At 67.5% G+C, this 54,705-nt stretch carries 45 protein-coding genes, 1 tRNA gene and 1 pseudogene (1 of these 47 running past the window's edge); 21 read left to right on the top strand and 26 right to left on the bottom strand.

All coding sequences use genetic code 11. From position 1 onward, the window contains the following. The 5 genes from cyoE to G6O54_RS07995 form a co-directional block, all read right to left on the bottom strand. Positions 1–504: the 5' portion of a heme o synthase gene (cyoE, locus tag G6O54_RS07975; RefSeq protein WP_165222832.1), read on the bottom strand. 426 nt of this gene lie to the left of the window's left edge; the window shows 504 of its 930 coding nt (coding positions 1–504); it begins with the start codon at positions 502–504; its stop codon lies beyond the left edge, outside the window. Then, the gene (locus G6O54_RS07980; protein WP_165222835.1) at positions 501–1,520 is read right to left on the bottom strand and encodes a COX15/CtaA family protein; all 1,020 of its coding nucleotides are present in this window, start codon (positions 1,518–1,520) and stop codon (positions 501–503) included. Before G6O54_RS07980 ends, cyoE begins: the two co-directional genes overlap by 4 nt. A gap of 42 nt (positions 1,521–1,562) precedes the next feature. Continuing rightward, positions 1,563–3,425 carry a cytochrome c oxidase subunit I gene (locus G6O54_RS07985; RefSeq protein WP_165222838.1) on the bottom strand — a complete coding sequence of 621 codons (1,863 nt, stop codon included), beginning with the start codon at positions 3,423–3,425 and terminating at the stop codon, positions 1,563–1,565. A gap of 4 nt (positions 3,426–3,429) precedes the next feature. Then, positions 3,430–4,254: a cytochrome c oxidase subunit II gene (locus G6O54_RS07990; RefSeq protein WP_165222841.1), complete on the bottom strand. Its 825-nt coding sequence runs from the start codon at positions 4,252–4,254 to the stop codon at positions 3,430–3,432. Between the two features lie 79 nt (positions 4,255–4,333). Further along, a complete protein-coding gene (locus tag G6O54_RS07995; RefSeq protein ID WP_250846766.1) occupies positions 4,334–5,623 on the bottom strand; it encodes a c-type cytochrome in 1,290 nt (429 codons plus the stop codon). Between the two features lie 428 nt (positions 5,624–6,051). Here G6O54_RS07995 and G6O54_RS08000 point away from each other — a divergent pair, with 428 nt between their 5' ends. Together G6O54_RS08000 and G6O54_RS08005 are read left to right on the top strand one after the other, a co-directional pair. Next, complete coding sequence (locus tag G6O54_RS08000) at positions 6,052–6,891, top strand: CPBP family intramembrane glutamic endopeptidase (RefSeq protein ID WP_165222844.1); 840 nt, start codon at positions 6,052–6,054, stop codon at positions 6,889–6,891. A 48-nt stretch (positions 6,892–6,939) separates the two neighbouring features. Continuing rightward, positions 6,940–7,833: a metallophosphoesterase family protein gene (locus tag G6O54_RS08005; RefSeq protein WP_165222847.1), complete on the top strand. Its 894-nt coding sequence runs from the start codon at positions 6,940–6,942 to the stop codon at positions 7,831–7,833. Here the strand turns inward: G6O54_RS08005 and atpC are convergent. The 9 genes from atpC to G6O54_RS08050 all read right to left on the bottom strand — a co-directional run bounded on the left by atpC (position 7,820) and on the right by G6O54_RS08050 (position 15,739). Further along, a complete protein-coding gene (gene atpC / locus G6O54_RS08010; RefSeq protein WP_165222850.1) occupies positions 7,820–8,266 on the bottom strand; it encodes an ATP synthase F1 subunit epsilon in 447 nt (148 codons plus the stop codon). The two genes, G6O54_RS08005 and atpC, sit on opposite strands and share 14 nt — an antisense overlap. A 65-nt stretch (positions 8,267–8,331) precedes the next feature. After that, positions 8,332–9,777, bottom strand: coding sequence for a F0F1 ATP synthase subunit beta (gene atpD / locus G6O54_RS08015; RefSeq protein ID WP_165222853.1), 1,446 nt, complete (start codon positions 9,775–9,777; stop codon positions 8,332–8,334). A gap of 70 nt (positions 9,778–9,847) precedes the next feature. After that, positions 9,848–10,774 (bottom strand): ATP synthase F1 subunit gamma, encoded by a 927-nt coding sequence (gene atpG, locus G6O54_RS08020; RefSeq protein ID WP_165222855.1) that lies wholly within the window; start codon positions 10,772–10,774, stop codon positions 9,848–9,850. A gap of 61 nt (positions 10,775–10,835) precedes the next feature. Then, positions 10,836–12,539: a F0F1 ATP synthase subunit alpha gene (atpA, locus tag G6O54_RS08025; RefSeq protein ID WP_165222858.1), complete on the bottom strand. Its 1,704-nt coding sequence runs from the start codon at positions 12,537–12,539 to the stop codon at positions 10,836–10,838. Beyond that, positions 12,496–13,143: an ATP synthase F1 subunit delta gene (atpH, locus tag G6O54_RS08030; protein WP_165222861.1), complete on the bottom strand. Its 648-nt coding sequence runs from the start codon at positions 13,141–13,143 to the stop codon at positions 12,496–12,498. The genes atpA and atpH overlap by 44 nt, the downstream gene beginning before the upstream one ends. Then, positions 13,140–13,901 (bottom strand): F0F1 ATP synthase subunit B, encoded by a 762-nt coding sequence (atpF, locus tag G6O54_RS08035; protein ID WP_165222864.1) that lies wholly within the window; start codon positions 13,899–13,901, stop codon positions 13,140–13,142. The genes atpH and atpF overlap by 4 nt, the downstream gene beginning before the upstream one ends. A 157-nt stretch (positions 13,902–14,058) precedes the next feature. Continuing rightward, positions 14,059–14,376, bottom strand: coding sequence for an ATP synthase F0 subunit C (gene atpE / locus G6O54_RS08040; protein WP_165222869.1), 318 nt, complete (start codon positions 14,374–14,376; stop codon positions 14,059–14,061). Positions 14,377–14,584: 208 nt separating this feature from the next. Continuing rightward, a complete protein-coding gene (atpB, locus tag G6O54_RS08045; protein ID WP_165222874.1) occupies positions 14,585–15,412 on the bottom strand; it encodes a F0F1 ATP synthase subunit A in 828 nt (275 codons plus the stop codon). A gap of 42 nt (positions 15,413–15,454) precedes the next feature. Continuing rightward, positions 15,455–15,739 (bottom strand): AtpZ/AtpI family protein, encoded by a 285-nt coding sequence (locus G6O54_RS08050; RefSeq protein ID WP_165222876.1) that lies wholly within the window; start codon positions 15,737–15,739, stop codon positions 15,455–15,457. Positions 15,740–16,544: 805 nt separating this feature from the next. Between G6O54_RS08050 and G6O54_RS08055 the strand changes: the two genes are divergently transcribed. From G6O54_RS08055 to G6O54_RS08065, 3 genes are all read left to right on the top strand, one after another. Further along, positions 16,545–17,666, top strand: coding sequence for a DUF4912 domain-containing protein (locus G6O54_RS08055; RefSeq protein ID WP_165222879.1), 1,122 nt, complete (start codon positions 16,545–16,547; stop codon positions 17,664–17,666). A 199-nt stretch (positions 17,667–17,865) separates the two neighbouring features. Beyond that, complete coding sequence (locus tag G6O54_RS08060; RefSeq protein ID WP_165222882.1) at positions 17,866–18,636, top strand: UvrB/UvrC motif-containing protein; 771 nt, start codon at positions 17,866–17,868, stop codon at positions 18,634–18,636. 359 nt (positions 18,637–18,995) lie between these two features. Then, positions 18,996–19,574 (top strand): 5-formyltetrahydrofolate cyclo-ligase, encoded by a 579-nt coding sequence (locus G6O54_RS08065; RefSeq protein WP_165222884.1) that lies wholly within the window; start codon positions 18,996–18,998, stop codon positions 19,572–19,574. Between the two features lie 9 nt (positions 19,575–19,583). Here G6O54_RS08065 and G6O54_RS08070 read toward each other — a convergent pair whose 3' ends face one another. Then, positions 19,584–20,741 (bottom strand): DUF6807 domain-containing protein, encoded by a 1,158-nt coding sequence (locus tag G6O54_RS08070; protein WP_165222887.1) that lies wholly within the window; start codon positions 20,739–20,741, stop codon positions 19,584–19,586. A 300-nt stretch (positions 20,742–21,041) separates the two neighbouring features. On the opposite strand from G6O54_RS08070, the gene rbp reads away from it, so the two are divergent. The 3 genes from rbp to hemW are packed head-to-tail and all read left to right on the top strand — an operon-like array spanning position 21,042 to position 22,983. Continuing rightward, positions 21,042–21,461 carry an RNA-binding regulator gene (rbp, locus tag G6O54_RS08075; protein ID WP_369432128.1) on the top strand — a complete coding sequence of 140 codons (420 nt, stop codon included), beginning with the start codon at positions 21,042–21,044 and terminating at the stop codon, positions 21,459–21,461. Between the two features lie 53 nt (positions 21,462–21,514). Then, complete coding sequence (locus G6O54_RS08080) at positions 21,515–21,790, top strand: NifU family protein (protein ID WP_165222892.1); 276 nt, start codon at positions 21,515–21,517, stop codon at positions 21,788–21,790. A gap of 2 nt (positions 21,791–21,792) precedes the next feature. Further along, complete coding sequence (gene hemW / locus G6O54_RS08085; RefSeq protein ID WP_250846767.1) at positions 21,793–22,983, top strand: radical SAM family heme chaperone HemW; 1,191 nt, start codon at positions 21,793–21,795, stop codon at positions 22,981–22,983. A gap of 24 nt (positions 22,984–23,007) precedes the next feature. Here hemW and G6O54_RS08090 read toward each other — a convergent pair whose 3' ends face one another. Then, on the bottom strand, positions 23,008–23,898 hold the full coding sequence (locus G6O54_RS08090; RefSeq protein WP_165222896.1) for a ParB/RepB/Spo0J family partition protein: 891 nt from the start codon (positions 23,896–23,898) through the stop codon (positions 23,008–23,010). Between the two features lie 152 nt (positions 23,899–24,050). Between G6O54_RS08090 and G6O54_RS08095 the strand changes: the two genes are divergently transcribed. Further along, positions 24,051–24,929: an SDR family oxidoreductase gene (locus G6O54_RS08095; RefSeq protein ID WP_165222900.1), complete on the top strand. Its 879-nt coding sequence runs from the start codon at positions 24,051–24,053 to the stop codon at positions 24,927–24,929. On the opposite strand, the gene G6O54_RS08100 is transcribed toward G6O54_RS08095, so the two are convergent. Both G6O54_RS08100 and G6O54_RS08105 read right to left on the bottom strand, forming a co-directional pair. Then, a complete protein-coding gene (locus G6O54_RS08100) occupies positions 24,918–26,426 on the bottom strand; it encodes an APC family permease (RefSeq protein ID WP_165222904.1) in 1,509 nt (502 codons plus the stop codon). The genes G6O54_RS08095 and G6O54_RS08100 overlap by 12 nt on opposite strands. A 43-nt stretch (positions 26,427–26,469) precedes the next feature. Beyond that, positions 26,470–28,896 carry a M28 family metallopeptidase gene (locus G6O54_RS08105; protein ID WP_250846768.1) on the bottom strand — a complete coding sequence of 809 codons (2,427 nt, stop codon included), beginning with the start codon at positions 28,894–28,896 and terminating at the stop codon, positions 26,470–26,472. A gap of 174 nt (positions 28,897–29,070) precedes the next feature. Here G6O54_RS08105 and G6O54_RS08110 point away from each other — a divergent pair, with 174 nt between their 5' ends. The 4 genes from G6O54_RS08110 (at position 29,071) to G6O54_RS37775 (ending at position 36,380) form a co-directional block, all read left to right on the top strand. Then, positions 29,071–30,663, top strand: a complete 1,593-nt coding sequence (locus G6O54_RS08110) for a glycoside hydrolase family 172 protein (RefSeq protein WP_165222909.1) — start codon at positions 29,071–29,073, stop codon at positions 30,661–30,663. A 612-nt stretch (positions 30,664–31,275) separates the two neighbouring features. After that, positions 31,276–32,718 carry a HEAT repeat domain-containing protein gene (locus tag G6O54_RS08115; RefSeq protein WP_165222914.1) on the top strand — a complete coding sequence of 481 codons (1,443 nt, stop codon included), beginning with the start codon at positions 31,276–31,278 and terminating at the stop codon, positions 32,716–32,718. Between the two features lie 274 nt (positions 32,719–32,992). After that, the gene (locus G6O54_RS08120; protein ID WP_250846769.1) at positions 32,993–33,529 is read left to right on the top strand and encodes an RNA polymerase sigma factor; all 537 of its coding nucleotides are present in this window, start codon (positions 32,993–32,995) and stop codon (positions 33,527–33,529) included. 22 nt (positions 33,530–33,551) lie between these two features. Then, positions 33,552–36,380 (top strand): YfbK domain-containing protein, encoded by a 2,829-nt coding sequence (locus G6O54_RS37775; RefSeq protein WP_250846770.1) that lies wholly within the window; start codon positions 33,552–33,554, stop codon positions 36,378–36,380. A gap of 147 nt (positions 36,381–36,527) precedes the next feature. Here the strand turns inward: G6O54_RS37775 and G6O54_RS08130 are convergent, their stop codons facing one another. Genes G6O54_RS08130 through recO form a run of 5 tightly spaced genes read right to left on the bottom strand, consistent with a single transcriptional unit; the run spans position 36,528 to position 41,448 of the window. After that, positions 36,528–37,838: a glutamate-5-semialdehyde dehydrogenase gene (locus G6O54_RS08130; RefSeq protein WP_250846771.1), complete on the bottom strand. Its 1,311-nt coding sequence runs from the start codon at positions 37,836–37,838 to the stop codon at positions 36,528–36,530. Further along, positions 37,819–38,685, bottom strand: coding sequence for a dihydropteroate synthase (gene folP, locus G6O54_RS08135; RefSeq protein ID WP_250846772.1), 867 nt, complete (start codon positions 38,683–38,685; stop codon positions 37,819–37,821). Before folP ends, G6O54_RS08130 begins: the two co-directional genes overlap by 20 nt. A gap of 4 nt (positions 38,686–38,689) precedes the next feature. Beyond that, entirely contained in the window at positions 38,690–39,286 is a 597-nt protein-coding gene (gene lptE / locus G6O54_RS08140; protein ID WP_165222920.1) for an LPS assembly lipoprotein LptE, read from the bottom strand. Between the two features lie 51 nt (positions 39,287–39,337). Beyond that, positions 39,338–40,693 (bottom strand): tetratricopeptide repeat protein, encoded by a 1,356-nt coding sequence (locus G6O54_RS08145; RefSeq protein WP_165222923.1) that lies wholly within the window; start codon positions 40,691–40,693, stop codon positions 39,338–39,340. 5 nt (positions 40,694–40,698) lie between these two features. Then, positions 40,699–41,448 carry a DNA repair protein RecO gene (gene recO / locus G6O54_RS08150; RefSeq protein ID WP_165222926.1) on the bottom strand — a complete coding sequence of 250 codons (750 nt, stop codon included), beginning with the start codon at positions 41,446–41,448 and terminating at the stop codon, positions 40,699–40,701. A gap of 218 nt (positions 41,449–41,666) precedes the next feature. Between recO and G6O54_RS08155 the strand changes: the two genes are divergently transcribed. Both G6O54_RS08155 and G6O54_RS08160 read left to right on the top strand, forming a co-directional pair. Continuing rightward, complete coding sequence (locus G6O54_RS08155) at positions 41,667–42,293, top strand: rhomboid family intramembrane serine protease (protein ID WP_165222929.1); 627 nt, start codon at positions 41,667–41,669, stop codon at positions 42,291–42,293. 1,013 nt (positions 42,294–43,306) lie between these two features. Then, on the top strand, positions 43,307–43,660 hold the full coding sequence (locus tag G6O54_RS08160) for an HPF/RaiA family ribosome-associated protein (protein WP_165222932.1): 354 nt from the start codon (positions 43,307–43,309) through the stop codon (positions 43,658–43,660). A gap of 82 nt (positions 43,661–43,742) precedes the next feature. Here G6O54_RS08160 and G6O54_RS08165 read toward each other — a convergent pair whose 3' ends face one another. Then, entirely contained in the window at positions 43,743–46,115 is a 2,373-nt protein-coding gene (locus G6O54_RS08165) for a glycoside hydrolase (protein ID WP_165222935.1), read from the bottom strand. 203 nt (positions 46,116–46,318) lie between these two features. Between G6O54_RS08165 and mgtE the strand changes: the two genes are divergently transcribed. From mgtE to G6O54_RS08180, 3 genes are all read left to right on the top strand, one after another. After that, positions 46,319–47,698: a magnesium transporter gene (gene mgtE / locus G6O54_RS08170; protein WP_165223018.1), complete on the top strand. Its 1,380-nt coding sequence runs from the start codon at positions 46,319–46,321 to the stop codon at positions 47,696–47,698. A gap of 124 nt (positions 47,699–47,822) precedes the next feature. Continuing rightward, positions 47,823–49,709, top strand: a complete 1,887-nt coding sequence (locus tag G6O54_RS08175; RefSeq protein ID WP_165222939.1) for a DUF1559 family PulG-like putative transporter — start codon at positions 47,823–47,825, stop codon at positions 49,707–49,709. Between the two features lie 369 nt (positions 49,710–50,078). Beyond that, a complete protein-coding gene (locus G6O54_RS08180; protein WP_250846775.1) occupies positions 50,079–51,902 on the top strand; it encodes a phosphoenolpyruvate carboxykinase (GTP) in 1,824 nt (607 codons plus the stop codon). Positions 51,903–52,006: 104 nt separating this feature from the next. Here the strand turns inward: G6O54_RS08180 and G6O54_RS08185 are convergent. Then, a tRNA-Phe gene (locus tag G6O54_RS08185) sits at positions 52,007–52,079 on the bottom strand. A gap of 305 nt (positions 52,080–52,384) precedes the next feature. Here G6O54_RS08185 and G6O54_RS08190 point away from each other — a divergent pair. The 3 genes from G6O54_RS08190 to G6O54_RS08200 all read left to right on the top strand — a co-directional run bounded on the left by G6O54_RS08190 (position 52,385) and on the right by G6O54_RS08200 (position 54,208). Next, positions 52,385–53,143, top strand: a complete 759-nt coding sequence (locus G6O54_RS08190; RefSeq protein ID WP_165222942.1) for a helix-turn-helix transcriptional regulator — start codon at positions 52,385–52,387, stop codon at positions 53,141–53,143. A 485-nt stretch (positions 53,144–53,628) separates the two neighbouring features. Next, a complete protein-coding gene (locus G6O54_RS08195) occupies positions 53,629–53,853 on the top strand; it encodes a carbon storage regulator (RefSeq protein WP_165222945.1) in 225 nt (74 codons plus the stop codon). A 187-nt stretch (positions 53,854–54,040) separates the two neighbouring features. Further along, entirely contained in the window at positions 54,041–54,208 is a 168-nt protein-coding gene (locus G6O54_RS08200) for a hypothetical protein (protein WP_165222948.1), read from the top strand. Between the two features lie 98 nt (positions 54,209–54,306). On the opposite strand, the pseudogene G6O54_RS37305 reads toward G6O54_RS08200, so the two are convergent. Next, positions 54,307–54,705: pseudogene (locus G6O54_RS37305) on the bottom strand (hypothetical protein); the annotation flags it as partial.

A 54,705-nucleotide genomic window follows, 5' to 3' on the forward strand; every position in this document is an offset into this window, starting at 1 on the left:
CAGGGCACCCGGGATCGCGCCGATGGCCGTGTTCAGGGTCGTCCGCGGCTTGAGCGGCGTGTAGACGAGCACGTAGAGCAAGAGGGTCGTTCCGGCGACGGCCGCCGCGGGACGATTGGCCCCGGCCAGGAGGATGGCCATGCCCGCCGACCCGAGGATGACGCCCAGGATCGAGGCCTCGAGCGGCGAGACTCGCCGCCGGGGCAGGGCGCGGTTGGCCGTCCGCCGCATCCGGGCGTCGCGGGCCCGTTCCATCCACTGGTTCAGGCAGCTCGCGCTGGCGGCGACCAGTCCGGTTCCCAGCAGCGTGAGGAAGACCGTGCCCGGGTGCGAGCTGCCGCGGGCGCCCATCAGGAAGCCGACCAGGACCGTGATCAGGACCATGAACACGATCCGCGGCTTGGTCAGCGAGACATAAGCGCGGAGCCGGTCCGCGACCGACGTCGCCGGAGACTCGGGCGACGGGGCAAGCTCCGGATGGACGAGGGAAACCGCCGATTTCAAGCGAGAGCCTCCAGGTTCGCCGGCGACGGACGTTCGCCGGCCGCGGGGCGTGGATGATCCGGGTCGGGAAGGGCCGCCGCGACGCCGAGGTGCCGGGCGGCCCGCAGCGCCAGCACCACGCTCGACGCCAGCAGCAGGGCCGCGTTGGTCTGGTGGCCGGTGCGGAAGACCGCCTCGTAGAAGGTCACGGGCTTCGGCACGCCGCCGAAGGGGAGGATGTAGAGCAGGGCAATGATCCCGAGCGCCACCTGGAACCACGCGGCGAGGACCAGCCAGCGGGCCGGCCCCGCGAGTTCCGGCAACTCCTGTCTGGCTCGGAAGGCGACCAGGCCGACGAGCGTGGCAAGCCCCAGGGCGGCCGCGGCGATCAGGGCATGGGCGACCAGCGATTCGAGCGTCCCGTAATGGCGCAGCCAGGCCCCCGCGGCGATCTGCGCGAGCACCAGCGCGAGCATGGCGATCGACCGGCCTCGGAGTCGCCGACGATCCTCGATCGGCTCGCGACCTTCCAGCCAGTCCCTCCCCGTGACCACGGCCATCGCGACCATCAGCCCGAAGAAGGCCTGGGCCGTGAACCCGTGGACGGCCGCCAGCAGCGTGGAAATGAGCGTGACCCTCGTCCCGCCCAGGATCCCCTGGATGATCACCACGACGAGGGCCACGATCCCCAGGACCTTGACCCACCGGCGCGAGTCGAAGAGGAAGAGGGTGACCGCCAGCCCGATGGTCGCGAGGCCCACCGCGGAGCCGTAGAGGCGGTGCGAATGCTCCAGCACGACGCCGAACGAGGCATTGACGAAGTCGTAGAGGAACATGTTCATACCGAACGTCGTCGGCCAGTCCGGCACGGCCAGCCCGACGCGGTAGGTCGTGACCGAGCCCCCCACGAAGAGGAGGGGGAGCGTGAACAGGGCGGCGAGGACGGCCAACCAGTGGGGACTCCTCCGGTAGGCCGGCCGGGCGGGCGATCGCCCCGGGATTTCGTCGTCGGGATTCGTGCTGCGGGTCGCGGGCATGGGCAATTCATCGGGGCGAGGAACGCGGCGGTCTGGTTCGGGTCAGGCCATCACGGGATCGAGGACGATCCCCGAGGGGAGCGGAACGGTCTGGGGCAGGTAGTCCTGCTCCTGGCCCGGGACGCTGTACTCATAGGGCGGATGGTACACCGTCGGGATCCGGGCGAAGTTGTAATGGGGAGGGGGCGAAGAGGTGCTCCACTCCAGCGTGTTGGCGTTCCAGGGGTTCACGGGCGCCTTCGGGCCGATGAACAGGCTGGAGCAGAAATTATACGCGAAAACGATCTGGGTGACACCCAGGAGGAACGCGTTGATGGTCATGAACTGGTTCATCCCGATCACCCCGGCCCGGTTCAGGTAATCGTAGACGAGCGGGTCGGCGATCCGCCGGGGGTGGCCGTGCATCCCGATGATGTGCATCAGGAAGAAGGTCCCGTTGAAGAAGATGAACGTCAGGAAGAAATGGATCATCCCCAGCCGCTCGTTCATCATCCGCCCGAACATCTTGGGGAACCAGTAGTAGATGGCGGCGAAGATCCCGAACGTGCTGCCGCCGAAGAGCACGTAGTGGATGTGGCCGACGATGAAGTAGGTGTCATGGATGAGGATGTCCACGGGCGTGGCCGCCATGAAGATGCCCGAGAGCCCGCCGATGATGAACATCGCCACGAAGGCCATGGCGTTGAGCATGGCCGAGGTGTACTGGATCCGGCCGCCCCACATCGTCCCCAGCCAGTTGAAGACCTTGATGGCCGAGGGGAGGGCGATCATCATCGTCGACAGCATGAACGTCGCGCCGAGTGCGGGGTTCATGCCCGACTGGAACATGTGATGGCCCCAGACGATGAAGCCGAGCCCGGCGATCCCGGCGATGGCGATCACCATCGGCTTGTAGCCGAAGAGCGGCTTCCGCGAGAACGTCGCGATGATGTCCGAGACCATGCCCATGGCCGGCAGGATCATGATGTAGACCGCCGGGTGCGAGTAGAACCAGAAGAGGTGCTGGAAGAGCAGGGGGCCGCCGCCGCCGACCACCGGGGGGGAGTTGGCCACGGTCCAGGCGACCGGGCTGAAGAAGTTGGTCCCGGCCACCCGATCCAGGGTCTGCATGATCAGGGCCGAGGTCAGGACCGGCAGGGCGAACGCCTGGAGCAGGGCCGTGATGAACATCGCCCAGACCGTCATCGGCATCCGGAACATCCGCATCCCGGGGGCCCGCAGCATGACGATCGTCGTGATGTAGTTGATCGAGCCCATCAGCGACGAGATCCCGGCGAACAGGAGCGCCATCAGCCAGAAGGTCTGGCCGTTGAGCGAGCCGGGGGTGGCCCATTTCGCGATCGAGAGGATCGGATAGCTCGTCCAGCCCGCCTCGGCCGATCCCCCCTCCACGAAGAACGAGTAGGTGATCAGGACGAACGCCGGCCACATGAACCAGTACGAGAACATGTTCAGCTTCGGGAACGCCATGTCCCGGGCGCCGATCATGAGCGGGATCAGGAAATTGCCGAAGGCCCCGGTGAGCAGCGGGATGATCACGAAGAAGATCATGATCGTCGCGTGCATCGTGAAGAGCTTGTTGTAGAACTCCGGCGGCATGTGGTAGCCGAGGTTCGGGTCCGACCAGAGCAGGCGACCGAGGATGGGCATCGGCTTCCAGGGCCAGGCGAGCTGCCAGCGGACGGCCATCGCCAGCAGGCCCCCCAGGACGAAGAAGATCAGCCCCGAGAACAGGAACTGGATGCCGATGACCTTGTGGTCCTGCGAGAAGACGTACTTCGTCAGGACGTTCGAAGGCGCCGGGTGGATGTGGTCGTGGCCGTGCCCGTCTCCATGATCGTGGCCGTGGGAGGAAACCTGGGGCGTCGGGCCGCCGGGATCCTTGCCGATCGCTTCGGAGCTCATCCGCTTACCTCCCCTGGTTGTCCGTGGCCATCGAGAGCTGGGATCGGTTCTGCTCGGCGAGCATCTCAGCCTGCCACCTGGCGAATTCGTCGTCGGTCGCGTGGACCGTCACGTTGCCGCGCATCTTGTAGTGCCCCCAGCCGCAGAGCTCCGCGCAGACGAGCTCGAACTTGCCGGCGGTGTCGCTGTCGAACCAGACCGGGATGGTCAGCCCGGGGACGGCGTCCTGCTTCACCCGCATCTGGGGCAGGAAGAACGAGTGGATCACGTCCGTCGACTTGAGGTTGATGAGCGTCTGGCGATCCTTCACGAAATGGAGGTCGTTCACCGTGAACAGGTCATCCGCCGTGTAGAGCTTCCGGTCGGGGCCGGGATACCGCATCATCCACTGGAACTGGCGGGCCGTGATCTCCGCCGTGGCCGGGACCCTGGGCGCCGCGCTGCGGAACTTGATGCTGGCCCAGGTCCCCATCTGGTACAGGGCGATGAAGACGAGGATGGCCGCCGGGATGATCGTCCAGATGACCTCGAGCCGCTGGCTGCCGTGGAAGTATCGGGACTGGCGGACGGGCTTGCCGTCGGCGTCGAGCCGGTCGGCGAATCGGTGGGCCTCCCACACCAGGACGACCTGGGTCCCGATGAAGACGATGCCCGTGATCGCCAGGATGATCACGAAGAGGCTGTCGATCTCCCGCCCGAAGGTGGAGACGCTGTGGTGCATGTCGCCGGCGGTGTTGGGCAGCCACCAGTCGGGGGAAAGCGGGGCGTAGAGGAAGGCCCCCACGGAGAAGATCGCCGCGAGGGCGAACAGGACGCTCCAGTTACGCACGTGAGACGCTCCCCTGATCGGTCGACTTTCGAGATCGTCCGCGGTCCGATGGCGATTAGCCGGCGGCCCCCGGCGGTGGTCAACGCGTGGCCACGGCTGAGGTCCCGGTCCCCGAATGGCCGGTCGACTCCTCGAGCAGCTCGGGCTCGAACGGCAGGGCCAGGACGAAGTTCACGAGGTCCCACACCTTCTTCTCATCGATGGTCGGGTAGTGGGCCGGCATCTGGGCCCCGGTGATCCCCTTGGCGATTCGCCAGTAGATGTCGATCGGCCGCCGGCCCCCCTTGTAGACGGTGTCCTTGCCCCGGTTCAGGTTCGCCGGGCGGAGGGGGTTGCCCCAGTCGTCCAGCTTCTGGCCCCAGAGGTCCTTCATCTCCGCCGGGAGGGCGTCGATCCGCTGCTGACGCTCGCTCGGGTTGCCGCCGAAGACGACCTGGTTGAAGACGACCTGGGGGACGAAGCTTTTGCCATCGCCCCGGGCCTTCAGGCCGTGGCAACCGGAGCACTCGAGCTTCTCCATCGTCTTCCCCAGGAAGAGCTCGCGACCGCGGAGGATGCTCTCGCGGGTGGCCTCGGTCCGCGGGATCGTCGGGTTGACGACCTTGGCCTGGTCGGCTTTCCAGCGGTTGATCACGGCGTCGGAGATCTCCTTCGCCGACTCGGAGGAGAGGGCGTTGATGTCGGTCTCGTCGGAGATCGCCCCCTCGTCGATGAGCGCAAGCTCCGTCTCGCCCCGGATGGACAGGAAGATCACGTAGTCGACGACCTGTTCGATCTCGAAGTCGGAGAGCAGCGCCTCGAACGCCGGCATGGACGTGCCGTGGAGTCCGTTGCGGACGGTCCGCTTCAGGTCCTCGCGGGCAGGCCGCGCCCCGTTGGGCGTCGAGGTGAACTTGAACAGCCCCCGCCGATAGTCACGCGGGTATGGATACAGGAAAGGGGCCGTCGGACCGTCCCCCGCGCCCGAGACGCCGTGGCAGTGCAGGCACTGGCGGCGATAGATCCCGTATCCGCCCGGGTAGGGCGTCGGCTTGCCGGAGGTCGAATCAAGGATTGCAGACCTCTTGACCGCACCGTCGATCATCTGGTAGTTCGCCAGGAAGGCCCCGCCGGTCATCAGCAGGTCCCCCATCGATTCCGGCACGCGGATCTGCTGAGGGCTGTCCCCGTAGAGGGTCGCAAGGTCCTTGCGCACCTTGTCCTGCAACCTCGGCTTGCCGAAGAGGCTGGACTTGCCGCCTTTCATCTCCTTCGTGAGGGCGTCATTCTCCACGTACTGGAGCGGGCCGGCGAGGAAACGATCGGAGCAGCCCGAGGCGACCGTGAACAGGAGGCAGAGGCCGATGACTCGATGGGGTCGACTCCGCAAGGTCACGCGATCATCCTCCCCTCGGCGGGTCGAAGGCGACTGTCTGCGACCCGTCGGATCCGACAAGAGCGGAATTAGGCCGGGAATCCGGCCTCGCACGTAGCACCTGAAACGAGCAGATTCAAACCTCGAGACGCACCTCGCGCGTCCCGCCAGGCCGCCCTCTTCGATGCCGGCCGCCGGGACGCAAGTCCTTGGCGACCAATGAGCGGGGTATTCTGACGACCGGCATTCAACGCCGTCAAGGCGCGGACGACCCATTACCGGGAAGATATCCTAGTCATCTTCTACGAAGCCTACAAGACACCCGAAGATTTCGCGGAATTCGCCGAGAATGAAATTTATGACGGGGCTGAAATCGATCGATAGAGAGGAAGACTCCAGTCCCGTTCCCGACCGCCCGATCGCATACCAATGTGCGAAATCCCATGCCCTCAAGCCGTCGATCCACGCAAGAGAAGGACCGTCCGGCCCCCTATCATCGGGAGTACCGGCGCGGCAAGCGCCTGCTCGTCATCGAGTCGCCGGAGCCGCCGCCGGTGACCTACTGGTCCGCGACGCGTCGACCGCTCCCTTCGCTGATCCTGGTGGCCCCGCTCATCCTGGCGTATGAACTCGGTGTGATCTGGCTCGGGGGTGCTTCGTCCGCCGTCCGCACGGGGGCCGACGCCTGGATGCGGCGAGGGCTCTCCTCCGTCGGGATGACCGACCAGTGGCTCCCGCCGCTGGCGCTGGTGCTGATCCTGCTGGCCTGGCAGGTCTGCAGCCCGCGGAACTGGCGGTTCTCCCCCTCCACGCTCGTCGGCATGGTCCTGGAGAGTGGCGTCCTGGCCGTGGCACTCGTGGGGATCAGTCGGCTGATCGACGTGGGATTCACGTTCCTCGATCAGCATCCGCCGCCCACGCTGGCGATGGACGGTGCCTCCGCCTCGACCTACGCACCCCTGATCGGATTCCTGGGAGCGGGGGTCTACGAAGAGGCACTCTTCCGGCTCTGCCTGGTGCCCGTCTTCTTCTACACGCTCAAGCTGCTCCAGATGCCCCAGGTGCTGGCGAGTGCCCTGGCGGTCACGGGCTCCGCCCTGCTGTTCTCGCTCGCGCATCACGCCGGGACGCCGGGCGAAGCGTTCACCTGGTACGCCTTCGTCTTCCGCTGGATGGCCGGCGTGTACTTCGCCTGGGTCTTCATCGTCCGCGGTTTCGGCATCGCGGTCGGCACGCACACGGCGTACGATATCCTCGTCGGTTGGGTGGGGTGGCAGGTCTGAGCCTCGCCGCCGACAGTCCCTCGTCTCCATCGAGGCGCCCCCACCGCCATGCGCGCCCCCCCTTCGCTCCGGATCGTCCACGTCTCGGACATCCACTTCTGGCAGTACGAGTGGAACCCCCTGCGACTGCTTGGCAAGCGGGCCTTCGGGATGGCCGCCTTGCTGAAAGGACGAGCCGGGCGATTCCGCCTGGAGCGGATCGAGGACGTGGTCGCACGGGTGCTCTCGCTCGATCCGGACCACATCCTGATCACCGGCGACCTGACCACGACCGCGCTCCCGGCCGAGTTCCGCGCGGCGAGGAAGGCGTTGGCGCCCTGGCTCCGGGAGCCGTCGCGGATCACGGTGATCCCCGGCAACCACGACAGGTACACGATCGGGGCCCACCGCAACCGCCGGTTCGAGACGTTCTTCGGCGAGTTCATGCCGGAGCCGACCTTCCCCTGGCTGCGCCAGCTCGATGAGTCGACCGCGATCCTCGGCCTCGACCCCACCCGGGCGGCGATCTCGGCGCGGGGGTTCTTGCCGGCCGAGCAGCTCGCGCGAGCGAAAGGGCTGGTCGAGTCGCTCGACCTGTCCGCGGTCCGCCTCATCGTGGCGTGCCATTATCCGCTGGAAGCGCCGACCCCCCTTCGACGCGAGTTGGCGGGCAAGGCGATGACCAATGCGGCCGTCGTCACGGAGTGGCTCGGCGGGATCGGGCCGCACCTCTTCTGCTGCGGCCATGTGCACGCCGCCTGGTCATTCCGACCGGCCGCGATCCCGGGGCAGCTCTGCCTCAATGCCGGAGCTCCGCTGCTCCGCGATCACTCCGGCCGGCACGCGCCGGGGTTCCTCGAGATCACGCTCGAGGCCGATCGCGCACGCGTCGATCACCATGCCTGGCGCGACGGAGCCTGGGTGGTTTCGACGCTGAGCGACCGCCCGGTCAGTGGCTCTTGACGCGGAGCATGGCCCGTGCGCGAGCGACGCCGCGGGCCTTGGCCGCGACTTCGTCCGGGGTGAGGGCGCGGGCCTTCTCGGCCTTCTCGAGGTCCGCGGCGGCGGCGGCCGCGTCGATCCGCTCGGCGGCGACGGCCCGGCCGGTGAGGACGGTGACCACGTTGTCGCGGATCTGGGCGAAGCCGCCATCCACGAAGTAGCGATGGGTCGTGTCGCCGGAGCGGATGCGGAGCTCGCCGTAGCCGAGCCGCCCGATCACGGGGGCCCGGCCGGGGAGGACTCCGAGCTCGCCATCGTAGAGGGGGAGTGCGACGAAGTCCGCCTCCTGCTCCAGGACGGTACGCTCGGGCGTCACCACGACGATCTGCAGCCGCCCGTCCACGCCGCCGGAGGCCTTCTTCTTCTCGACGCCCACATCGACCACTTCGGCCATGATGGATCAACCTCCCCGACGCGACTCTTCAAGCTCGCGACTCGCCGCACCCTTGACTTCCGGGCTCAGATCGCGCCCATCTTCTTGGCCTGCTCCTCGGCCTCCTCGATGGCGCCGACGTACATGAAGGCCTGTTCGGGGAGGTGGTCCCACTTGCCGTCGCAGATCTCCTTGAAGGAGCGGATCGTATCCGGCAGCTTGGTGTACCGGCCCGGCTTGTTGATGAAGACTTCGGCCACGATGAACGGCTGCGACAGGAACCGCTCGATCCGGCGAGCCCGATGGACGATCAGCTTGTCGTCCTCGGAGAGCTCGTCGACGCCGAGGATGGCGATGATGTCGCGGAGCTCCTTGTACCGCTGGAGGATGGCCTGGACCCGGCGGGCGACGTCGTAATGCTCCTGGCCGACGTACTGCGGGTCGAGGATTCGGGAGCTGGAGCCGAGCGGGTCGATGGCCGGGTAGATCCCCTTCTCGGAGATCGACCGCGAGAGCACGATGAAGGCATCCAGGAAGCCGAACGTCGTGGCCGGGGCCGGGTCGGTGAGGTCGTCGGCCGGGACGTACACGGCCTGCACCGAGGTGATGGCCCCCTTCTTCGTCGAGGTGATCCGCTCCTGGAGCGCGCCCATCTCGGTGGCGAGGGTCGGCTGGTAGCCGACGTTGGACGGCATCCGGCCGAGGAGGGCGGACACCTCGGAGCCGGCCTGGCTGAACCGGAAGACGTTGTCGACGAAGAGGAGCGTGTCGGCCCCGGTGGCGTCGCGGAACCACTCGGCCATGGTGAGGGCGGAGAGGGCAACCCGGAGGCGGGCACCGGGCGGCTCGTTCATCTGGCCGAAGCACATCACCGTGCTGTCGATGACCGACTTGCCGGTCTTGCCGATCTGCGTCTCCTGCATCTCGAGCCAGAGGTCGTTCCCCTCGCGAGTCCGCTCGCCCACGCCGGCGAAGACCGAGTAGCCGCTGTGCACCGATGCGATGCGGGCGATCAGCTCGGTCAGGATGACCGTCTTCCCGAGCCCGGCGCCGCCAAAGAGGCCGATCTTGCCGCCGCGGACGAACGGGGTGAGCAGGTCGACGACCTTGATCCCGGTCTCGAACTGTTCGGTCTTGGGGGAGAGGCTGTCGAACGACGGGGGCTCGCGGTGGATCGGCCACCGCTCGTCGGCCTGGACCGGGCCGCGGCCGTCGATCGCCTCTCCCAGCAGGTTGAACACGCGGCCGAGGGCCCCGCGGCCCACGGGGACGCTCACCGGCGCCCCCTGGTCGACGACCGGCATGCCGCGGACCAGGCCGTCGGTCGAGCCGAGCGCGACGCAGCGGACGCGGTTGCCGCCGAGGTGCTGCTGGACCTCGCCGGTCAGGTGGATCTTGATCCCCTTGTCCGTATCCTTGGACTCGATCGAGAGGGCATTGTAGATATTCGGCAGCTCGCCGTCGTCGAACTCGGCGTCGAAGGTCGAGCCGATCACCTGGGCGATCCGTCCGGTCTTGGTCGCGGTGGCCATGGTAGGGGAGTCCTCGTATTCGGTCCGGCTGGGGGGATTCGCCCGGCTCTCGGTCGATGGTCGGTTGAGGTCACGAAAGGGCGGCGGCGGCGCCCACGATATCGGCGAGGTCGCCGGTGATCTGGGACTGCCGGGCCCGGTTGTACTGGCGGGTCAGCGACTTGATCAGCTCGTCCGCGTTCTGGGTGGCGCCCCGCATCGCGACCATCCGGGCGATCTGCTCGCTGACCGCGGCGTCGAGGAAGCACTTGAAGAGGCGGACCTTGAACGAGACCGGCACGATCTCTTCCAGGATCCCCTGGGCATCGGGCAGGAACTCGTACGGGACCCGTTCCTTGGCCTTGCCGGCCGGCGCCGCCTCGGTGTGGACCGCCTTTTTCTTCTGCACCGGCTCTCCCGCCGCCCCGATCTCCCCCGCGACGATCGGCAGCAACGTCGTCAGGGAGGCGACCTGGCGGGCCGCGTTGATGAACCGGGTGTAGACCACGTCGAGCTGGTCGATCTCGCCCTTCACGTACATCGCGATGTAACGATCGGCGATCCGCTCGACCTCCTCGTATTGAGGACGGTCCTCGAACTGGTTGTAGGTCGCATCCATCCGCGTCTTGCGGTACTTCATGAAGTTGATGCCGCGCTTGCCGGAGACCTCCAGCACCACGGAGGTGCCCTCGGTCTCGAGCTCCTGATGGCGGCGATAGGCCAGCCGGAGGACGTTGCCGTTGTAGCCGCCGGCGAGCCCCCGGTTGCTCGTCAGGACCAGCAGCAGCGACCGCTTCACCGGGTCCCGCTTCTCCAGGAGGGGATGCTTGACGTCCCGCGACGTCTCGCCCAGGTCGGCCACCAGCTCCGCGATCTTCCGCGTGTACGCCTCGGCCTCGGTCGCGCGGTCCAGGGTCTTGCGGAACCGGGCGGTGGCGATCAGTTCCATCGTCCGGGTGATCTTGCGGATGTTCTGGACCGCCTGGCGGCGCTTGACGATCGCTCGGGCTTTGGCCATCGGTGGTGTCTTCCGGTCGCTCGGGCAGGGGTTGGGGCGCCCGGGGGGCGCCCTCGACGGTTCAGGAAACGGCCGCCATCGCCGGGACGGTGGCGGACGCGGCGCGGTAGTGGCTGGCCTTGAACTCCTTGAGCGCCGACCGCAGGCCCTCGGCGATCGCGTCGGTCATCTTCTGCTCGCGCTCGAGCTGGCCGCGGACGTCGGCCTTCCGCTCCTTCATGTAGGTGAGGAAGGCCTTCTCGAAGGCCGGGACTTCCTTCACCGGGACGTCGTCGAGGAATCCCTCGGTGCCGGCGAAGATGCTCATCACCTGGTCGATGGCCGAGAGCGGCTGGTACTGGGGCTGCTTGAGGAGCTCGACCATCCGGTAGCCGCGGTCGAGTTGCATCTGGGTGGCCTTGTCGAGCTCGGTGCCGAGCTGGGCGAACGCCTCGAGTTCGCGGAAGGCCGCCAGGTCCAAACGCAGTCCGCCGGCCACCTTCTTCATGGCCGGGATCTGGGCCTTGCCGCCCACCCGGGAGACGCTGATGCCGACGTCGATGGCCGGGCGGACGCCGGCGAAGAAGAGGTCGGGCTGGAGGTAGATCTGGCCGTCGGTGATCGAGATCACGTTGGTGGGGATGTAGGCCGAGACCTCGCCCTCGAGCGTCTCGATGATCGGCAGGGCCGTCAGCGAACCGCCGGAAATCGTCGTCTTCTCGACCTTGTGGCCCTCGGCGTGATGCTCCTTCAGCGCGTGCTTGGCCTCTTCGAGGCCGGGCACGCCGACGTAGACCTTCTTGTCCACCCCCATGTCCTCGGTGATCTTGTCGGACGGGGTGGACGCCGGCACGATGACGTAGCGGTTGGCGAGCTTGGCCGACCGCTCCAGGAGCCGGGAGTGGGCGTAGAAGATGTCGCCGGGGTAGGCCTCGCGTCCGGGGGGCCGGCGGAGCAGGAGGGAGACCTCGCGGTAGGCGACAGCCTGCTTGGAGAGGTCGTCGTAGATGCAGAGGGTGGGCTTGCCCTGCTCGTACATGAAGTACTCGGCCATGGCGCAGCCGGCGTACGGCGAGATGTACTGGAGCGGGGCCGGATCGCTGGCACCAGCGGCGACGACGATCGTGTAGTCCATCGCGCCATGGCGGCGAAGGATGTCCACCAGTCCGGCCGTGGTCGATTCCTTCTGGGCGATCGCCACGTAGACGCAGATGACGCCGGTCCCCTTCTGGTTGAGGATCGTGTCGATGGCGATGGCGGTCTTGCCCGTCTTGCGGTCGCCGATGATCAGCTCGCGCTGGCCCCGGCCGATCGGGATCATGGAGTCGATCGCCTTGACGCCGGTCTGGAGCGGCTCGTCCACCGGCTGGCGGCCGGCGATGCCGGGCGCGGGAGATTCGAGGGCCCGAGACAACTCGGTGAGAATCGGCCCGGCCTGGTCGAGCGGCTCGCCAAGCGGGTTCACGACCCGGCCGATAAGGGCCTGGCCCACGGGGACACGAAGCAGTTCGCCGGTGGCGGTGACGGTGTCGCCTTCCTCGATCTGGGTGTAGTCGCCGAGGACGACGACGCCCACGGACGACTCTTCGAGGTTGAGCGCCAGCCCCTTGATCCCGTTCTTGAAGGCGACCATCTCGCCGGCCATGACGCCGGAGAGGCCGTGAACGCGCGCGATGCCGTCGCCGACCTCGAGCACCTGCCCCACCTCGGTCCGGGTGATCTCGGGCGCGAACTGCTCGATCTCACGCTGGATAACTGAACTGATCTCGTCGGCTCTGAATTTCATGCGTCTTTCCTTCGATCAGTCGCTGGCGAAGCTGTTCGAGTCGGTTGCGGACGGAGGCGTCGACGACCTGGTCGCCGACCTGGACGACCAGCCCGCCGATCAGGGACGGGTCGGTGGTGACGTTCATGATCGGGGTGGCGCCGGTCATCGCGGCGACCCGGCGGCTCAGGGCCTCTTCCTGACCCGGGTCGAGCGGGGCCGCCGTCCGGACCAGGACAGGAATCCGGTTGTGCCTCCGATCCCAGATCCGCCGGACCTCCGCGGCCAGGCCCGAGACCAGCCCGAGCCGGCCGTGCCGGTTGAGCACCCGGAGGAACCGGGTGACCACGCCGCTGACCCGCGACTCGAGGAGATCGACGAGGATCCGGTCCTTCTCCGCCGGCGGGACCTGCGACGATCCGAGCACCTGCGCGAACCTCGGATTCGGGGCGAGGATCTCGCGGTCGATCGCCTCCAGGTCCTCGACGGCCTGCTCGGCGGATCCCTCCGCGGTCGCCGCGTTCACCAGCGCCTCGGCATACTGGCGGATGACCTCCGCATCGTCGCCGAGCGCCGCGGCGCGGGCGGCGGGGGCGGGCTCGGAGGACGGGGCCTGCGCGGTCATGCGTGCGCCCCTCCCTGCCCGCTCATCACGGAGGTCACGGCGGGCAGTTCCTGGATGGCCTGGTCGAGGAGCCGGCGATGTTCATCCGCGCCCAGGTTCCGACAGAGGACCCTGCCGGCGACGGAGACGGCCGCGTCGGCCGTCTTGCTCCAGATCTCGGCGAGGGCCTGATCGCGGGCCGTGGCGATGTCGCGCTGGGCGCGTTCGCGGGAGGCGTCGGCGTCGGCCTGGGCCAGGCGGCGGATCTCGTCGGCGGCGGCCTGGGCGTCCTTCTGGGCCTTGTCGAAGAGGGCCTTGATGCGGTCATCGGCCTGGGCCATCAGCCGGCGATGCTCCGCCAGCAGTTGCTCGCTCTCGTTGCGGGCCTTCTCGGTCTCCATCAGGGTGTGCTCGAGGTGCTCCTCGCGATGATGGAGCGCCTCGGAGAGCGGCCCCCAGGCGAAGCGGCGGAGGATGAAGAGCAGTCCGAGGAAGACCAGGACCGTCCAGATGGCCAGGGTGGGCTCGGGCTTGAGCGGGTTGTTCGATCCCGCCTCCCCGCCCGGCTCGTGGTGGGCCGTCTCGGCCTCGTGCGCCGCGGCGGGTGCGGCGGCCGGTGCCGGAGCATGGCCGGGCTCGGCCTCGGCCTTGGGTGCGTTGGCGTGCGCGGGCTCCTGCGGCGCCGACTCCGCGCGAGCGGCCGCCGGCCATACCGCCGGCGCCGCCGCCACGAAGGCCAGGAGGCCCAGGTTCAAGAACAAGGTCCGGGGCCGAAGCATGTGTCGATTCCCGCGTGATGGTTCGAGCCTGAGAACGCGAAAAGGCGACGGGCCGGCGATCCCGCCGCGACGGTCGACGCCAGGGCGGTCGGATCGGGCACGGCACGGAGGCACCCCGGGGGGCGGTCGGCCGGGCCCGGGGTCCGCGGCCGCGCCGTCACTTGCCCAGGATGACCTGGAGCACGATGATGATCAGCGCGAAGAACGTCACGCCTTCGATCAGGGCCGCGGCGATGATCATCGCGGTCTGGATGTTGGCGGCGATCTCCGGCTGGCGGGCCATGCTCTCCACGGACGCCTTGGCCAGGCCGCCGATGCCGAGGGCCGCCCCAATGATGACGATGCCGGCGCCGATCGCCTTGAGGTCGGAGAAGGACTCGACGACCGTGCTCCCGGCGGGAGGCTGGGCGTGGACGGCCCCCTGGGCGAACAGCAGCATGCCGACGGCGAGGACGGCGGACTTGATGAACTTCATCGGACGCTCGACTCCTTGGTTGGACCTCGGAAGAAACACGGTCGGGGCTTCACTTCGCCCCCCACCATCAACCCGGCAGGGGCCGCTCGGCCCCGCCCTCGACCTTTCGTCTCGACGTCGCCCCCGGCTCTCGCGACCCGACCTTACCGGGCCGAATCGGCCCCGGCGGGCTCGGACGCTCGACGGCTCGCGACCTCCCCGGGGCCGATCAGTGCGGATGCACGGCCGTCCCGATGAAGAGCGCCGAGAGGAACGTGAAAATGTACGCTTGCAAGAATGCCACGAACAGCTCCAGCAGGCTCAGGCAGATCACCCCCAGGATGCTCGCGGGCATCACCAGGTAGAACACGCCCGAATGCCAGGCCATGAGGATGAATCCCAGGATCACGGCCAGCACCATGTGGCCCGCGAACATGTTGGCGAAGAGTCGCACGGCCAGGACCACGTGCTTGATCAAGAGGCCGGCGATCTCGATGAAGAACATCAGGGGCCAGAGGAACCACTTCATCACGGGCGGCACGTCCAGGTGGGGGACCAGGGTCAGCCAGTACCCCTTCACGCCCGACTCCTTCGAGCCCGAGACGATGACGACGGCCATGGTGATCATCGCCAGGGCGAAGGTCACGTTGATGTTGCCGGTCGCGGAGGCGAACCCCGGGATCATCCCCAGCAGATTGTTGAACAGCACGAAGAAGAAGCACGTCCAGAGGTAGGGGAGGAACTGGTCCGCCCCGTGCCCGCCGATCGACGGCCGGGCCACGTCATCCCGGACGAACAGGAGCATCGCCTCGAACGCGTTGGCGAACTTCCCCTTGCTCACGGGGCGGGCGGCGATCATCCGCGACAGCGGGATCATCACCGCGATCACCAGCAGCGCGGCCACGACTTCCATCACCATGAACTTGGTGATCTGGAGGCCGAAGACGTTCGGCAGCGGGATCGTCCACTGGAATTCGGGCCAGTTGCTGAACCAGGGAATTTCGAGCTCGTGACTGTCTTGCACGTGGCTCAGGGGATTGGCGCCATGCCCAGCCATGTCAGCTCACATCTCGCTCGAGGTAGTTCGTTGTCGGCTTGATCAGGCGGTCTCGTCGCCACGGTCGGCGTCCGACTCGCGAGTCGCGAGTCGATCGGGCCGCCGGCCCCTGGCGAGTTCCGCGGGGAGCCTCAGCACATGCGTCATCCCGAGGATCACTCCCAGGATCGCACCGGTCATCGCAATCCACGGGGTTGTTCCCAGCCACCGGTCCACTCCGAACCCGATCAGTGTCGGTAGGGCGAACTCGAGGCCGATGGTCGTCACCCGCGACGCCCACTCCATGCCGACGGATAGGGCGGATCGCTCGACTGGGCTTTCACGCACAACCGTCTCCCGTCTCCCCCATCATCGCACCTGCGCCGTGGGAGTTACCCCCCACCCGGGCCGGCCACGCATGGCGGGCCAAAGTCGGAGAACAAGACGGGAAGGAAGACGACCGGGGCAGGGATTGCCGCACGCAGGTTCTGTTATACAGGGCGGAAAACCGGTGTCAACCACCCAGACGCCGGAGGTTCGAGAAATTTTTCACGAACTTCGAAGCCTCCTCCTGGTCCTCCCAAACACCGCCCCCCGCGCCGATCGGTTCACCCGGATGCGCGGCCCTCCGCTCCCCCGATCGGACGGCCGCGGGCGATTCGAGACCGCGGCAATCGCTCGCCGACCTCAAGAATCCAGGGCCGGGACCGGCCGCCCTTCAGATCCCTCAACGTCATGTCCGTTTTCGAACACGGAGACCGAGATCGTTATTGACACGGTTCATGTCATTTTGGTATGTCCTAGTGTGCGAGTAAGCAGGGGTATGGCGACTCAGCGAGGCGTCGAATCCCTAATTTGGACATCCGGTTCGACGAAGTTGGGGACTCACCATGCTGTGGCCCAGGCTCGGAGAGTCCGACCCGATCGAAGTCACCAGGCGGCCTCGACTCCATTGACGAGTCGAGAGCCGCTTTTTTTTTCGAGTGCGTGACATCGTTCGGCGTCGGGATATCGAGCCGCGGCCTCCGGGGGATGAGTCCGATTGTCCGGGAATCAGGGAGTTTCCTGGACCGGTCCACTCAGGGATGAATCCAGCCATTAATCATCCATCGCTCGCGCCGAAGCGGTGCGAGGGATGCCGGAGTGGTTCCGAATGACCCTCGACGCACTCAAGGACTGTAACAAGAAGTCGCTTGCCCAGATGGCCAAGGAGCGAGGGATCTCGGGCTGGCACGCCATGCGGAAGGATCAGTTGATCCGTGCGCTCTCCACGGCGCGACCCGCCGGCGGGTCGCGAGTGAGGAAAGTGGAGCCGAAGGTGGCGAACGCCAATAAACCTCGGCCTTCGGTCCGACCCAAGTCGGTGACCGTGCGGAAGGAATCCGCATCGATCTCCGAGGCGGCCGTCGCCGGGCGTCGCCCGCAGACCCCGGCGTCCTCGGTCGGCCCGCAGCCCCACACGCTCGACCATGCCTGCCAGAAGGACCGCATCATCGTCCTGGCGCGCGATTCCTACTGGCTGCACGCCCACTGGGAGCTGAGCCGGACGACCCTGGCCCGCGCCCAGGCCGCGCTCGGCCAGGAGTGGCATTCGGCCCAGCCGATCCTTCGGGTCATGGACGTCAGCAGCGAGGACACGACCACGGCCACCGAGCGGCATCTTCGGGATGTCCCCATCCACGGCGGCGTGAACAACTGGTACATCGACGTCATGACGCCGCCCCGCACGTTCCGGGTGGATATCGGCTATCTCTCGCGGCGAGGGAAGTTCTACGTCCTGGCTCGCTCGAACATCGTCACCACTCCCAGGGCCGGCGTCTCGGACGCGCTCGAGGAGAACTGGGGCGACGTCCGCCAGCAGTTCGATCGGGTCCAGAACCCCTCGACGATCGGCTCGCCGAGGTGCAACACGGTCCTCGACCTCCGCGAGCTGTTCGAAGAGCGGCTCCGCAGGCCCCTCTGCAGCACGTCGATGCAGAACCTGAACATCGCCGGGCTCCCCAGCCTGGGGCGGAAGTTCCACTTCGAGATCGACGCCGAGCTGATCGTCTACGGCACCACCGAGCCGAATGCGCAGGTGACCCTCCAGGGGGAGCCGGTGCACCTCCGGCCCGACGGCTCGTTCACCGTCCGCTACAGCCTGCCCGATTCTCGCCAGATCATCCCGGCCGTGGCCTCGAGCGCCGACGGCGTCGAGGAGCGGACGATCGTCCTCGCCGTCGAGCGGAACACCAAGGAGCTCGAGCCGACGATCCACGACAACAACGAATTCTGACCTCGCCCGTCCGGTAACGGGGACCGAGGATAGCGATCGCAACGCCGCGAAGGGGCACGCAACGCCCCTCTCGCGGCTTTTTCATGCGCGCCAGGTTGTCACCGTAAGGGCTCGTCCGTAGACTAAATTCTTCGCGGCAGGCGACACCGACGGGCTCGAGTCAAGGCCGTCATCGCCTCCGGATCCGAGGAGATCGCCCGTGGGTCATGACATTTCTTCCGTCATCGACGGCTGGGATTTCAACCCCGACGAATTCCAGGCCAGGATCATCCGAGGCGACGACGGACTCGACAAGATCCAGATGCGCGTCGACCTCGGCCTGCTCCAGATGAACCTCGCCGGCCGTCCCGACGGCGAACGCCCGAACGGATTCGAATCGCTCCTCGAGTTCTTCGAGGACCGACATCGTCAATCGGAGGCGTCGGGCGAGCCCTTCTCCCTCGACCATCAGGCCTGTACCACCTTGATGCGAGAGGGGCTCCAGTACTACCACCGCTACCTCTCCGCATTTCACCTGCGGCGATACGACCTGGTGACCCGGGATACGGACCGGAATCTCCGCCTCTTCGCCTTCGTGGTACGGCACGCCTCGCGCCGCCGCGACAAGGCGGAGTTCGATCAGTATCGCCCCTACGTCACCATGATGCGGTCCCGATCGCTGGCCCTGGCGGCGATCGGCGAGGGGGATTACACGCTCGCCCTGAAGGAGATCGACGACGGGATCGGCCGGATCCGCCAGTTCCTCAGCGACTACGATCGGGCGGACGACGAGGCCGATTGCGCGGAGCTCGGTTTCCTGACTCGCTGGCGGAAGGAAGTCGAGATGGAGCGTCCCACCGGACCGGTCGAGCGGCTCGAGCAGCAGCTCGAGCGGGCCGTGACCTCGGAGGAGTACGAGGAGGCGGCCCGGATTCGCGACCAGCTCCGGCGACTTCGCGGCGAATCCATCGAAGAAAGCCGCCTCTCCTGAGGGTCTTGGAAAGCCGCTCCGCCCCTCCCCATTGGCCTCCAATGGGTTGCGACCGTTCATCGCCGCTGCGGCCTGTTTTCCTTGCCATTTCGACGTCCAGAAGCTAGGATACCGGTGTTCGGTTTCGGCCGAGCGAGCCTCTGCCATGTTCGACACGGGGCGGTCCTTTTGGCGAACCAACGTGTAACCCGTAGGGACCCGATATCGGCCTCGTGAAGCTCCGGCTTCTCGCGGGTCTGTGGCTCCCACCTGAACTGCGGGTTCTCAAAAGCGCCCCAACGGCATTGCGGCGGAGGTCAACGGCCCGTGCCTTCCCCTCGCGGGGATGACACGGGCTCGTTTCATTTCGGGAGCCTCCCTTGAGACAGGTCAAGCGGGCCCTCCGCCGATCGGTGATCGCCTCCATCCTGGCCATGGATCCCGCGAAGCGCTCGGGGGAGGAGCAATCGCTCCGGACGCTCTTCGAGGAACTCCCGGGCTACCCGAGCGCGACCACGGTCCTGCTCTACGTGAAGGCGTTCCCCGAGGAAATCGACACGGGGCCGCTCCTCGAGTCGGCCATCGCGGCGGGCAAACGGCTGGCCTGCCCCAGGGTGGATCGGGATCAGGGGCGACTCCGCCTGTTCGTCGTCCGCTCCCTGATCGACGACCTGGCGCCGGGGACCCTGAACATCCCCGAGCCCGCCGGACATTGCGAGGAACTGGGGCCCACCGACGTGGACTGGGTCCTCGTGCCGGGGGTCGGCTTCGATCCGAGCTGCTACCGAGTCGGGCGCGGGGCCGGGCACTACGATCGGCTCCTCCCAAAGCTACGCGTCGATGCGCCCAGGCATGCCCTCGGCTACGAATGCCAGGTTGTCGAAAGACTGCCGATCGAGGCACACGACGTCCCCATCGATGGCGTCCATACGCCGACCCGGACGTTCGCCCGGGTCTGAGGGGGTTCATCAGGGGTTAGCCCTGACGACTTCCGGAGGCTTGCTGTAGGCTTCGAAGGCTTCGCGAAGCTTGGCGTTCGAGGCATCGCCCGGGTGGAGGATCACGCGATACCGGAGCCGCATCTCCTCGCCGGCCGGAAGCGTGAAGTCGCCCGACTTGCCGACGCCGAAGTCGTGCCAGCCGAACGGATTGGCCGCGAAGAGGCCGTAGGTTCGGACGTGCCAGGTGGTCGGGTAGCGGAAGCTCTCGGGATGGTTCAGGATCGCGATTCCCACCTCGCGTTTGGCCTTCGCTTGCTGCGCGGCATCCCGGGGTATCAGCGTCTCCCGATGATCGACGGGCCCGCTGTAGTCGACCCAGGGGGACGGCTTGCCCCAGGCGGCGTCATCCGTCAGCCCTTCCGCGTTGACGATCTTGCCGCCGAGCTTCTTGTTCACGTCCATCGTCGAGGCGACGCGGAGCCCGAAGCTCCCCTCCTTGGTGTCGCCGAACGTGACGGGGCCGGCGGTGGCCTTGAGCGTCACGTCGAAATCGACGATGCGGGCATCCTGCGTCGAGAAGAAGGTGAGCACGCGTTCGTCATCGAGGACCTTCTTGCCGTCGGGCCCGATCCACTCGTCCGTAGTCCTCAGGCGAGCCAGAATGGGGCCCGAGACGACCGTCTTCCGGGCGGTCTCCCGAATCGTCCCGTGCCCCTGAGTCTCCGACCAGAAGTCGATCCCGTTGACCTTGCCGTGGGTGAACCAGAATGAGCGCTGGTGGGGATGGTCCCGGTCCTCGCCGGCGACGTCCTCCATGGGGAAGGCCCGTGTGTAGCGGGCCCCCGTCGGCCCGATGACGGGGAACAGGTAAGGCTTGGCCCCGCCGTCGGAATGGTACTCGGCAAAGAGATCATTCCCATCCGCGTGGTCGTCCCTGATCTTCACCACCAGGTCGTGGCCTCGGGGCTCGATCGAAAACCGCGGCGGCGCGTTTCGGAGCTCCTCGGATGCGAGGCCGAGGTCAACTCGCGCGGGGACGTCTCCAGGATACAGGAGCATGCCGACCCAGGTCCGACCGTTATCCTCGAAGACCTGAGCGACCTCGAATACGCCCCCTCGATCACGTTGTAAGAAGTAGACGCCGGGGCGAAGAGCCTGTTCCAGCGGCGCGACCACGGGAGCCATGCAACCCAACCTCTGTCCACGCATCGCGAGGGTTCGGGCATCGTCGGCAGCGGCGGGCCCACTCGCTCGGAGCCAGCCAATCGCGAGGAGCAAGGCAAATCGAGGTCGCATCATCACGTCGGCCCGCCCTGGTTTTTTTCGTTGAACAGGTTGAACGATCCGTTTATAGTGCAAACGCTCCGATAGTTTGGTCATGCGTCGTTCCTGGGAACGGCGGATCATGGCCGCTCGGCTCGGAGTGGAACCGCCCAAGGGTCCGATCGGGTGAGTCTGGCGGGTCCGGATAGGGATGTCAACCCGATGCTCCGGCCGGTGGGGCGCCTCTTGCGGGCGAGTATGATGGCGAAGCGGCTTTACGTCGGGAACTTGAAGTACACCGTGACCTCGGAACAGCTCCAGGAGATCTTCGAGCAGTTCGGCTCGGTCTCCTCGGCCCAGGTCCTCAGCGATCGCGACACCGGCCGCAGTCGCGGCTTCGGTTTCGTCGAGATGCCCAACGACGACGAGGCGCAGGCCGCCATCGATACGCTCGATGGCCAGGACCACGACGGCCGCAGGCTGACCGTGAACGAGGCGCGGCCCCGGACCTCCGGCGGCGGCGGCGGTGGTTATCGCGGCGGCGGTGGCGGCTATGGCGGAGGTGGAGGCGGCGGCTATGGCGGAGGTGGAGGCGGCGGCTACCGTGGCGGCGGTGGCGGCGGCGGATACGACGATTATTGATCGAGCCCCTTCGACCGCCAACACGCGTCCGTCCTCCCGGGATCTCAGCCAGCATGTCCGACTCATCATCCAGCGCGGCCCATGCGGAGGATGCCCCGGCGCTCCTCCGCCGCATCGAGGCCGTCCTCGATCGCGAGGTTCGCCCCTCGCTTCGGGAAGATGGCGGTGACATGGCGGTGGTGGGAATCGACGAGGACCACATCGTCCAGGTCCGCCTCCTGGGGGCCTGCCAGGGCTGCACCTCATCGATCATCACGCTGACGATGCTGGCCGAGAGGGCCGTGAAGGCCGAGGTCCCCGAGGTTCGCTTCCTGGAAGCGGTGCCCTGATCGTGGGAACCGCCCTGCGTCCGCCATCATCAGCGATCGCGACAGCCCCCTCCGGCCCCCCATGGATCTGGCCGCGAGCGGCCTATATTCACATCCCCTTCTGTGCTCACAAGTGCGGCTATTGCGACTTCGCGTCGCTCGCCGGCGCGGATGATCAGGCCGATCGCTATCTCGACGCCCTGGAGGCGGAGATCGCGATGAGCCTGGACGGACCGCAACCCGTCGACACGATCTTCGTCGGCGGCGGCACGCCCACGCGGCTGGAGGCCCGACAGCTCGAGCGGCTGGTGGCGATCCTGGGCCGCTGGTTCCTCCTGACGCCCGGGGGCGAGTGGACCTTCGAGGCGAATCCCGGCACCCTGGATGAAGAGAAGGCCGACGTCCTGGCCAGGGCCGGCGTGAACCGGATCAGCCTGGGCGCCCAGTCGTTCCAGCCGGACCTGCTCCGCGTGCTGGAGCGGAATCACGGGCCGGACGAGGTGGCCCGGGCGCTCGCGCTGGTGAAGCCGCGATTCCCGCGCTGGTCGCTCGACCTGATCTTCGGAGTCCCCGGCTCGACACTCGAGCAATGCGAGCGCGACATCGCCGGGGCGCTCGAGTTCGGGCCATCGCATCTGTCCTGCTACGGTCTCGTCTACGAGAAGGGGACAAGTCTCTGGAAGCAATGGCAAGCGGGGCAGGTGGTCGCCGTGGAGGAGGACGTGGAGCGGGCGATGTACGAGCTCGTCATCGACCGGCTCGCCGCCGCGGGGCTGGGGATGTACGAGATCTCGAACTACGCCCGACCGGGCGACGAATCGCGGCACAACCTCGTCTACTGGGCGAACGACGCCTACTTCGGATTCGGCCTCGGCGCGGCCCGGTATGTTGAAGGGACTCGCTCCGTGAACACCAGGGACCTGCCGGCCTATCTCCGCAGGATCGAGGCCGGCCAACCGCCGGGGGGACCGTCCGAGACGCTCGACGCGCCGGGGCGTGCCCGCGAGACCGCGATGCTGATGCTCCGGCGGACCATCCTCGGGATCGACCGTGCCGACTACCTGTCGAGGACCGGATATTCCCTCGACGAGATCGGCGGCGAGGCCGTGACGCGATTCGCCCGGGAGGGGCTCCTCGAGGACGACGGCCGGCGAGTCCGCCTGACCCGCGAGGGCCGGTTTCTCGCCGATCGCGTCCTCTGCGAGTTCGTCTGAACGGGTCGATTCATGCTCAGAGCATTATCCACGCTGGCGGAGCTTGCCGGCACGGGCCGCCAGGTTGAGGGCGGCGGTCTGGAAGAGGCCGCGAGCATTGGCGCCGGCCTCGTGGTAGCTCTCGGCGAAACCCTCCGCCTTGGTCCAGGTCACGATCTCCTGGATCCGGCTGGCCATCAGCTCGAGCATCTCATCGATGGTCGGTGCCGCGACCTCGGCGGGCGCCTGGGTGGCGGCGATCCGCGGGTCGGTACCCCCCTGGAAGTGGACTTCCTCGGCGATCGATCCCTTGCCGCGGGATTTCGCGGGGGCCTCATCCTCATGGACCACGGCCCCGCCCATGCCCCGCCGGCCGCGCTCGGTCCGGGTGTCTCCGTCGTCCTCGACGGGTTCGGACTCGACGCGTTCCGCCTTCGGCCGGGGGATGCCGGCGGACGTGTAGAGCTTGCCGTCGGCACCGACTCGCCCCGGGCTGTTGGGGATCTCGTTGCCCTCGACGAGCCGCTTCCGTATGTTGAAGACCAGCTCACGACTGACGGCCAGCTCCTGGGCCATCCGCCGGTCCGACCAGTCGTGATGGAGCTTGAGCTTGACCTCGACGGCACGCCGCCGCTCGGCCCGCGTCAGGGGCAGTCCGTGGAACAGGTTGATGCCGGCCGCGAAGTCGAGTGCCTCGGTGAAGGTGCCCGAACGGATCTCCGCGGGGATCGTCCGCTTGCCCAGCATGATGGCCGCGGCGTGGCGATGGAAGCCGTCGGCCAGCAGGAGCTTGCCGTCGACCTCGTAGATGGTGACCGGTGGCAGCCGCTCCCACGAGTCGGCATAGCGCTCGACCGTGAAGTCGTCGAGGCGGTCCCTCAGGTAGAGGTTCTGATCGAGGATCAGGTCGTTCAAGGCGACGTTGCGTATATCCATCGCAGCCGCTCCAGCGTTGCCGGCGAACGTTCATCGAGGTGGCGGTCCCTGGCTAGTCCACGAACCCGTTGGTCACTCGATCGGGTGCGGCGACGACGCGTCTTGCGTCGCTCCTGGAAAGAAATCCGGTCCCCTTACCGAGGCTGAGGACCATGCGGATTCTCATCACGGGAGCGAGCGGACAGCTCGGTTCATATCTGCGGGATGAATGGCTTTCGCAGGGCAGCGACGAGATCACCGGCTGGTGCCATCGACCCGGCGCGGATCGTCCCGGGCCGGCGTCATCCCCGGTCGACCTGACCGACGACCGGGCCGTCGAGGAGGCCCTGCGGGAGGCCGATCCGGAGGTCGTGATCCATCTCGCGGCGATGAGCGCCGCGGATGCCGTCCGCCGCGATCCGGAGCTCGGCCGGGCGGTCAACGTGCTGGCGACCGAACGCATCGCCCGCTGGTGCGGCGAGCGGGACCGCAGGCTCATCTTCGCCTCCACGGACATGGTCTTCGACGGCGAACGCGGCGGCTATCGCGAGCAGGATCCCGCGTGCCCCATCCTCGAATACGGGCGCACCAAGGCCGAGGCGGAGCGAGCGGTCCTGGCGATTCCTCACGGCGTCGTCGCGCGGATCAGCCTGCTCTACGGCCCGTCCCGGAGCGGCCGGGAGTCGTTCTTCGACCGAGCCATCGCGGCCCTCCGCCGGGGGGAATCGCAGACGTTCTTCGAGGATGAATTCCGGACGCCGCTCCATTACGCAATCGCCTCCCGGGCGCTGGCCGGCCTGGCAACCACCGACTTCGCCGGGATCATCCACCTGGGCGGTCCCGAACGAGTCAGCCGGTTCGAACTGATGACTCGCGTGGCCCACCGCCTGGGACTCGACCAGGGGCTCGTCCGCGGGAATCGTCGAGCGGACGTCGCCGCGGCCGAGCCCCGCCCGGCGGACCTGTCGCTGGACACGACCCGGCTTGCGCAGGTCCTCCCCTTGCTGGATCGGCCGACCATCGAGGGATCGCTCGAAATCTCAAACGGTTGAGCCTCGGCTGATCTCCGGCTCATCGCCCCGCTTCAGGATGGCGAACGCCGGGATGCCCAGGAGGATCAGGCCGGCGCCGACGATGGCCTGCACGCGGCTCTGCTCGTTGATCAGCATGCTCCCCAGGAAGATCACCGAGACGATCACGTAAAGGATGGGCGTGATCGGATATCCCCAGGTCCGGTAGGGGCGCTCGAGATCGGGGTACTTCGCTCGCAGGACGAAGACGCTGGAGATCGCCAGGAGATAGAACAGGTTGGCCCCGAAGATCACGTAGGTCAGCAGGATGTCGTACAGCGGCGTCTCGTGCAGCTTGATCCATGCGGCCGAGAGCCAGGCGGCCGGGCCGGTCGAGTCGACGGCCGCCGCGGGCGCCTTCCCCGCGACGATCGCGGTCCCCACGACGACGAGCATGCTGGCCCACAGGCCCTGCGCGAGCACGGCGTTGGCCGGCGTCTGGAACCTCGGATGAATCCGCCCCAGAGCCGGCGGCAGGAGCCCATCCCGAGCCATCGCGAAGTAGGCACGCGGGCCTGTCAGAGCGTTGCCGTTGAGCGAGATGAACGTCGAGCACATGACCAGCATCGAGATCGCCACCACCCCGGGCTGCCCCAGCAGCTCCTGGCAATAGACCGCCGCGACCGCCTTCTCGATCCTCCCCCGCGGGTCGTTCGCGGCCGCGATGTCGCCGAGGGGGAGGACGAAGTGGTAGGCGAGCGTCATGGACAGGTAGACGGCGATCAGCGAGCCCATGCCCAGGATGAGCGCCCGCGGGATGTTCCGGCCGGGCTCGCGGACCTCCTCGGCGAGCGGCGTGACGTTGATCCAGCCGTCGTAGGCCCAGAGGACGTGGACCATGGCGGCCAGCATCGCCATCACGACCGACGTGTTCCAGGCCTGCGGCCAGATCGGCGAGAGGTTCTCCGCGCCGCCCCGTCGGAGGATCAAGGGGAGCGCGATCAGGGCGAGGACCCCGCCGACCTTGAGGAAGGTCCCGAACACCTGCAAGGCGCCGCCGCGCCGGGTCCCCAGGATGTTCACCGCGGTGACGATCGCGATGGCGGTGATCGCCACCAGGCCCTGCCAGACCTTGCCGTCGATCCCGTCCGGCGGGCCGACGAGCTGGATGAAGTAGCGGGAGAAGGCCGCGGCCAGGGTCGCCATGGACCCCGTCCGCTCGATCGTGAACTCGGTCCAGCCGAAGAGGAACGCCGGCAATCGGCCGTAGGCCGCCCGGAGGTAGACGTAAGGCCCCCCGGCCTGCGGCATCATCGCGCCGAGCTCCGCCAGGGTCAACGCCCCCAGGCCGCTGAGGATGCCCGCCACGATCCAGACCAGGAGGATGCCCCCGACGAACGGCACGTCGTGGGCCACGCTCGCCGGCACCATGAAGATCCCCGAACCGATCACGCAGCCGACGACCACGCAGAAGGCGGCCACGGGGCCGAGCACCCTCGGCAGGACGTGGCGATCGACCGAAGCAGGAACTTCCGGCATCAAAACATCCTCATCTCATGCGTCGTGGATTCAGTCCGAGGCGTCAGGGGCGTGAGCCGCCGGCCGGGGCCGAGAGGGAGATCGCCCGGTCGAGCTCGGCCGCGGCCCGATCGATGGCCTTCGCCGTCTGCTCCACCGGGTCCCGGAGTGCATCCCATCGATTCTCCTCGAAGACCTGGCGGACCGCGGGCAGGGGCCAGCAGCCGTACCCCGTCGTGACGCCCGGTGCGTAGACGGCGTGCTTGAACCAGGTCCGGCCGGCCAGGCCCTCGGGCAGCAGCAGGGAGCGCTCGAACCGCAGCAGCGAGTCATTGAGCGGCCCGTGGGCGTCGCTCGCGCCGCCGGCCCCGGCCGAGATCCCGTCCAGGGCATGGTCCAGCGCCTCCGCCTTCTCTCGGAGGGAATTCACGGAGGCGACGAGACGACCCAGGCCCTCGAACGACTCCGCGGCCTCGAGCGTCTGGGGGCCCTTCTGGCCGGGGACTCCGAATTTCGCCCGCGCCTTCCGCGCCGCGATCAGCCTCAGCTCGTCCACGTACTCGCGGAGCGCGTCGGCATAGGGGGTGAACCGGAGGGGGAGGATCTCGGCGGACGCGGCCCGCATCATGATCGCGGTGTAGAGCCGCGCGGCGGTCGCGTGGTTGAGGAACTCCGGATCGCCGAACTTCTCCATCCAATGGAAGTTGTCGTAGATCGAGTGGTAGACGCCGTAACGGCCGCCGAGCCCGACGTCCGCGCAGGGGATGCCCAGGTGGTCGAGGAAGACCGTGAAATCCGACCCCGAGCCGAGCGGATGGAGCTGGGGGACGAATCCGGCGAACCGGGCCGCGGCGGGGGCGCCCGGGGAATCCCAGAGCGGGTCGTGCAGGCTCAGGGGCGTCGCCGAGGCCCACGCCGAACGGCGGCCCTCCACCCAGGTCTCGCGGAGCGTCTTCCCCGATCGGACGTCGATGACGGCCTCGGCGGCGTCCAGCATCAGGTTCCGGAGCGACGGCCCGCCCGCCAGGTCCAGCTCCCGGCCGCTGACGGCGGAATCCACGTTGAGCATGAGGGCCGCCCTCTCGTCCAGCTCCTTCGCATGCTCCTCGGCCCACTCGGTCGAGCCGACCAGGCCGTATTCCTCGGCGTCCCAGCTCGCGTAGACGATGGTCCTCCGCGGCTTCCAGCCGGCCTTCACGGCGGTCCCGATCGCCCGGCAGGTCTCGAGCGTCGCGGCCGTGCCGCTGGACGGATCGACGGCCCCGAAGACCCAGGCGTCGCGATGATTGCCCAGCATGACCCAGCGATCGGGCTCGGCCGAGCCCGGGATCGTGGCGATGACGTTCCAGATGGGGCGGATCTTGTAGTGCATCTGGATGCCGAACCTCGCCTCCGCGGGCCCCGGCCCGACGTGGTACGTCAGGGGAAGGCCGCCGGACCAGCCGGATGGTGCCTCCGGACCGGCCAGGACCTGCAAGAGCTCGTGGGCCGTGCCGTAGCTGATCGGCAGCGACGGGATCGTCGCGTAATACTCCGAACGCTTCAGCCCCGTCTGCTGCTCCCAGGCGGTCCCGAGCTTGGCGGTCGTCCCCACGGTGACGCCCGGAGGATCGTCCATCGGGAACCCGAGCCTCGGGTCGATCGGCAGTCGGGGTGCGCCCTCGATCGAGGGGCCGTTCGGCGTGGAGGGATCGCCGGGGCCGAGCGAGAGGAACTGGACGCTGCCGCGCTGGATCGCGGTGGATGGCCGGAACGGGCCGTCCGGGTACGTGTCACCCTTGTTGTAGCCGTCGTCGCCCGGATCCGAGTAGATCAGGATCCCGGTCGCCCCGCGCTTCTGGGCGTTGAGCACCTTCAGGCCGCGGAAGTTGCCGCCGTAGCGGGCCAGGACGATCTTGCCGTTCACGGTGATCCCGAGCTTGTCGAGGGCTTCGAAGTCCTCGGGGCGGGCGTAATTGGCGTAGACGATCTGGCCCCGGGCGGTGCCGCTCACGCCATAGCCGTGGAAGGCGCCGAACGCCTCGCTGGAGGCGGAATCCCGGTCGGAGGGCAGGGGGGCCTCGTCGAGCGGGAGTTCCTTCTCGACCGGTTTGGTCAGGGCCAGCACCGGCTTGCCGGCCGGGTAGTTCAGCAGGACCTGGAGCGGCCGGATCTCGGCGTTCCATCCCCATTCGCGGAGCCGGTCGCGGACGAAGACCGCGGTCCGGTAGTCGGCGGGCGAACCGGCGGGATGAGGCTCGGCCGTCATCTCCCGGAGCCACTTGCGGGCGCTCTCGGGCGTCGGCGTCGCCAGGGCCTTCGCCTCCGCCGCGCGGTAGGCGTCGCGGCCGGCCGCGAGGAAGCCTATGGGCGACGACCCGGCGTGGAACGACCCGTCGAGGGAGATCGCGGGGACGGGCGGGGAATTCCCTTTGGCGGGCTGCGGCTGGCCGGAGGCGGTTGAGGGGAGTCCGGACATCAGGACGAGCAGGGCGAGCCGGATCGGTCGCATCGAGGGCCCTCGTTGGCTGGCTGAGTGCTTGACAGGGGCGTGGGGCCGGGGGCAAACTCGGCCCAGTCCCGGCGCGGTGGCCCCGAAGGCGAGTGGAGGGGAGAGAATCCGCGCCGGAGGTCTCCGGCCCGGATCGCGGGCTCGCCTGGTCGAGATCGAACCAGGATACGGATCGTGCCTCGCCGTGACCAGTGGTCCGCGGCGACGGCTCAGGACGAGGAACCTCTCATGCTCTCCGGCCCCGCATTGCTCCTGCTCCTCTCGACCGCGACAGCCTTCCCCGACGAGCCGAAGGTTCAGGCGCCGGCCGCGGCTTCCGCGGCCGGCTTCCTGCCGACCGGCTCGCCGCGCGAGCTGCGCGATCTTGGATTGCTGTCCCGGCTCCGCGATCCGGGTGCCCGAATGATCGGCTTCAGCTCGTACGACCGGACCGGGGGCAACAACGACGGCTTCAACGGCACCTATTCCAAGATCCGCGTCGAGGGGGGGAACTCGGTCCTGGCCGAGGTGGACGGGCCGGGGATCATCCAGCGGATCTGGTTCACCCACACCGTCGGCGAGCGCCCCGGCCTCCTCGACGGCAAACGCGAGCACATCCGTTTCTATCTCGACGGCTCGCCCCATCCCGCGCTCGACATCCCCCTGGAGGAGCTCTTCTCGGGCGATCATTCGCTCTTCCCCGCGCCACTCGTGACCAGAGGTTCCGGCGGCTTCGCCTGCTACGTCCCCGTCCCATTCCGGAACGGGTGCAAGGTCCTGGTGGAGGGGCAGGGGGTCCGTTTCTACCAGATCGGCATCCTCCGGCTACCGCGCGAAGGATCGATCACCACCTTCACGGACGGACCCGACACGCCGCTTCGGGACGAGACCAGGCGGGCCGCCGCCTTCTGGGCCGATCCGGAGAAGGGGCTCGGCGAGGAGCTCGCCGGGGCCCAGGTGGCGAAGTATGAGATCGACGCCCACGGCGGCAGCACCCACCAGTTCGTCCTGCCGCCGGCTCCGGCCACCATCCGCTCGCTGGAGCTGACGCCCGCGGGAGGGACGGCCGACGCCTGGAAGTCCGCGAGGCTGCGGGTCGCCTGGGAGGGCGATGACACGACCGCCCCCGCCGTGGACGTCCCGATCGGCCCGGCGTTCGGCATGGCATACGGCTCCGCAACCTATCGCAGCCTGCTGGTCGGACAGGGGGATCGCACCTGGACCAACCGGTATCCGATGCCCTATCGTCGCCAGGGAATCCTCCGGATCGATACCGACAAGCCGCTGAAGGGGACGGTCCTGGTCCGCTATGAAAAGGGCGTGGCCGACGACGCGGGCTACTTCCGGGCCAACCTTCGAGAGGCCCTGCCGACGAAGAAGGACGAGGATTTCGCCTGGCTCCGGGAGCAGGGCCGAGGCCACTTCGCCGGGGTCTTCCTGATGACCGAGGGGAAGGCCAAGCTCCCCTACTGGCTGGAAGGGGACGATCGATTCAAGGTCGACGGCACCCTGGCGGTCCACGGGACCGGATCCGAGGATTACTTCAACTGCGGCTGGTACGCGCTGGAAGGACGGCTCGACCGCCCGGGGACCTATCCGTCCTACGGCTTCCCGGTCTACAAGAACCAGGGAGAGCAATGGCAGGTCGCGGCCTACCGCTGGCACCTGGCCGATCCCGTCCCTTTCTCGAAGTCGATCGAGGCCGGCATCGAGCACGGCGGCGTCAACGACTTCATCGCCGACTACCGGGCGGTCGTCTTCTGGTACTCGGAGAAGCCCGGGCCCTGAGCGGCTCGCTTTCTTACACCCGGCTCGGTGTTCGGGGAGGGGGTGCCAGGGCGATCCCTGGGCTCGCCCGCAGGCCAGCAAATTGGGTTCGATCGTCGCGCGGCCTGCCTCAGAATCCCGACCGTAAGTCCATACCCTATAATATTTTAACCTTGGTTTTTTCGATTGGCTTTGCCCCCCAAATTCCGGCTGAAGTCGGTCGATCTCCCCGGCCTTCGAGGCTCGCATGGTCGTCCCGAACAGAGCCCCTTCAGTCCAGACCTCAGGGCGACAAATCAACGTGGGCCGAACGTCGGTGCTGCGCCCGGCGCGTACCGTGGCCGCAAGCGAATGCCTCTATTCTAGAGAGTGCGCCATGTTTCGCGGTTTTTGTCTCTGGCCCACGAACTTTCCCGGAGATTGTCCTCGCTGAAATTCGCGAAATCCGGATGAACGGGCCTTCGGACCGACGGGAATCGCCCGGCGAACCGCATCTTGAAACGGGCCCACCGGTTCCCCAGGGTGGGGCCGAGAGATCACTCGACGATGGCCCCGCCTGGCAGCCTTCCCCCTCGGCAACTCTCGGAGTGAAATGCCTCGGAGTGATATCTGGCTATCGAGGGGATTGGTGTCATGATGGAGTCCCCAAACGCTCTCAGCCGACATCCTGGTAGCCTGATGAAAGTCAGATCGCGAATCCTCTCGATGATGTCGCTGGTTGGCTGCGGCCTCGGCCTGCTCTGGATGGCCCATGTGGGCTGGCAGAACGGCGACCTGACCAAGTCAACGGTGGATGATTCGATTCGAACTCTACGGGGCGGAACCCTCCAGGATCGGCTCGCCGCCTGCCGTGAACTGGCCCGCTTTGGTGTCGCGGCTCAAGATATCGCCGTGCCAGTCCTGATCAAGACTCTGCGAGATCCGGAGGCCAGCTTGCGGCTCGCGGCGGCCGAAGCCCTGGGTCAGGTTGCCTTCAGCCCCATCAAGGCCCGCCAGGCGGCCGGAGCCCTGAGAGGAGCACTCGAGGATAGCGATCCTGGAGTTCGTATTGCCGCCGTCGATGCGATCGGCGTGCTATCAGGCTCGAAGCAAGCCAACAGGGATCCCGCGCTGGAGCCCAAAATTGCCATCGATATCTTGACGGAAGCGCTGGACGATCGTGATGTCCGGGTCCGCTCCGCGATCGTCAAGGCTCTCGCACTGGTTGGACCGGCGACGAATGAGGCTCCCCCGCCCCCCCTCATCATGGCCCTTGATGACGAGTCCGAGGATGTCCGTGCGAATGCCTGCCTTGCGATTGCACGCTTCAAACAAGGGCTCGACCCCATTGTCGCGCGACTGTTTCAAGCATTGAGTCGCCTGGATCCGGGCAATCGCACGCGTTGCGTGAGTGCCTTATGCAATATCGAGGCCGCATCGGTGTCCTCCACGATACTACCGACGCTCCTTGGAGCCCTCGACAATCGTGACATGGAGGCCCAGTACGCGGCGACCTACATTCTCGTCAAGCTGGCCCCGGACTCAAAGCAAGCGATACCGGCCTTGATCAAGGTGTTAACAGGCTCGGTCGAGTTGGGGCCCATCAGGTGGCCAGCTCCCGATTCAGGGCGAGGTTCCGCCATCGCGCTCGGCGAATTGGCTCCTGGAACCGACCAATCCGCGGCGGCGATCACGGCGCTGACCGACTTCCTTCGCAGGGCCGATCCTACGCGGCGTGACGGCGCGGCCGATGCTCTTGGTCGCTTTTCTCGAGACGCGGCACCGGCAATACCGGTTCTAATCAATGGGTTGCGAGAGTCGCTTCCTTCCGATGCTTCCTTCACGCCCGGGACTTCGATGGCGACCGCCCTGGGTCGAATCGCTCCGGGGACGCCACTTGCGGACCAGGCCATGGCAGCCCTGGCCGAGGCTCTCGATGCGAAGTCGAGATGGACGCGGCTGGAAGCCGTGAAGTCGCTGGCCGCATTCGGACCGATCTCGGCCGCGGCGGTGTCGCGGCTGCGTCGATTCGAGAGCGATCCGGACTTCGAGATTCGGCATGCTGCGGCCGTCGCCCTCAAAAGCGTGAGCCGGTAGCACCGCTGTCTTGAGCGCCTCGTCCCCGATTGAGTAACCTCCTGCTTTCCCGGGGCGAGGTGGACACCGACCCGACGATCCCGCCCGAGAACCTCGTCGTCGTGCGGCTTCTCGACCGGCATGAATGCGTCGGCGCCCCTCACGCCTCCAGCCCACGGCGTCGCGTAGACCGGTGGGGAGCGGGCGTGCTATTTTTCCTCCCCGCTCCTAAGAAACGCGCGGGTCGCCCGTCTCCAGGGATGTACGGGAACGCGTCCCCCAGCGAGCGTACATGATGGCGGAACGATCGGAGCCCGAGCATGGGGTGTGGGTCCGCGAGGCGGTCGCTCGCTTCGAAGGGCCGCTCACGCTCTACGCCAGTCGCCTCCTCGGCGATGCCGAAGCCGCGCGTGACGTGGTGCAGGACACCTTCCTGCGCCTCTGCACGCAGGACCGCGCCTCCACGGACGGGCACCTGGCGGAATGGCTCTTCACGGTCTGCCGCAACCGGGCCCTCGACGTCCTGCGGAAGGAGCATCGCATGACCCAACTGAGCGATGAGCAGGTGAACCGGTGCCTGAGCCCCGCCCCCGGCCCGCCGGAGGCGGCGGAGCGGCGCGACCTGGGGGTCAAGGTGCTCGCCCTGCTGGACAGCCTCCCCGTCAACCAGCGTGAAGTCCTCCGACTCAAGTTTCAGAACGGGTTTTCATACCAGGAGATCAGCCGGATCAGCGGGCACAGCGTCTCGAATGTCGGCTACCTCATCCACGCCGGGATCAAGACGCTCCGCGGACAGCTCTTCGACGGCCAGCCGGTCGAAGCCCGGGCCTGAACCCAGAAAAGGAGAGCTCACGATGATCTTCGATGCCGACGATCCCAGGCTGACCGCCTTCGCCCTCGGCGAGCTCGACTCGGCCGGGGCCCGCGAGGTGGAATCCCTGCTGGCCGAGGACGACGAGGCCCGCCGGTTCGTGGACGAGATCCGCCAGACCACGGCCTGGCTGGCCGACGAGCTGAGGCGGGAAGGAGAGGCCGTCCCGGTCGTCTCCGTCGCGCATCATCCGCTCATCGAGGCCGCCCTCCAGGGCGAACAGGCCGTCTCCGCACCGGTTCAACGCCCCTTCTGGCGGCGACATTACGGCATGCTCTCGATGGCCGCGACCCTCCTGCTGGGGGGGACCGTCAGCATCGTGACGTGGCACGGCCTGGAAGCTCGCAGGCAACGCGACGCCGCCCTGATCGAGTCCGCGAAGGTGTCACGGACCACCCGCCCTCCCGCTCGATTGGGCGACGCCCCGGCTGCCCCGGTTGTCACCTTCAAGAAGGCGACGGACCCGAATAGTCTCCGCGGCGTCGACCAGCTCGGCACGGCCGACCAGTTTCGGAGGGTCGAAGCCCCGCTCGCCTCCACGGACACGGCCGGCAAGCGGGAATCCTCCGATGCGAGGCCGCAGCTCTTTTCGCGAGACGGCCCGGCCCCCGGCCCCGCGGTGGATTCGTCCCGTTCTCTCGGAGCGGGGATCAGCGGTGGAATGGGAGGCGGTGGAATGCGAGGAAGCCCGGTCCGCGGAGCCTCTCCCGCCGCCTCCGAGGCCCTGGCGCTTCAGGCCCAGGCTCGCTCCAGGGGATTTGCCTCAGCCTCCGGGGAGGCCGCACAGAAGCTCGCCGCGGCGACTCCGGCGCAGAACAGCCCGGAGGGCATGATGAGAAACATGCCGTCCCCCGCATCCAACACCGGATTGCCGGCGCGAGGCCCGTTCAACCGCCAGCAGGGATACTCGTACCAACTCGGCCGGAACATGCAGGTCGAGGGGCAGAATCAGGCCGCCGCGGGCGGAAAGTCGCAGTATGGGATGCCCCCCGCCTCCCAGGCCGTCCTCCCTCAGGCTCCCCTGTCCGCGCCGGCTCCGGCTCCGGAGCCGGCCAAGCTCAGGGCCGAGGCTCGATCCGCCGATCCTAAGGGGGGCGCCGAGGTTCTTCGCGAGAGGCACGATCAACCTGCCGCCGAGGCGGATGGTGCCATGAAGGCCGGCGAGCCCGCCGCCGGCGTCGTGGCTGCCCGGCCCGCCGACTTCGATCAGTCCAACGGCAAGCCGATCGGAGGTCGAACTTCCCTCGAGGAGAAGGCGCCCAAGGAGAAGGCCGCCGAGGCGGAATCCCCCGCGCTCTACGACGCGGCCGCCTTCGCCCCCGCCGCACCGGAGGCGCCCCCGGTTGCATTCGGGGACGAGGCCTTCGCGCCGATCGTTGAGAATCCTCCGGTCGTCGCCCTCACGGAGCCGCTTTCCACGTTCTCGATCGACGTGGATACGGCGAGCTACGCGAACGTCCGCCGCTATCTCTTCCAGTTGAACCAGCTCCCGCCCCAGGGCGCCGTCCGGATCGAGGAGATGGTGAACTACTTCACCTACCAGGATCCGCCGCCGCCGCAGGGGAGCCCGACGCCGTTCGCCATCCATGCGGAGATCGCCCGCTGCCCGTGGAATGCCAACCATCGGCTCGCCCGGATCGGCATCATGGGGAAGACGATCCACCCCGCCGAACGGGCCGCCGCCAACCTGATCTTCCTGATCGACGTCTCGGGCTCCATGTCGGACGCGAACAAGCTGCCGCTCGTGAAGTACGGCCTGCAACGGCTGGTCGAGCAGCTCAGCGAGCGCGACCGCCTGGCGATCGTCGTCTATGCCTCGGCCTCCGGCGTGTACCTCCCCTCCACGGCCTGTGACCCGGCCCACAAGCGGGTCATCCTCGAGAAGATCGACCAGCTCCGCGCCGAGGGCAGCACCAACGTCGGCTCGGGCCTCCAGCAGGCTTACGACATCGCCTCAAACAAGGAGAACTTCAAGCAGGACGGCGTCAACCGCGTCATCCTCGCCACCGACGGCGACTTCAACGTCGGGATCACGGACCGCGCCAAACTCGAGGAGTTCATCACCGCCAAGGCGAAGAGCAACGTCTTCCTCACCGTCCTCGGCTTCGGCATGGGCAACGTCAAGGACACGAACCTCGAGACGCTGGCCGACAAGGGGAACGGCAACTACGCCTTCATCGACTCCACCGAGGAGGCCGCGAAGGTGCTCGTCCGCCAGATGACCTCGAACCTGATCACGATCGCCAAGGACGTGAAGATCCAGGTGGACTTCAATCCGTCCAAGGTCGGCGCCCATCGCCTGATCGGCTACGAGAACCGGGCCATGGCGAACGCCGACTTCCGCAATGATGCGAAGGATGCGGGCGAGATCGGCGCGGGGCACCACGTCACGGCTCTCTACGAGCTGACCCCACCCTCCGAGGTCAAGTCCTCGACTCCCCCCGGGGCGGACGTCGCGTCCCGATTCGTGACATCCCGGCAGATCGCGGGCGACCACCCCGAATCGTTCGAGATCTCTGTCCGCTACAAGCAGCCGAAGGAGGACGTGGCCGCCGAGATCAAGCAGCCCGTGATCGATCACGGCCTCGACTACGCCCGCGCCTCCGACGATTTCAAGCTCTCGTCCGCTGTCGCCGGCTTCGGCCTGCTCCTGAGGAACTCCGCCTCGAAGGGCAGCCTGACCTACGACGCCGTCCTCGAGCTGGCCAACCCAACCCTTAGCTTCGACCCCTTCGGAGAGCGAAAGGAATTCCTCGAGCTGGTCCGGAAGGCCAAGTCGATCCAGGACCGCCCGATCGTCCCCGGTCCCTGATCGTCCCCCTCCTCAACCCCATTCCCCGTCCAAGCAGGCCGGGAATGGGGTTGATCACTCTCTCGTCCTCCCTCTCCCGCTCTCTCATTCCCCTCTTTGCTTCCCCACCGTCTTCTCAGTGCCTCCGTGCCTCTGTGGTTAGTCTTCTTATCCTCTTATCTGTCCGTCGCCGATGACGATCCACTTGCTGCTCATCAGCTCCCGGAGCCCGCAGGGTCCCCGGGCGTGATATCTGTCGGTGCTGATGCCGATCTCCGCCCCCAGGCCCAGCTCGCCGCCGTCGTTGAATCGGGTGCTCGCGTTGACGATGACCGCCGAGCTGTCCACCTCCGCCACGAACTTCCGGGCCGCCGCCAGGTCCTTCGTCACGATCGACTCCGTATGCGACGAGCCATGCCGGGCGATGTGCCCGATGGCGGCGTCGATCGAGTCCACCACCCGGACGGCGAGGATCTTGTCGAGGAACTCCGTATCCCAGTCTTCGGGCTTCGCGGGGATCATCGACGGGACGATCGCGCGGGCGGCCTCGTCGCCGCGGAGCTCGACCCCGGCGTCCCCGAGCGCCCGCGCGGCCCCGGGCAGGAATCTCGGGGCGATCTCGCGATGGACCAGGAGGGTTTCGGCGGCGTTGCAGACGCCCGGGCGCTGGGCCTTGGCGTTGACGATGATCCGCGTCGCCACGTCGAGATCCGCGGCCGAATCGACGTACACGGCGCAGAGGCCCTGATAGTGCTTCATGACGGGCATCTTCGCCTCGGCGACGACGCGGCGGATCAGGCTCTCGCCGCCGCGGGGGATCGCCAGGTCGATGAACTGGGGGAGGCCCAGGAGGATCCCCACGGCCTCGCGGTCGGTCGTCGGCACGAGCTGAACGGCGTGCTCCGGGAGCCCGCAGGCGACCAGCTCATCGGCGAGGATCCGGTGCAGCGCCTTGTTCGAGTGCAGGGCCTCCTTGCCGCCGCGGAGGATCGCGGCGTTGCCGCTCTTGACGCAGAGGGCGGCGGCGTCCACCGTCACGTTGGGTCGACTCTCGTAGATCATGAAGATGACGCCGAGTGGGACCCGGACCTGGCTGACCTCCAGGCCATTGGGCCGGCGGCTCGCGGCGATCACCTCGCCCACCGGATCCGGGAGTGCGGCGACCTCGGCGAGGGCCTTGGCGATGGCATCGACCCGCCTGGCGTCGAGCCGGAGCCGATCCACGGCCGCCGCGTTCAGGCCGTAACCCGCCGCCGCTTCCACGTCCAGGGCGTTGGCTGCCTCGATTTCGCCGCTCCGCTCACAGAGCGCCTGGGCCGACCGCGCCAGCCATTCATTCCGCTTGGCACCACTGGACAGGGCCAGCTTGCGGGCGGCCGACCTTGCCTGGGCCGCCATCCGCTGGCAGAGTTCCGCCAGGTTGTCGCCGCCGGTGCCCTGGGTCGCGTCTCGTTCCATCTCAGCCACCTGCCCGTTCATCGCATGCACTCCACCCGCGGACCGCGCCCCAGACCCGGATCGCGTCCGCCATCGCCGCCACGTCATGGACTCGCGCCACGGCGGCGCCGGCGGCGCAGGCCGCCAGCGACGAGACGGCCGAGGCCACGGCGCGTTCCCGGACAGCTCGGCCGGTGATTCTTCCGAGGAACCCCTTCCGCGAGGTCCCGACCACGACCGCACACCCCAGGCTGGCAAACCGACCGAGATTCCGCAAGAGGTCCAGGTTGTGCTCGAAGGACTTGCCGAATCCGATGCCGGGATCCACGGCGATGTTCGCGCGAGGAATGCCGCGGGCCTCGCTCCACGCGATCCGCTCCTCGAGGAAAGCGAGGACCTCGCCGATGACGTCGTCGTAGCGCGGGTCGTCCTGCATGGTCCGCGGATCGCCCTGCATGTGCATCAGGACGACCCCGGCCCCGGCCTCGGCGACGACGCCCGCCATGTCGGGGTCTCCCCGCAAGGCGGTCACGTCATTGACGACGACCGCCCCGAGGGCGAGGAGCCGCCGGGCGACCTCGGCCTTGGACGTATCGATCGAGAGCGGCGGCCCTTCCTCGTCGGCGAGCCGCTCGACGACCGGGACGAGCCGATGCAACTCCTCGTCGAGCGTCACGGGCAACGATCCCGGCCTCGTCGATTCGCCCCCCAGGTCGAGGATGTCGGCCCCCTCGGCGATCAGCTCGCGCGCATGCTGGACGGCGGCCTCGGCCGAGGTCCGGCCGCCGTCGGAGAAACTGTCCGGCGTGACGTTGACGATCCCCATGATCCGGGGCGGAGCGCAGCCAGGATCAACGATCGTCCGCCCGCGAGCTTTCCACTCCGTCATCGTGCTACCGCCCGGTCGGTCCCTTGAGGTCGGCCTCGGTGAACCACGGCTGTTCCATCATATCCACGATCTGCGTGGCCAGCCTCTGATTCACGCTGTAGAAGGCCGTGGTCGCGGTCTCGCCGAGTTCGGGGACGAAGTTCACGGTCTCGGCGATGATGGTCGGAGCCTTGTTCTTCTCCGCCTGGGTCGGTGGATTGTGCGTCCACTTGACGCTCACGGCAATCGTCGAGTTGAGCTGACGGGGCAGGTTGAACGGGCTCTCGACGATGATGTTCTTGTCCGCGAAGTTGATCGTCCCCTCGAGGATCGTGTCGGCCTCCTCGGGCCTCCCGACGACCTTGTAGGTAGTCCGATTCTGGATCTCATCCTGGATCATCTTCGTCAGTTGCTCGGGGATGTCCCGGCGGAAGCTCCGCGACCTGAGCATGGGGACGAAGACCGTCCGGACGCTCTTGTCGAAGGGCGCGCGGATCGAGTAGCCGCAGCCGGAGGCGGCGATCGGCAAGAGAACCAGCAGGATCAGGCCGAAGACCGACCGGCGACCTCGAGGCCTGGCCTGCGGGCGAATCTCGTGTTCGGAGGCACTGACGGGCGTCATCTCGCCCCTCCTTCGATCTCGTCGAGCGATTGCCGACGCGTCCCCGGCGGATCAGCCCATGCCGCCGGGCATACCCATACCCATGCCGCCCATCCCTCCCATGCCGCCGGACCCCGCGCTGAAGTAGGGGTCGCTGGCCCCCGGCTGGGACATGATCTTGCTGGGGACCGTGGGCTTGCGCGGCATCTTCGCGAGCACGGCGAGCTCGGACTTGGCCTTCACCGCCCACGGGCTGTTGGGCCAGCGCTGGGGGATCTTGCCGAAGTAGAACTCCGCCGACGCGACCTTGCCGGTCCGCTTGTAGTAGTCGCCGATCTTGTAGGTCTTCTCGGCTTCCGCGTCGTTGATCAGGTCCAGGGTGTGATAGAGCTCGTCGTAGCTGGCCTGACGGTCGGGGAAGGCGGTCATCGTCTGCTTGACGATCTCGCGGGCCTTGGTGAGGCCCGAGCCGTCGTAATCGGGCCCGAGGTAGCCCTTCATCCGCGCGTCGATCCCCCCGAGCTGCGCCTTCTGGACGAACGGGCTCTTGGGATGAGATTCGACGAGCTGGTCGTAGTAGATGGCGGCGGACTCGAAGTCGCCGCTCTTCTTGTGATATTCGGCGATCTCGAACGCCGCGTCGTCGGCGAGGGCGCCCTCGGGGTCGTGCTGGCGGACGTGTTCGAGGGCCTTGAGGCCCGAGCCGCGGGTGTCGAGGAGCGGCTGCTGGCCGGAGAAGTGTGAGTACCAGGGGAGCTTCGCCTCGGGCTTGGCGTTGGGGTCGCTCTGCGCCAGCCAGATCTGGGCGAGGGCGTATTCGCGGCTGACCAGCTTGTCGCGGAACTCGGTCCCCGGGTAATCCGCGATCAGGCGTTCGAAGCTGTCGTTGGCCCGAACGTAAGCCTTTTGCTGATACTGGCTTTCCGCCAGATAGAATTGCGCCGTCTCGCCCCAGTGCGTCCCCTTGCGGCTCTTGCTGATCCTCTTGCAGGCCCCCTCGGCCTCGGCGAACTTGCCCTGCTTGAACAGGGCGAGGGCCTCTTCGAGCTCCTTGTCGGCCTCGGGATTGGGCTTGGGGCGGAGCATCGGCCGCCAGCCGTCGGAGCCGAGGACCAGGGAGGAGCCGGACCGCGACGAGGGGGTCGTGGACGTGGGCCGGTCGGATTCCGGCGCGTTACTCCCGGCGGGGTTGAGCCAGCGGCCGAGGAGGGTGCGGGGCTCCTCGATCTTGGTGGAGGCGGAGGTGTCCCGTTCTTCCTGGGTGATCGGTCGCGTCAGGCCCTTGTCGTAGGCGGCCCGCCACTGGGCGATCGGGACGTCGAGGCCCTGGCAGCCGGAGAGGCAGAGGCCGCAAGCGATGGCCATCGCGGGGATGGCCGATCGCGCTCGCGTCCGGGCATCACGGGCGTTGGTGGAGACCAGATCCATCTGGCTCAGACTCCCAGGTAAGGCCACAGCCGGGGGCGATGCCCCAGGACATGACTCATGACCGCTCCCACGGTCTGGCGGACCGGGCCGAGGCCCGAGTTACGGGGCTCGGACGCCAGCTCGCGCCAGGCCTGTCCGGGGCTGGCCAGGACACGAATCGCCTCGAGCGTCCGGCTCGAGACCGTCACCACGTGGGGCTGGCCGGGGCGGCAGGAAGGGCAGAGCACCCCGCCGGTGGCCAGGCCGAAGGCCACGTCGCCCGTGGTGTCGACCTCGTTGCCGCAATGGGCACAGAGGTCGAGCGCCGGCATGAAGCCCAGCTCGCGGAGGCAAGCCAGCTCGAACCGGAGCAATCGCCTCGCACGCAGGTCGGGCTCGCCCAGATGCCGCAGCGTGATCCTCGCCGCGTCGAACAGCCTGGGGTGCGGGTCATGATAGTCGGTCAGGTCGGTCAGCAGTTCGGCGACGTAGTAGCCGGCATACAGGGCCGCCAGATCGCGGCGAAGAGATGCAAAGCGCTCGACAGGCGCGGCCTCGGTCAGGAGGTCCAGCGACTCCGACGCCTTGGGCAGGAGCACGATATCCGAAACGCCCAGCAGGTCAAGCCCACCCTGGAACGGGGACTTCAGCCGTCGCCCCCCCTTTGCCAGCGCCGCGACCTTGCCCAGCTCTCGGGTGAAGAGCGTCACGACGAGGCTGGTTTCGAAGACCTCCACCCCCCGGACCACCAGGGCGAGCGAGCGATTCGCGGCCACTCTGTCTCTCCCCCTTGCCGTACGCCGGACCACGAGACTCGACTCGAGGAGCCGGTCGGCCCCGCACCATGGTACCGCAAGAACGGTATGATGGAGACTCCGGTCGAGCCGGGCCGGAAGGCGAAGAAATCGGCCCGCCCGCCGAATACCCTGCGCGGGATCGCCGCCCCGCGGCCCCTCGCAGGCCCCAACCTCTCACCGTCAGGAGCGACTCGCCGATGGGCGATCCTTCGCATACGATTCGCGACGAAATCCAGGGCGTGCTCGCCTTCGTCGGGACGATCTGGGCCATCTTCTTCCTGAGCTGGATCGTGCCGGGGATCGACCACTACGGCGTGATTCCGCGGCATCTGGTCGGGCTGATCGGCATCCCGGCGATGCCCTTCCTGCACCACAACTTCGGCCACCTGCTGGCGAACACGATTCCGCTGATCGTCCTGCTGGTCCTGCTCGCCGGATCGAGGGCGGAGTCGTGGGAAGTCGTCGCGGCGATCATCCTCCTGGGGGGCTCGCTCCTCTGGATCTTCGGCCGGGCCGGCGGCGACGGGCACCTGAACGTCCACGTGGGCGCGAGCGGGCTGGTCTCCGGGCTGGCCACCTTCCTCATCGTGGCGGGGCTGATCGAGCAGCGGATCATCTCCCTGCTGATCGCGGTCCTGGTGGCCTTCCTCTACGGCGGCTCCCTCCTCTGGGGGCTGCTGCCGCGCCTGGGCTCGACGATCTCCTGGGACGGGCACCTCTGCGGGGCGATCGCCGGCGGCCTCGTCGCCTACGCCCTGGTCCGAGAGTCCGGCGGCCGGCGGGCCGCCATGACGAAGGCGCACGCCGCCGACGAGCTACCCTGAATCCCCGCCCGACACCGGGGATGAACGCCGTCCGGTTTCGCGGGCGTCCGCCGCGCCGCGGCCAGGACGCCGGCAATTGCCTTCTCGGCGAAGGCTCAAGATGGATTCCAGGGGGGTGGGCACCATCTCGAATCGCGATGGCAGCGCCGGAGACTCCTTGCAGCCGTGCAGAGCCTTCGGGTGGCCGTGGTGGAACACCACGGGACCGCCGTGGTCCGGGCGCAAGGTCCGTCCGGCGTCACAGCTTGCCTCGCCATGGTGTCGCTGCGCTTCCACCACGGCCACCCCCCTCAGCTCCATGCCGATGGTCAAGTTTCTCCGATCTCGACACCTGGACCTTCAGGACAGTGCCACCCCCCTGGAATCCATCTTGAGCCTCGGCGAGTAGCGGGGCCGGCGCGGCGATGGCAGGGGCCGTCTGCCGGATCTCGACCGCTCCGGCGACTTCCGCGACCTATGGTTGCTGAGGGACGGCACTCCACTCCGGCTCCGCGATGGCACCACCTCGACGGAGTGGGACGTCGGCGGCCGGCGATGGGAGCCTGTCGTCCACCTCCCCCTTCGGGTCGATGCCGACACGCGTCCTTCGTCCGTCCCGCGGCGGACGAACCGGCTCCTGGAGTGCGAAGGATCCTTCACCCTGGACCTCGAACGGGCCGACAACATGCAAAGGCCCTGCGTCCTGGAACTTCTCGCCAGATCGGGAATGTCGCGGCCGAGGGTGGATTCCGCTTCGGATTCGTGGCAGTCTGACGCTGTTCGTCCCAGTGGGCCCCGAGCCGAGGACGAACCAGGGGTGGGAGAGGGTCGTAGAAAGAAAGGAGAGCACATCCAGGAGAGCCGGGTTCGCGTTCCTCCCGGCCCCCGGTTTCGGGGAAGTTGAATCGGTACGCGGATTGCTCGAGTGATTGCCATGTGACCACGCGGGCCGCCTTCTAGGCCCATCCTTTCCGGCAGGGGAGTTCACCCGATCCCCCTGATCTCAGTCGAGTCGTGCGATAGAGAGGTGGACAATGCAAGTTCACGTGAATACGGACAACCACATCCACGGCAGCGAGCGCCTGTTCGAATCGATCACGCAGGAGGTGCAGGGGGTCCTCGGTCGATTCGAGGACCTGATCACCCGCGTGGACGTGCACCTCAGCGACGTCAACGCCCACAAGGGGCCCGGCGTCGACAAGCGGTGCCTGATCGAGGCTCGCGTGGCCGGGATCCAGCCGGTCGTCGCCCACGACCAGTCGGCCACCGTCCATGAGGCCGTCGCCGGCGCATCCGAGAAGCTCTTCCGCCTGCTCGAGACGACGCTGGCGAAGCACCGGACCGCGCGTGGCCCCCAGGTCTCGGCGAGCGGCCAGACGACGCCGTGACGTGGTTTTCCGTTCCGTGATCAAGAGGAGCCCGGCGGGGATGGCATGCGTCCCCGCCGGGCCCTTTGCCTTTTCAGATGACTCAGCGCGCCGCTCGATCCTCGGAGGGGATCCCCTGGACCCGAATCCCGAGGGCCGGCAGCTTCGAACCGTCATCGAGCGCGGCCTCGCCGGTCCCGAGGTTCACCACGACCACGGCCCCGTTGGCGAAGCGCGTCTCCTGGACGCGGTGATCCGCGGTCAGCCAGCGGTGCGAGAGCATCTCGCTGTAACCGGTGGCCCGGGCGATGGGCGCCGTGGTCCGGTAACTCCGGACGAAGCGATCTCGCTCCTTCTCCCAGAGCCCCCGCTTGAACATGAACATCGGCGGCGTCCCGTAGAGGGCATTGAAGAGATCGCGACGATCCCAGACTGCCGGCAGCTTGTTGTTGTAGTCCCCCCAGTACCACTGGGCGACGACGCAGTCGTGGTAGACCAGCTCCCAGAGCGGCAGGCGATAGTAGGCCCCCACCTGGAACGTCTCGATCTGCCGGGGGACGTCCGAGACGATCCGGTCCATGTCGCGACCGGCCTCGTGGATCCGGTACGGTCCCAGGGAGAGCATCCCCTCGAAGTAATGGACGTACGGCACGGCCGCGTCGTGCCCGGTCTCGCTGCCGGTGACGAGGTGGTAGCGCTCGCTGATCAGCCGGAGCAGCTCCATCCGCCAGCGGCGACTGTCCGAGCGGGTCATCGGGTGGGCCGGTGAATAGCACTCGCGCCACTCCGACGCCGTGGTCGTGTCGATGAACCGGCACAGGTAGGGATGGGTCTTCAGGTCGGCCTCGATCCGCTCCGCCGCGTACCGGATCGCCGGCCGGTCGCAGGTGACGCCGCAGTCGTACCGCTTCCCGTCCTTCGCGTCGACGCCCCAGCCGTGGACCCAGCGGCCGCCCGCGTCGAGCACGAGGTCCGCGGGCCAGGCCCTGGTCGTCCAGTCGGGATGCTGATATCCGATCGCCTTGAAGTTGGCGGGGTCCATCACGTCCTGGAAGATGTCATACCGGCTGGTCAGGACTCCCAGGCCGTTCAGCGTTCGGAGCGTGTCCGGCTTGACGCCATTGGACCAGAGGATGCGGTCGATCCCGGCCGACTGCATCTCGCGGACGATGCCGACGGCGTCGTCGTCCCAGCACCAGACATTGACCGCCCCGACGAGCCGGTCGACGTTCGGGTTCTTCTCCTTCTTGTCGGCGAGGGTCCGGAGGAGTCCGGCCTGGCGGGCGTATTCGCGATACCGCTTGGCCATGGCCACGTAGCCGCCGTCGTCGAGGAAGACGTAACGGAGCTTCCGGGCGGGGCCGAACGCCCCTTTCTGAGGTCTCCAGAGCGGAGCCAGCGTGAATCGCCGGTCGATCCTCGGCGTGCGGACGGCCGCGTCATCGGGGGTCTCGACGATGGCCATCATGCCGGCCTTGCCGTCGGTGACGCCCCACCAGGCCATGCAGAGGCCGTGGCCCCCGGCGAGGTGATACCACATCTCCGGGAGCGTCGAATCGTCCACCGGATAGCTCATCCCCTCGTTCACGGGCATGATCAGGAACGAGGCAGCCGGGCTGACGAAGGGGTAGGGATAGGCGATCTCGGAGTCCAGGTCGCCGTATCCGGTGAGCTCGACTTCGACCTCCGCCTGCCCGGGGACGGCCCGGACCTGGATGCCGATCTCCTGGGCCGATTCCGGGTGGATGAGCGTGGCCTCGATCCGGCCATCGGCACGCCGAGCCTCGCGGACGACGAGGGACGGGCCGGCCGGCCGCTGCTCCCAGGTCCGTCCGCCCCGGAGATCGCGGACGCGAAGGGTGCCGTTCGAGGACTCGAGCCGGACCTCGAGTCGGTCGCTCGCGATGTCGACCGGAGCGGCGGCCGGTGGCAGGGCCTTCGCGGAGCCCGTGGTTCGCTCCAGGGACAGGTCGTCCACGTTCAGGCTCGCCGGACCGGAGCCGATCACGCGAGGGGTGATCGTCGCCCCGTTCGGCGGGATCATGAACCGGGCCCGGACCTGTCGCCAGTCCCCGTCCGGGATGGGGCGACGCCCGTAGCTCCAGTCGATGACGCCGCCGGCCGCATCGCGGAGCACGACGGAGATTTCCGCGGCGCCGCCGGCCCCGGCCTTCCTCGCCCAGCCGCGGTAAACGTAGATCTCGCCCGGACGGACCGGGATGGACCCGGATTGCCCGACGCTCCAGTCCGACTCGCCCCGATGCTCGATCCGCAGGGAGGCGACCCCCTGGTAGGGCCGATCGCGATCCGGGGCGGCCGACCCGCTTCCCGCGGACCTGGCCCAGAACGGGTCCCAGCCCGACAGTCCGTCCTCGAATCCACCGTTGACGAGTCGCTCCTGGGCGAGAGCCGGGGAACGGCCGAAGAGGACGAGGATCGCCGGCAGGGCGACCACGATGACGAGGAGTTTTCTCATGGGAGATCCATATTCGATCGGTACGCGGAATCGGGGAGTGGGCCGCCCTTGCGGCTCGGCGGAGGTTCTGCCATAACGGCAATGCCTCGCGGGCGGGCCTGCAGGGCGAGATCGACGGTAGCCTGATTCTCACGCGCGCCGGGGTTCCGTTCGAGACGGCTCCGGCGGGCCCGCGAGGCATGGCGGAGGTAGGCGGTATCATGATGCTCGGCAGACTGGTCCTCCCCGAAATCAAGGAACTCCTCGCCGAGGGAGAGGAGCGGACGGTCCGGGAGGTGGTCAACGGCTGGCACCCGGCCGAGCTCGGCACCGTCGTCGAGCAGCTCGAGCCGGCCGAGCAGGTCCACATGCTGCGGCTCCTGGAGCCCGGCCTGGCCGCCGACACGTTCGCCTACCTGGACCGCGACACCCAGATCGCGGTCCTCGAATCGGTCTCCCGCGCCGAGGCGGCCTGGATCCTCAACACGATGCCCGCGGACGACCGCACCGCCTTCCTCGAGGACCTGCCCGCCGAGCAGTCCGAGCGCTGGATCGGCCTGCTGGATCCCGTCGAGCGCCAGGTGGCACGGTCGCTCCTGACCTACGAGGAGGACAGCGTCGGCCGATTGATGACGCCCGATTACCTCGCCGTCAGCAAGGAATGGACGATCGCCCACGTCCTCGACTTCGTCCGGGCCCATGGGCGGGACAGCGAGACCCTCAACGTGATCTACGTGGTGGACTCGGGACATCACCTGATCGACGACCTGCGGATCCGCGAGATCCTGCTCGCGCCGGTGCAGGCGGTCGTCTCCGAGATCTGCGACCAGAAGTACGTCAGCCTGAAGGCGACCGAGGATCGCAAGAACGCGGTGGATGTCTTCCGGAAGTACGACCGCACCGCGCTGCCGGTCACGGATGCCCACGGGCGGCTCGTCGGCATCGTCACGCTCGACGACGTGCTCGACGTGGCCGAAGAGGAGGCCACCCGCGAGATCCAGCAGTTCGGCGGCCTCGAGGCCCTCGATGAGCCGTACATGAGCACCCCGCTGCCGCAGATGATCCGCAAGCGGGCGACCTGGCTCGTCATCCTCTTCGTCGGCGAGATGCTCACCGCGACGGCCATGGGCTTCTTCGAGGCGGAGATCTCCAAGGCCGTGGTGCTGGCCCTGTTCGTCCCGCTGATCATCTCGAGCGGCGGCAACTCCGGCTCCCAGGCGGCCACGCTGATCATCCGCGCCCTGGCGCTGGGCGAGGTCCGCCTCCGCGACTGGTTCCTGGTCGTCCGCCGCGAGCTCCTCTCGGGCCTGATGCTCGGCCTGATCCTGGGGACGATCGGCTTCCTCCGCATCGCCCTCTGGAGCGCCTTCTCGACCATCTACGGCGAGCACTGGCTGCTCGTCGGCCTGACGGTCGCCTGCTCCCTGCTTGGCATCGTCCTCTGGGGGACGATCACCGGATCCATGCTCCCGTTCCTCCTCAAGCGACTGGGCCTGGACCCGGCCACGTCCTCCGCGCCGTTCGTCGCCACGCTCGTGGACGTGACCGGGCTGGTCATCTACTTCAGCGTTGCCATGGTCATCCTCCACGGGACGCTGCTCTGAGAGCTCGCCCGGATGTCATCCGGTGAACCCGCCCCGACCTTTGGCTTTGCCTTAACGGGTGTGGCGCGCTAGACTCGGCCTGACACGTCTCGGAACTCGATCCGGTACCCCGAGGAGAGTCATCATGAGGGTCCAGGGCCGTCGGGGGATTACGCTCGTCGAGGCGCTCGTCCTCGTCTCGATCGCCGGGGTGGGCGTGCTGCTCCTGATCCCGGCCGTCCAAACCGCGAGGGCCGCGGCCCGGCGGGCCTCTTGCATCCTCAACCTGCAGATGATCGGGCTGGCGCTGCACAATTACACGTCCGCGAACGATGCCCTGCCGCCCAGCGACGTCCGCGGGCCGGGCAGGGCCAACGGGACCGGCTTCCTCGTCCGGATCCTGCCCTACATGGAGATGGCCCCGATCTACAACGGCTTCAACTTCGTCCTGGAGCCGTGGGACCTCTCCAACGCGACCACGACGGAGACTCGACTGGACGCCTTCATCTGCCCCGACAATCCACGGACCCGCAACGTCTCGGCGGCCGAGTTGCACCTCGACGGCCTGGCGAGCAAGACCGCCTTCGGCCCGGCTCATTATGCGGCCAACTGGGGCGGCGGGCGGGATCGCTGGGGGCGCGACTTCGCCGCGGGGAAGGGGACCTATCTCGGTGTCATGATGACGATCCTGACGCCCGACGGCGAGGTGAAGGCCCCCGACGGCAAGCCCCGCGCCCGGAGCGTCTCCCTGCGCGACATCGTCGACGGCGCGGCGAACACCCTCGCGGTGGCGGAGAAGGAGGAAAGCCTCGGCTGGGCGGTCGGGGGATTCGCCGCCAGCGAGTTCGACGTCGACACGAAGCCCAAGAACGACGACGACAGCACGCTCGCCCGGCGGGTCTACACCGGCTCGCCTCATCGCGCCGGCATCTACGCCGCGATGTGCGACGGCTCGGTCCGACTCGTCGACGCGAGGATGGATCGCGCGCTCTGGTATGCCCTGATGACGAGGGCCGGGGGCGAGGCCGTGGCGGCGAAGCCCGCCGGCCTCTCCGAGACGCTCAGCGTCAGCCGGGATCAGTCGGCCGAGTCGCGAGACCGGCCGCGGCTCGCCGCGGAATCCGCCGAGAAGCTTGTGAAGCGACTGATCGAAAAGCCGATCGGCGACACCGCGGCCGTCAATGGCAGCAGCGTGAGCATCCGGGTGGTGGACCTCCAGACCGGCGACGCCGCCCGGATCGTCGCGCCGCTCTCCCCCGAACGGAATGCCTGCCGATTCCCCGCCTGGTCGACCGACGGCCGCCATATCTACTTCTGCGTCTCGCGGGGCGACCATCGCGAGGTCGCCGAGATCTGCGATCTCGAATGGACCGGAGACGGAGTGCGGCTCCGAGAGCTGGGGCCCGGGTTGGCCCCGTCGCCGTCCCCCGCCGGCGATCGCATCCTGTTCCACCTCCAGCGCGAGTCCCCCGAGCCGGCCGGCGTCTGGATCATGACCTCGGACGGACTGGGGCGGAGGCGCCTCGGGGGCGAGGGGAGGCCGCGATGGTCGCCGGACGGCCGTCAGTTCCTGATCTGCCGGCAGGAGGACTCGACCGTCACCCTCATCGACGAGCGTCCCGATCGCTCGAGCGGGGAGATCGGGCTCAAGGATCGAACGATCTTCTCGCAGCCGAGCTGGGCCGGCGAAGAGACGATCGTGGCCGCGCTCGGGGATGCTTCCGGGTCCGTTGCGGACTGCATCGCCCTGGTCTCCGTCCCGGCATCGGACCGGGCGGCCGTCTCGAAGGTCCTCTGGAAGAAGGGAGAGGGCCTGGACGCGGTCCCCTGGTCCCCCGTCTTCGACCCGGGATCGGGGCGTTGCGTGTTCATCGCGAGCGAGGGCCGCGGCGGGTCGCTTTACCTGATCGATCCCGCCAAGCCGCAGCCGCAGGCGCCGGTGCGGCTTGAGAAGGCCGGCAACGTGATGGTGGGGATGACCCCGTCCCTGTCCGCGGACGGCCGATTCGTCATCTACGCCAATCAGGATTAGCGTGGCCGTCGAAATGCTGCAATTGCAGCAAAAAGCACTGGAGACCGGTCCCGGCGCGAGTTACGATGGGGGCTGCTCGATCGGGAATGGCCACGAGGCATCGGCCATCGACGTGGCCGCGGCGGCCCATGCCAGGCAATGGCACTCGGACAGGGGTCCCTCATCATCGGTCGTGCCCGGTCGGAATTTGACGACGGCGAGCCGTCGGTCCTTGGAGACGGGAGTCGCGGGGACGCGGGGGTCGAAGACGCCCCCCTCGAGATCTGTCCCGCCACATGTGCCTCGGCTCAGATCGATTGACGTCGAGGGAGGAAGTCGATGTTAACCAGCACAACACCCATGGCCTCTGGGATCTTGCCCAGCGTGAGCATGGAGCGCCCCCAGCTCCGCCCCTGGGTCGATCAGATGGCCGAACTTTGCAAGCCGGACGAGGTCGTCTGGTGTGACGGGTCCCAGGAGGAATACGACCGGCTCTGCGAGCTCCTGGTCCAGCAAGGGACCTTCCGCCGCCTCAACCCGGAGAAGCGGCCCAACAGCTACCTGGCCTGGTCCGACCCGTCGGACGTCGCTCGGGTCGAGGACCGGACGTTCGTCTGCTGCAAGCGGCAGACCGACGCCGGGCCGACGAACAACTGGGTCGACCCGATCTCGATGAAGCAGACGTTGCTCGAGCTTTTCGACGGCTGCATGCGCGGCCGGACGATGTACGTCGTCCCGTTCAGCATGGGGCCGATCGGCTCGCCGATCTCGCACATCGGGGTGCAGCTCACCGACTCACCCTACGTGGTGGTCTCCATGCGGATCATGACGCGGATGGGCTCCGCCGCGCTCGACGCCCTGGGGGACGGCTTCTTCGTGCCGTGCGTCCATTCCGTGGGCAAGCCGCTCTCCCCGGGGGAGGCGGACGTCGCCTGGCCTTGCAACCCCGGCGAGAAGTACATCGTCCACTTCCCGGAGGAGCGCGCCATCTGGTCCTTCGGCAGCGGCTATGGCGGCAATGCGCTGCTGGGCAAGAAGTGCTTCGCCTTGCGGATCGCCTCCTGCATGGCCAGGGACGAGGGCTGGCTGGCCGAGCACATGCTCATCCTGGGCGTCGAATCCCCCCAGGAGCAGAAGGCTTACGTCGCCGCGGCCTTCCCGAGCGCCTGCGGCAAGACGAACTTCGCGATGATGGTCCCGCCGGATCGCTACGAGGGCTGCAAGGTCACCACGGTCGGGGACGACATCGCCTGGATCAAGATCGGCAAGCACGGCCAGTTGTACGCGATCAACCCGGAGTTCGGCTTCTTCGGCGTGGCGCCGGGCACCTCCTACGACTCGAACCCGAACGCGATGGAGACGATCCGCGCCAACACCATCTTCACGAACGTCGCCCTGACGCCGGACGGCGACGTCTGGTGGGAGGGGATGACGAAGGAGCCTCCGCCGCAGCTCATCGACTGGACCGGCCAGCAGTGGACCCCCGATAGCGGTCGCAAGGCCGCCCACCCCAACGCGCGATTCACGGCCCCCCTCTCGCAGTGCCCGACCCTCGATCCGGAATGGGAGAATCCGGAAGGCGTGCCGATTTCGGGCTTCATCTTCGGCGGCCGCCGATCCACGATCGTCCCGCTGGTCTTCCAGTCCTTCAACTGGAGCCATGGGGTCTTCCTGGCGGCGAGCATGGGTTCGGAGACCACCGCCGCGGCCGCCGGCAGTGTCGGCACGGTCCGCCGGGACCCGATGGCCATGCTCCCGTTCTGCGGATATCACATGGCGGACTACTTCAGCCACTGGCTGGACATCGGACGCCAGCTCCCGAATCCGCCCCGGATCTTTCGGGTCAACTGGTTCCGGAAGGGGCCCGACGGCCGCTTTCTTTGGCCAGGATTCCGCGATAACATGCGGGTACTGAAGTGGATCGTCGAGCGCTGCCACGGCCATGGCTACGGCGTCGAGAGCCCGCTCGGCTGGATGCCGCGGATGGAGGACTTCGACCTCGCCGGCCTCGAGAACTTCAGCGGCGAGGACTACGCCAGGCTGATGGAGATCGACCGGGATTCCTGGCTCCGCGAGGCGGTCGCCGTGGAGGAGCTCGAATTCAACCTCTATGGGAAGCTCCCGAAGGAGTTCCTGCTCCACCGCGAGCTGCTGATCTCGCGGCTCTGGCATTCGCCGGGATCGTGGAAGCTCTATCCCCAATTGCCGGTGTAACCGATTCGGTCCCTCTGCGATTCCACGATGGGAGGAAGGGGATCGCGGAGGGCACCGTCGCAGAACCGACTGTGATGCCCCGCTTTCGGGATCGGGGAGGGGAATGGGCAGAGTGAGAGTTGAACTCACGACACCAGGATTTTCAGTCCTGTGCTCTACCAACTGAGCTATCTGCCCGAAGTTTCATGAACGCATGCCAGGATAAGGTCGGTGACCCGGTCTGTCAACCACCTCGTTGGTCGCCATCGACCGGGCTGCGACGGCTGAGGTCCCTCGCGGATCAACTCCTTGGCCTCATGTCGCGTCTCATGTCATGAAGAGACAGCCACTTACAACAAACCACCGGCCGAGAGTTCTCACTCTCCGCGGCGGTGTCTTAATTTGAGGAGGAAGCTCGAGGTTCGTCGAGGTCGTCGCATTTCGAAGGTAGGGACGCAATGGCTCAGCCCTCGCACGAGCACCCTTCGGTTCCGGGCACAGCAATGGGACCCTCGCAGCCCCCGCGGCCCAGCCATTTTCCGCTGGTCAGGCTGCTGCAGCTCATCGTCCTCCTGCAATCCGAGAGATGTCCGAATGCAAGGAGGATGGCGGAGATCTGCGAGGTCAGTCGGCGGACCATCTATCGCGATCTGGCCATGCTCGACGAGGCCGGCATCCAGGTCCTCTATCGACCCGATCGGCAGGGATACCAGCTCGCCCGCAGCATGCTCCTGACCTCGCCTCGAATCGAGGAGCACGAGGCGATCGCGCTGCTGGTCCTCACACGCAACTGGAACGCTCATGAGGACCTCGGGCTGTCTCGCGCGGCCGGATCGGCCGTCGACAAGCTGCTCCAGGCACTCCCCGACTCCATGCGCAAGAACCTCCTGGCCCTCGCGGAAGTTGTCGGCGACTCTCCGTCACCCGACGCGACGAAGGCCGAGCCGACCGGCATCCACTCCCTCGTGCTCAAATCCCTGGCGTCGCGACAGCAGGTCCGCGTCTGGGTTCGCGACCGAGAGGGTGAACCCGCCGAGTCCACCAAGATCGCCGTCTACCGACTCTCGAGGATCGATGGCCAGTGGTGCCTCATCGGACGTTCAAGCCGTGACTGCAGCGTCTGCCTGATTCCCCTGCACAGGGTGGAGCGTGCGGAGAGCACCGCCGACGCCTATACGATCCCGCCTCGATTCAATCTCGAACGATTCCTCTTGCAGCACAGATCGCCCGCCGAGGCTCTGAATCCGGCCCAGGTGGGTTGAACGAGAAGAGCGGAAGTAACCCCATACCCCAAATCGGGTTATACTCCATGCGGTTGAAACCGAGCCGACGCCCAACATGCTTGCACCATCGCAGAGGAGCCATCGATTCATCGAGAAATGCTGGCCATTGCCGTTGACAGCGCGCGCGCCGTTCGTTATGGTCTGCGGTTGACTCACTGGATCATGAGATCCCGGCGGGTCGCGGCCAATCCGACTCGCGCCGTGAGAGACGCAGCGGTTCGGGTCCCATTGCCGCCGATTTCGAGCGCACCGGCAGGAATTCGAGAGGGATGCGGTTCCCTGGCCTTCGGCGTCACCCCTTCAACCAGGCGTTCCGCTCGATCGGAATCTGGCTCGCTTGACCCGGGACTCTGGTCTCTCTCCCTCCCCCATTTCTCCCGGTTTCAACGCTCCGCTCGCCGTCAATCAGCACAGGATGTGCCTCGTCAGGAGTTCGTTGGCGGATCATTCAAGGAGGATGCACCATGCTGGTCCTGAGCCGTAAGGTGGACGCCCAGATCGTGATCGGAGATCACATTCGCCTGACCATCGTATCCATCCGTGGGAACAGGGTTCGGCTAGGAGTGGAGGCGCCCACCGCTGTCTCCGTATTCCGCCATGAGCTTGTTCCCGAATCGGTGGAGGCGGAGATCCTCGTGACCGACCAGGCGGCGCCTCAATCCGTTCCCGCTTCAACTTGCCCATTGTGACCGACGTCATGGAGTCACCCTGAACAGCAACGGGGCCAGGCTAGACATCCGAGGTTACGACCTGGTCGCCCCGAGCAGAATCCATCACCACGCCGACTCCCCTGATAAGCCATCCGATCCTTGTGACGACGAGATCAACCTACTCATGATTTCTACATCGATTCCGCAGATTGAGAGGGCGGCTCGAGTGGTCGTCGAGGATCAGTCGGACCGGCTCGAGGCGCGGCTCTGGGATCGTGCTCGATTCAATCTGATGTTGCTCTACGGCGGCCGTCGTGGCACCAGCATCGGTGCCACGAGCGGCACCGCCGCCGTCGGTCCCAGCTCCTTCACCGTGGCCGATCCGAAGTTCTGAGGACGGCAACGATCCACCGTCCCGGCACTCCTATCTCGACCGGACCTCGCGAGCGCCCCGGCCCCTTGCCGTTCCTGACGTCCAATCTCCGACGAGGCTCACCCAGGGCCCGATCGGCAGGACAGGACCATCGAGGCCGGCTCAGGGGCCGTGCCATTCTCCACGTAGATCCACCGATTTCCCGTCTTGCCGACGACGCGGCATGCGCCTGACTCGCGGAGGCAGTACGCAACACGCCGAGCGAAGTCGACGGGACGGTCGATCCTCTCAGACAGATCCAGCGTGGTGAATGGTTCCTTCCAGTCGGAAGTTGTAGGTAGGAGCGACCACAAATCGGACGGGCGCTCGATGGATGTGCGAGCCAGAATCCCCGTCAGCAGGCGATCCGCGATCGTGAAGCCCGGCCAGCGGCGTCTCGGGAGCCGTATTTCATCGATGTCGACCTCGAGGATCTCCAGCGTCAGGTTCGGGTGTGGCAACGTCCTGGCCATCCCCAC

Source organism: Aquisphaera insulae (assembly GCF_011064615.1).
Taxonomy (GTDB): Bacteria; Planctomycetota; Planctomycetia; order Isosphaerales; family Isosphaeraceae; genus Aquisphaera; species Aquisphaera insulae.

What these genes read in the sequence shown, in the direction of transcription:
- G6O54_RS08130 (WP_250846771.1), bottom strand. Translation starts at nt 37,838, where the DNA reads ATGAACGGGCAGGTGGCTGAGATGGAACGAGACGCGACCCAGGGCACC.
- G6O54_RS07980 (WP_165222835.1), bottom strand. Translation starts at nt 1,520, where the DNA reads ATGCCCGCGACCCGCAGCACGAATCCCGACGACGAAATCCCGGGGCGA.
- mgtE (WP_165223018.1), top strand. Translation starts at nt 46,319, where the DNA reads ATGCTCGGCAGACTGGTCCTCCCCGAAATCAAGGAACTCCTCGCCGAG.
- folP (WP_250846772.1), bottom strand. Translation starts at nt 38,685, where the DNA reads ATGACGGAGTGGAAAGCTCGCGGGCGGACGATCGTTGATCCTGGCTGC.
- atpD (WP_165222853.1), bottom strand. Translation starts at nt 9,777, where the DNA reads ATGGCCACCGCGACCAAGACCGGACGGATCGCCCAGGTGATCGGCTCG.
- G6O54_RS08175 (WP_165222939.1), top strand. Translation starts at nt 47,823, where the DNA reads ATGAGGGTCCAGGGCCGTCGGGGGATTACGCTCGTCGAGGCGCTCGTC.
- atpC (WP_165222850.1), bottom strand. Translation starts at nt 8,266, where the DNA reads ATGGCCGAAGTGGTCGATGTGGGCGTCGAGAAGAAGAAGGCCTCCGGC.
- G6O54_RS37775 (WP_250846770.1), top strand. Translation starts at nt 33,552, where the DNA reads ATGATCTTCGATGCCGACGATCCCAGGCTGACCGCCTTCGCCCTCGGC.
- G6O54_RS08160 (WP_165222932.1), top strand. Translation starts at nt 43,307, where the DNA reads ATGCAAGTTCACGTGAATACGGACAACCACATCCACGGCAGCGAGCGC.
- G6O54_RS08005 (WP_165222847.1), top strand. Translation starts at nt 6,940, where the DNA reads ATGCGCGCCCCCCCTTCGCTCCGGATCGTCCACGTCTCGGACATCCAC.
- G6O54_RS08145 (WP_165222923.1), bottom strand. Translation starts at nt 40,693, where the DNA reads ATGGATCTGGTCTCCACCAACGCCCGTGATGCCCGGACGCGAGCGCGA.
- G6O54_RS08195 (WP_165222945.1), top strand. Translation starts at nt 53,629, where the DNA reads ATGCTGGTCCTGAGCCGTAAGGTGGACGCCCAGATCGTGATCGGAGAT.
- atpH (WP_165222861.1), bottom strand. Translation starts at nt 13,143, where the DNA reads ATGACCGCGCAGGCCCCGTCCTCCGAGCCCGCCCCCGCCGCCCGCGCC.
- G6O54_RS08070 (WP_165222887.1), bottom strand. Translation starts at nt 20,741, where the DNA reads ATGGCTCCCGTGGTCGCGCCGCTGGAACAGGCTCTTCGCCCCGGCGTC.
- G6O54_RS08115 (WP_165222914.1), top strand. Translation starts at nt 31,276, where the DNA reads ATGATGGAGTCCCCAAACGCTCTCAGCCGACATCCTGGTAGCCTGATG.
- G6O54_RS08080 (WP_165222892.1), top strand. Translation starts at nt 21,515, where the DNA reads ATGTCCGACTCATCATCCAGCGCGGCCCATGCGGAGGATGCCCCGGCG.
- atpA (WP_165222858.1), bottom strand. Translation starts at nt 12,539, where the DNA reads ATGAAATTCAGAGCCGACGAGATCAGTTCAGTTATCCAGCGTGAGATC.
- atpF (WP_165222864.1), bottom strand. Translation starts at nt 13,901, where the DNA reads ATGCTTCGGCCCCGGACCTTGTTCTTGAACCTGGGCCTCCTGGCCTTC.
- G6O54_RS08090 (WP_165222896.1), bottom strand. Translation starts at nt 23,898, where the DNA reads ATGGATATACGCAACGTCGCCTTGAACGACCTGATCCTCGATCAGAAC.
- atpG (WP_165222855.1), bottom strand. Translation starts at nt 10,774, where the DNA reads ATGGCCAAAGCCCGAGCGATCGTCAAGCGCCGCCAGGCGGTCCAGAAC.
- G6O54_RS08095 (WP_165222900.1), top strand. Translation starts at nt 24,051, where the DNA reads ATGCGGATTCTCATCACGGGAGCGAGCGGACAGCTCGGTTCATATCTG.
- G6O54_RS08190 (WP_165222942.1), top strand. Translation starts at nt 52,385, where the DNA reads ATGGGACCCTCGCAGCCCCCGCGGCCCAGCCATTTTCCGCTGGTCAGG.
- G6O54_RS08120 (WP_250846769.1), top strand. Translation starts at nt 32,993, where the DNA reads ATGGCGGAACGATCGGAGCCCGAGCATGGGGTGTGGGTCCGCGAGGCG.
- G6O54_RS08105 (WP_250846768.1), bottom strand. Translation starts at nt 28,896, where the DNA reads ATGCGACCGATCCGGCTCGCCCTGCTCGTCCTGATGTCCGGACTCCCC.
- G6O54_RS08100 (WP_165222904.1), bottom strand. Translation starts at nt 26,426, where the DNA reads ATGCCGGAAGTTCCTGCTTCGGTCGATCGCCACGTCCTGCCGAGGGTG.
- G6O54_RS07985 (WP_165222838.1), bottom strand. Translation starts at nt 3,425, where the DNA reads ATGAGCTCCGAAGCGATCGGCAAGGATCCCGGCGGCCCGACGCCCCAG.
- rbp (WP_369432128.1), top strand. Translation starts at nt 21,042, where the DNA reads ATGCTCCGGCCGGTGGGGCGCCTCTTGCGGGCGAGTATGATGGCGAAG.
- lptE (WP_165222920.1), bottom strand. Translation starts at nt 39,286, where the DNA reads ATGACGCCCGTCAGTGCCTCCGAACACGAGATTCGCCCGCAGGCCAGG.
- G6O54_RS08180 (WP_250846775.1), top strand. Translation starts at nt 50,079, where the DNA reads ATGGAGCGCCCCCAGCTCCGCCCCTGGGTCGATCAGATGGCCGAACTT.
- atpE (WP_165222869.1), bottom strand. Translation starts at nt 14,376, where the DNA reads ATGAAGTTCATCAAGTCCGCCGTCCTCGCCGTCGGCATGCTGCTGTTC.
- G6O54_RS08055 (WP_165222879.1), top strand. Translation starts at nt 16,545, where the DNA reads ATGACCCTCGACGCACTCAAGGACTGTAACAAGAAGTCGCTTGCCCAG.
- atpB (WP_165222874.1), bottom strand. Translation starts at nt 15,412, where the DNA reads ATGGCTGGGCATGGCGCCAATCCCCTGAGCCACGTGCAAGACAGTCAC.
- G6O54_RS08000 (WP_165222844.1), top strand. Translation starts at nt 6,052, where the DNA reads ATGCCCTCAAGCCGTCGATCCACGCAAGAGAAGGACCGTCCGGCCCCC.
- G6O54_RS08165 (WP_165222935.1), bottom strand. Translation starts at nt 46,115, where the DNA reads ATGAGAAAACTCCTCGTCATCGTGGTCGCCCTGCCGGCGATCCTCGTC.
- G6O54_RS08155 (WP_165222929.1), top strand. Translation starts at nt 41,667, where the DNA reads ATGGGCGATCCTTCGCATACGATTCGCGACGAAATCCAGGGCGTGCTC.